The organism is Flavobacterium sp. P3_A6, assembly GCF_056403035.1.
This window is the reverse complement of sequence record NZ_JBFUGG010000013.1, coordinates 1-57,671: the sequence shown is the minus strand read 5'-3', so window position 1 is coordinate 57,671 and position 57,671 is coordinate 1. Positions and strand designations below refer to the sequence as shown.

Below are 57,671 nucleotides of genomic sequence, written 5' to 3'. Positions count from 1 at the left end.
TTCTTTCAGGAGGGAATATTACACATTTGATAGGAGAACATGCCAGCACTATTCTTGGAAAGCTAATGCGTTTTGCAGTACCTGTGCAGATTATTATTTATTGGATTTTATCATATAGAATATTAAAAAAACACGGCATCAGTATACTTTTATTTTCGTCTCAAAAAAAAGAAAGAGACTTGAATTGGCTGTTAGGTATATTGATAGGAATGTTTTTTTTAATTGCGGTTTGGCTTATAATTAAAATAAAAGAAAATAGCGGTCTTAATTCAGTGAGTGCCTATCTCTACCTGATGCTGATATTATTTATGGTATACAGCCTTTTAAGACAAAAGGAGATTTTTTTCAAAAGTAAAACAGAGAACGAAGCGCTTAAAAATATCATTTATGCTGATTTTTCGATTCACCCAGAGAAATCTGTGTCAAGATTAAGTGATCAGGAATTATCAAAGTATAAGACAGTCCTGGATGGTCTTTTAGAAAAAGAGGAAGTTTTTATTGATCCTGAAATTAACTTGTCTTCGCTGGCTGATAAAGTTGGAATCTCAATGAATGATTTATCTTTTCTGATCAACAACAGTTATAATATGAATTTCTATTCATTAATGAACAACTACAGGATAGAAAAAGTGAAAGAGATGCTGGCACAAAAACAATACAGTCATTTAACAATTCTTGGGATTGCTTATGAAGCAGGATTTACTTCCAAATCAACTTTCAACAATGCGTTCAAAAGAGCAACAGGAATTACCCCAAGCGAATACATGAAAAAAATAGTACAATCCCAAATTCCGCATTAGAAATCTATTACATCTGAATTCTTCTTCAAAACTAAGAACTTACTCCTGTTTTTAAAATCAAAATACAAAAGTATTCCTCTTTTAAAAATAGTCCGTGAGCTCTTGTTTTTATTGAACAATTCAGCTTCACTGCGAAGTCTAATGCAGAATCTGGGATGAAAAGAGGTCTGAATGGGTACATTTGGACGACTCAAATTGCTATAAGATGTTTTTTTGCTGTGAATTTAAAACAGTAAATATTATGTATTCAACATCTTTAAAAAACAAAATTTGGCTAGGGTTATGTTTCGGATTGGTAGTAGGCGTAGTTTTCAGAAGGTTATCCTTTAAATATTTTTCTCCATGGATTCCGACTCCGTTTTTACTGGGTATAGGAATTTTGGTATTAATTGCAGGATTAATTCTGCCTTATGTCTGGCATGCCAGGGAAAGGCGAAACGAAATCAATGGCGTTAAACTAAAAACAAACCTTGAGCATTGGACTCTTTATGCACTTTGCCTTGACTCGATTATGTTTGGTGTTCAAAAAATCCAGGGACTCCAAATGATAGTTCTGTTAGGAAAATTAGAACTGCCTTTAAGCAGTTTACCCGGAGAAACTCTAATGTGGGCATTCTTCAAGTATTCCTATCCTTTTATCGTACTAATAGCCTTATTGCAAATTTTGACTGCGGTTCTTTTGCTTTTCTCAAGAACGAGACTTTTCGGATTGATTTTAGCAATTATCATGTTAACTTTTATAATATGCCTTGATGTCTTTTATCATTTGCCTGTGGGTGTATTGCTTCATGCCATAATATCGTTGTTAGGTGTGTTTTACTTTTTATCGCAGGACAGGAAAAGACTAATGGATTTTATTTTTCAGCCTTTACAAGGAACTAAAAGTTTAAACATTTCTAATCTTTATAAAAATATGTACAGAATTTCTTTATTTGTCTGGCCTTTATTGTTTACTTTCATTTATGATTTTCCAAATAAACACCCAGAGCTGACGGGTAAATATCAGGTTGAAAATTTAAAAATAAATGATGTTTCTTTTAAAGCAAAAAGCCCAAAAGACAGTGTGTTAACAACCGTATACATGGATCTTGAAGATGATTTTGTATTGGACTTTAATGACTATAGATACAGATACATCGGAACCTATTTTCTTAACGAAAAAAACGATTCTATTACCGTTAAATGGAGATACCCTTCGGATAAATTAGATGAGTTTAAAGGCAAATTGATAAGAACAAATGGTAAATTGCTCTTGAATGGAAAAATGAATGGCGAAAAACTTGAAATGAAATTGAATAAGTAATTTTGTAAAATTTACTGATTTTTTTAATTTAGAATTTATTCTACAAAAAAAAGCTTCGGAGAAATCTGAAGCTTTTCTAGTAGTGGGAAGCATTCAAATATCTAACCAGTTTTTTGAGGATTTTTGTAATGTTTTGGCATGTGCATCCTAAGTTACTGGTATTTTTCCAACTCTCTTTTAAGTTTTTTGTAAGATATAATACTTTAGATTTCTGTTAATTATGTAGTTATAAAGTTATGTTTCTAAATAATTCGTTTAATTTTTTAGTTATACAAACTGCTATTCAATTTGAAGAAAGTGATGCTATTTGTAATTGTGCCCGCCAAACAGTTATTGGAGATATCGTTCCTAAAGCTGTCATATGCTGAGAAAGAATCAAATGGTTAGACAAGGATAATTATGTTTAAATCATTTTGTAAAGTAGCAGTTTAACTTTTGGATTCCTTAAATATTCGTATTTGATTCTGACAGATGCGACAGAACCTTGATCCAGCTATTTGCTATTCGTAAAACCAAACCTCTAATGTTACCATCGTCATCAAGAAAATAAACTTGAACCTTATTTTTTTCCAGAGTAGGGAAGACTCTCCAATCAGACTCTCTTTTCCGAAAAGGCTACCCATCATTGTACAGAGATATTTTCTGTTTTCTTTAGGGTTTTTCTTGGATTGTGAGTTACAGAAATTAATAAATATGCAAATTATTCCAACAGTTAAAAGTTTAAAAATAGATAACAAGTATTCGGAAGCAAACTCATTTGCTTTATCTTCTTGTATTAAAACAAATCAGGTTCGCCTGATAAATGATAATTCGTTTTTTCAGCTGTTTCCAAGTCAAACAAAATGTGGTGAGAGCATTATCTAAAAAAAACTTTTAAATCAAATTATTATTTTAAAAAAAGGTCAAAAAAAAATAAATAACACAATCGGTTGTTTTTGAATGTTTTATTATTAAATTAGCAGTAAAAAACCTACTCAGGTTGAGGGGTATATTTATTAATTAAACCATTTAAGTTATGAAAAAAGTTCAAAAATTACTTATTCTATTTTTAGTGTTTATTCCCTTAATACAATTATTTGCATGGCCAGGAATGCCGCTGCCTCCTCTGCATATTGAAGGCAAAAATTTAAAGGATCCTTGCGGAAAAAACGTTTTACTACATGGTGTTGCCATAACTCCTAGTCCTTGGTTTAATGGTTGCTCTTATAACCAATGTCGTTGGGATAACTATAATGTTCAAGGTTGTCTAAATTATAATAATGCAGTTATGGATGCGCTCACAGACACGAATAACGGATGGAAATTAAATTATATAAGACTTCATATTGACCCTTACTGGACCAATAAACCTGGTTGTTCAGCAGGAGAAAATGATATCTCATGTTTTGATTACAATAGATTAGTAACTTATGTAGATCAAGTTATAATCCCTTTAATTAATCATGCCAGAAGCAGAGGACTCTATGTTGTCCTTCGTCCTCCTGGCGTATGTCCTCAGCGAATTGCTTATGGAGACAATTACCATAATTATTTAAGAAAGGTATGGCAATATCTATCGAACCATCCAAATTTAAAGAACGTAGATAATGTTATGTTTGAAATAGCCAATGAGCCTGTAGAAATACTTGGGACGAATGGAAATTGGGGTGCAACGGGTGATGAGCATTTTGCAGCTTTACATAATTACTTTCAAGATTTAGTAAATATAATTAAGGCTAATGGTGCAAATAATGTTTGCTGGATACCAGGAACGGGATATCAATCTCATTACCAAGGATATCCAAACCATTTGATAACAGGAGGCAATATAGGTTATGCTGTTCATGTTTATCCAGGATATTGGGGAGCTAATGCAGAAAATACCGCTAGTTTTAATAATGCTTGGAATGCTAACGTGCAACCGATTGCTAACGTAGCACCTATTATGATAACAGAAACGGATTGGTCCCCTACTGGTGCCGGAACATGGGGTACTGGTACAACAAGTGGTTTTGGTCTTAATCTGAAAGGCAGAATTGATGCTGCTGGAAATTGTAGTTGGAATTTACTTCAGCCAGAAGAGTTGATAACTAACGCAGATCCATATAATGTTACAACTGCTTTCAATAACAATTGGGAGGCTTGTGCTGCGCCAATTAAGCAGTGGTTCGCTGCATATGCAAATAATAATATGCCATCGCAAAACTGTAGTAGTACTTCACTAGTAAACAATGGTGTTTACGAAATTGAATTTAAAACAAATTCAAATAAAGTATTAGATCTTAAGTATGGAGCTAATGCAAATGGTACTGTAATCCGCCCTTGGGATAGATTAGGAGGAACACCACAACAATGGATTGCTATTGATGCTGGAAACGGCTATTGGCGTTTTAAATCAAATGCAAGTTCTACAGGACGTGTAATAGATCTTGAGAGCGCAGATCCAACAAATGGAAAATCGATAAGACTTTGGGATGATTATAATAATGATGCTCAAAAATGGTTAGTAACCGATGCTGGTAATGGTTATTATAGCATAAAATCAGCCGTAAATACATCAAAAAGCTGGGACATTTCTAATTGTAATATGGATGGTACAGCAAACCTTCAACTTTGGGAATATTACGGGACTTCATGTCAATTATTTAAGTTCAATAAAATAGGAAATACTTCAAAAAGAGCAGATGAGAAAAATATTTTAAAAAATAATTTTGAAATAGATACTGATGTCCAAGTATATCCTAATCCATCAAAGGGTGGAGAGTTTAATATTTATTTCGCTTCACAATCAGACGAAAATTATTCTCTAACCATATACTCAACAGGCGGCGAGCTATTATACGAAACAAAAAATCTAAAATCTAATACTAATCAAGTTATTAGAACTAAACTTGCTAGAGGTTTATATTTGGGGGTGATTTCTCAAAATTCAACTACAACAACCAAAAAGATATCAATTGAATAGCCTATTCTAAAATAATACATATAGATTTTGAGATTAACTTTATAATTTTATTCATCATTATTTATTGATTGCAAAACCACTATTTTAAATTGAGTTTAAAGTAGTGGTTTTATTTTTTACCCCCTGCTGGCGCGAGCGTCCCGCTCGTGAACGCAACGAGACGTTGACAAAGTGGGTGGTTTTATAAACATGGTTAAAACAAAAAAAAGCTCCAGATTTCTCTGAAGCTTTGTCTTAGTAGCGGGAACAGGACTCGAACCTGTGACCTTCGGGTTATGAGCCCGACGAGCTGCCTACTGCTCTATCCCGCGATGTACGTTTTGTAATCTCAATAAGGCTACCTTAGTAGCGGGAACAGGACTCGAACCTGTGACCTTCGGGTTATGAGCCCGACGAGCTGCCTACTGCTCTATCCCGCGATGTTTCGGGTGCAAAGATACGCCGAATTTTGATAAATCCAATGAAAACTTAAAAAAATGTTTTATTTTATCTATTGACTTGATATGACTACCTTTGCACCATAAATTTAAGTAGAAATGTCACATAAAGCAGGTTTTGTAAACATCATAGGGAATCCAAACGTTGGGAAATCAACGCTAATGAACGCCTTTGTTGGTGAAAGATTATCAATTATTACGTCTAAAGCGCAAACAACTCGTCATAGGATTCTTGGAATTGTTAATGGAGAAGATTTTCAAATGATCTTGTCGGATACGCCTGGAATCATCAAACCGGCTTACGAAATGCAGGAATCGATGATGAATTTTGTGAAGTCCGCTTTTGAAGATGCTGATGTTTTAATCTATATGGTAGAAATTGGTGAGCAGGAATTGAAAGACGAAGCTTTTTTTAATAAAATTATCCATTCGAAAATTCCGGTTTTATTGCTGTTGAATAAAATTGACAACTCGAATCAAGCTCAGTTGGAAGAGCAAGTGGCTTTTTGGACTGCCAAAGTTCCTAATGCAGAAATCTATCCAATATCGGCTTTACAGAATTTTAATGTTCCTGAAGTTTTTCAAAGGATTATTTCGTTGTTGCCGGAATCACCGGCTTATTATCCAAAAGACCAATTGACGGACAAGCCGGAACGTTTCTTTGTAAACGAAACAATCCGTGAAAAAATATTATTGAATTATAGTAAAGAGATTCCATACGCAGTAGAAATTGTTACGGAAGAATTTTTGGAAGATGAGAATATCATCCGCATCCGTTCTTTGATTATGGTAGAACGAGATACGCAAAAAGGAATTATAATTGGCCATAAAGGTGCTGCTTTGAAAAAAGTGGGAATGGACGCCCGTGTAGATTTAGAGAAATTCTTTGGAAAACAAATCCATATTGAATTGTACGTGAAAGTGAATAAAAACTGGAGAAGCAACGCGAATCAGTTGAAGCGTTTTGGTTATAATCAATAGGGACAGGCCGCGCTTGTCCGTACTTGTAAAATAGAATGATTTGAATCAGCATTGGATTTTTCTGATGCTGATTTTTTTTAACCGCAAAGCTTTGTGTTCTTTGCATAATCCTTAGCGAACCTTGCGGTTAATTTTTTATAAAGGAGATTCTAAGATTTCTAAAAATACCTTTTCGATATCATTCATTTGTTTTTCGCCGTTGCTTCGGATTTGCTTAGCGATGACGTAGAGCAGAAACCATGCAAAAATCATGAGGGACATTACGGCGAAATCGCCTGTTGTGGATTTTTTTAAAATATAGTCAGAGTAGGCGATACCGCAAAAAATGATAAACGTTCCCGCTATCATGAAGTGCAGGAACATGAAAAATGTCCATAAATTGGGATCAGGGCCAAATAAACCGCGGATGTGGGTTTGGTTTTCGCCTTTGGACTCCATTTCGAGATGTAAATGTGGTGACCAATAGGCTTTTTTTGAACCTTTGATGTTAATCCAAATGTGGTATTCTTTTATTTTTAAAATGTAATCTGGGGATTTGGTGGTAGTAAAATGGATGAATTTTTGACGCAAAGAATCAATGCTAAGATCGACTTCTTTGTAGAAGCGTAAGCGCAAACGAATCTCATTATTGGCATCCATAATTTTCGAAATGAATTGGTTAAGTGAACAAGCTCTGGCGAATATACCAAAAAAATTGATATTCATGGTTTTAAACACTACCTTTGCGACCCGAAACTGGAAAGCAGTATTCGGAAGAAGTAAATATTTGAATTTATATTATGAACAATATTGTTGCGATAGTAGGAAGACCTAATGTAGGGAAATCAACCCTTTTTAATAGGCTGATACAAAGAAGAGAAGCTATTGTGGATTCGGTTTCTGGAGTTACCAGAGATAGAAACTATGGTAAAAGCGAGTGGAACGGAAAAGAGTTTTCTGTGATTGATACGGGAGGATATGTTCGCGGATCTGATGATGTTTTTGAAGGTGAAATCCGTAAACAAGTAGAATTGGCTATCGATGAAGCCGATGTTATTATATTTGTGGTAGATGTTGAAGAGGGAATTACCCCAATGGATGATGTTGTTGCCCGTTTGCTGCGTAAAGTGACCAAGCCTGTTTTATTGGCTGTGAACAAGGTAGATAATGCTATGCGTGAGAAAGACGCTCTTGAGTTTTATAACCTTGGATTAGGTGATTATTTTACTTTTGCCAGTATTTCCGGAAGCGGAACAGGAGATTTATTGGATGCTTTGATTGATGCTTTTCCAGAGAAACCATTACCAGTTCAAGAAGAAGTAGTATTGCCTCGTTTTGCAGTTGTAGGTCGTCCTAATGCAGGAAAATCTAGTTTTATCAATGCATTAATTGGTAAAGAACGTTTTATGGTAACTGATATTGCGGGAACTACTCGTGATGCGATTGATACAAAATTTGACCGTTTTGGTTTTGAATTTAACTTGGTGGATACGGCAGGTATTCGCCGTAAAGCCAAAGTGAAAGAAGATTTGGAGTTTTACTCCGTAATGCGTTCGGTTCGTGCGATTGAGCATGCCGATATTTGTATCTTGGTAATTGATGCAACCCGTGGATTTGAAGGACAGGATCAAAGTATTTTTTGGTTAGCCGAAAAGAATCGTAAAGGTGTTGTAATCCTTGTGAATAAATGGGATTTGGTTGAAAAAGATACGATGTCAACTCGTGATTATGAAGAGAAAATCAAGAAAGAACTAATGCCGTTTACGGATGTGCCTATTCTTTTTGTTTCGGCTTTGACCAAACAGCGTTTATTGAAAGCATTGGAAGCGACTGTTCAGGTTTATGAAAACAGACAGCAGCGTATTGCTACTTCAAAATTCAACGAATTTATGTTGAAAGTGATAGAAGCGTATCCGCCGCCAGCAACCAAAGGAAAGTATGTAAAAATTAAATATTGCATGCAGTTGCCAACTCAAACACCACAGTTTGTGTTTTTTGCCAATATGCCACAATATGTTAAGGAACCTTACAAACGTTACCTTGAAAATAAAATTAGAGAAAACTGGGACTTTTCAGGAGTGCCAATCGATATTTATATTAGAGAGAAATAAAATTAAAATCCCGAGCAATCGGGATTTTTTTTTTGCTTTGTTTAGGTGTATCTACGCCTTGTTTCTTGATGTTTATATGTTAAATAGAAAATTTGTTAAATAAATGTTTAATGTATAGTTAAACCTTTTGTAAAGTTTAATGTCTTAATCATATTGTTTAATAAAATATTGTATGTCTAAAATTTACTATTCTTTACTGTTTGTACTCTTCTTTTTTGCTGCTCATGCTCAAAATAACATTATTATCAAAGGAACTGTCTATGATATTAATACTCAGAAGCCACTAGAATCGGCTATGGTTTATTTTTCGAATGTAAAAGATTCTACAGTTGTTGAATATACAACTACTGATAAAAATGGGGATTTTAAAATTAACACTAAAAAATATGAGAAGCCGGTTTTCTTGAAGATAAATTTTATGGGCTATCAGACATATACTGAGGAGCAGAATAAACTTTTGGAAAATAAGGATTTTGGGAAATTATACTTATCGCAAAACGAAACGACATTAAAGGAGGTCGTTATAAAAAGTGATGCTCCGCCTATTCGTATAAAAAAAGACACTTTAGAGTTTAACGCAGCTTCTTATAAAGTGCGTCCTGATGCTACTGTAGAAGTTTTATTGAAACAATTGCCAGGAGTTGAGGTGGATACAGATGGAAAGGTTACCGCAAATGGGAAAGAAGTAACACAGTTTTTGGTTAATGGAAAATCTTTCTTTGGGAAAGATGGCGCTATATTGCTAAAAAACATGCCAGCTGATATGATTAATAAAGTTCAGGTTTCTGATTTTAAAACTAAAAAAGAAGAGCTTTCAAAACAAGAAGCCAGTTCAGATGATGCCAGTATTAATTTTACTATCGATGAAAAGAAAAATAAGGGTCTTTTTGGGAAAGTAATGGGCGGTTATGGATCAGATGATCGTTATGAGAATAGTTTTATATTGAACTATTTTAATAATAAACGAAAAATAAGTGTATTGGGTTCTGCCAATAATATCAATTCGACTGGTTTTGCCATGGATGAAGTATTTGATAATATGGGTGGTGGCAGAAATAGCAAACAAGCAACTAGATCTACAGCATCGGGAAAAGGGATTACAACAACTAATATGTTTAGTTTTAATTATTCTGATGAGTGGGCGAAAGTTTTGAACACAACGGCAGGTTATGATTTTAAGAATACAATTAATGAAAATCAATCTAAATCCAGGCAAGCCGAATTTTTATCTTCTACAAGTACTAATTTTACCGATTCGAATTCAAAAACGAGAAATGAAGGAACTGAAAATAAAGCCAATTTTGAGTTTGAATATAAAATAGATCCAACAACGAGACTTGTTGTTACGCCAAACATCAGTAAATCACGTACTAATAGTAACTCAGAATCTTCTAGTGCTGCTACAGATCAAGATGGAGTATCTTTAAATGAAAGTAACGCGACTTCATATAAAGAAAATTCATCTACTAATTTTGGGAATACGATAAACTTCAATAAAGCTTTTGAAAGAAAAGCCCGTAACCTGAGTTTTGTTTTCAGTAATAATAATTCCAATAGCGATTCGGATGCCCTCAATCAGTCTAAAACTATTTTTCATCAAGGCAACAGACCTGATGATGTACGTAATCAAAATGGGAAAAGTAATAATTCTGCAGACTCATATTCAACCGAAATTGAATTTACTGAACCAATAACTGACTCGCTGCGAATTCGTTTTGGTACAGAATTGGGATGGGATAGTGAGGTAAATAATTCTAAGACATATGATTATGATGATGCTGCTCAATCCTATTCTATTTTAAATAATTTACAAACAAATTACATCACCTCAAGACAAAATTCGATTACGCCAAAAGCGGGTCTTACTTTCGAAAAAAACAATTTTACTTTTACTTTGAGTTCCAAAACCTCTATTGTTGATTATGACAATTATTCATTATATCTGAATAAAGATACCTATTTGAATCAGCAATATATTCTGCCTTATGGCAATGCACAAATTAGGTATAAGTTTGAAAAATCAAAATTCATTACTTTTAGATATAATTATTCAAGCACCCTTCCTTCTGCAACTCAATTAATGCCGGTAGCGAATTTGGCAAATCCTTTGAATACTGTAGTGGGAAATCCAGAATTGAATTTAAACAAAGTAAATAGTGTAAATATTAATTTTAGAAATTTTGATGTGCGTACCCGTTCTGGGTATAACTTGTTTGCAACTGCGAATTTTTTTGACAGTGCAGTGGTTGCTTCTTCTATTTATGACGCAACTTCAGGAAAAAGAACGACTACCTATAAAAACGTCACAGGGACTTATAATACTAGTGTTGGAGGAAACTGGGGGCAAAGTATAAAAAGAGATGCTCATGTTATTCGATATGGTTTGCGCTTTAATGGCAGTTATTCTTTGGACAAAAAATTCACCAATGATATTTTATACAGTGCAAAATCATTAGGGATTTCACCAAGCGTTTTTCTTTCCTATGATTATGGCGAGCTGCTTACTGTGGCACCTTCTTATGGTCTGTCTTATAGTGAATCAACATATAGTAATTCGTCAATAAAAGCCAGCTCAAATGTGGTGCACAGAATAAACATTCAAACTACTAATTATTGGCCTAAAAACTGGATTTTCGGAAATGATTTCGGATATAATTACAATTCGAATATTTCAGGTGATTTCAAAAAAGATTTTTATTTATGGAATACCAGTTTGTCTTATGGTTTTTTTCAAAAGAAAATGACTTTAAAAGTAAAAGTCTATGATGTTTTAAATCAAAATCAAAGTGCTGCCAGAACAATATCTGCAACAACAATTCGTGATGAAGAAAATACGGTTCTAAAAAGATATGCAATGTTTTCTTTAACGTATAAAATTGGTAGTTTCGGCGGACCGAGAGAAAGACGTCCTCCAGGAGGTAATAACGGTGGTTTTAGAAGAGATAGAGATAATATGAATATGGATTAATTTTATGATATCGCTGATTGTATATAAAACAGTTTTTTGATAAAAATTTAAGGAATTATTGGTTAAACCTTTTGAAAATAAAATAGTCTTATAGTTTTAATCTTAAAAATAAATAAATATGAAATCACTGATTCACGAATGCTCAAAAAGCAATTTTAAAATTGTGAGTAAAAAATTAATCTTAGCAGTATTATTTGCTATTAGCGCTTCTTCTTTTGCCCAAGAGCAAACTAAACCAGAGGAAAAATCTGGCAAGCCCAAAAGAGAAAAGCAAACTCCAGAACAAAGGAGCCAAGCTCAGTTGGATAAACTGACTAAGGAATTAAGCTTGATTCCTCAACAGCAAGAGCAAATAAAGCCGATTCTTGCAGAACAAAATGCTAAACTGGAAGCCTTAAGAGCAGAACGAACGGGAAATAATCCGAGAGAGATGTCTGCCGAAGAAAGAGATGCTTTTAGAGCCAAAAGACAAGAAGATAAAAAAACAACTGATGCTAAGTTACAAGCAATTTTGACTCCCGAGCAGTTTAAAAAAATGAAAGACATCGAGAAAGCTAACATGGACAGAATGAGAGAGTCTAGAGGAAATTGGGGGAACAGAGATAATGGTGATAACGGCGGTAATATGGGAAATAGAGAGGAAAACTAATTCTAATCAATAAAAAAAGTCCCAAGCATAACTTTATGTTTGGGACTTTTCTTTGTCTAATGTATTTTGAAATGTGTTTGGTTGTTTCGAAAAACATTTTTTAGAATGATTTTCATATTAACGCTTAATTTTTTTTTGAGGTTTTGTGTTCCTCTTCATAAAAAGCGATGAAAACCATAAAGAGAGCTGCACCCAAACCCAAAAGATACATTGACATTATGACTGGAAGAAACAGAAATAGATTTGCTTGATATATCGCTGTAAAAACCATGACATAAATTGTGGAAAACCACACCAATTTGACGGGGAAATTTTTCATAACTTTCTATTTACTATAAAGTTACATGTTGTTTGTGTAAAATTTAGTTAATTCATAATTAATCAATTCTTAAAATTTAAATAATTTAATAAAACTAATTTAGTATTACTTTTTTTATAAAAATGGGATGCTTTGTAGAGAGTTCTGCTATTTGCAAGAAATAGTTTGTTTAATTTTTTTAAGATGAAAATATTTCATGAATAGACAAGCTTTGTTGTTTTTCATCCCTCTCTTTTTATAATTACTTTGATGTTTTTTAATAGTTCGAATACAATTATATATAAGTCTGCCAAAAGCCCAATTCCAAAAAGGCAAAAAGTATGTAAATACTCCGCCCAAAGGCAATATGGAAATAGAAATAACTCAGAAATTCCAGGTATTCCCTACCTTCAAAATTCTTAGATAAATAAGAGAAAGCAATTCCTATTAATATAAAATGCAAAAAAGGGTCTATGATAAGTTTTTGATTCCCTTTTTTGATATAATAGTAAATCCCCGAGGCCATAAAACTGATGGCATGAATTGCAATTGTTTTTTAGCCATATATTTTCACCTTTGATTCCTTTTTGGGATAAATGGACTTTTCCATAATTGGACTTTGAAGAGTATATTGTAAAGTTATAATAGGAAAAGGCAATAATTAAAATTGCCAGCATGAAAAGTGTTTTTTGTATGATGCATAATACAAAAAGTATTAGTTTTTTAATGGATTTAAATTTTGAAAAGAGGCGTAACTCAAAGTTGCACCCTATGTCCTTCATTTATCCAATATTCTAAAACTCTTTGATATTTTAAGTTTTGCTTTTATGTGAATTATAACAGTTTGAGTAAAACTCCTGAAATCGCAGCTATAACAATAATATGAGGTTCCTGCAGTTTTTTCGAATAAATTAATACTAAAGCAGTACCTATGGCAATCAATGCTGTGGGAATGTCAATAATAGTCCGCAAGGCAATTACGATCACTGCTCCCACCAAAGCTCCAATTACGCCTGCAGTTATTCCATCCACAAATGCTTTGATACTTTTGTTTTGCGAAATCTTTTTGAAATAAGGAGCAGGAATAACGGTAAATAAATAGCAGGGAAGAAAAACTCCCAAAGCAGCAATGCTGGCTCCCGTAAAACCCGAAACTAAATAACCAATAAAACCCACTGTTATGACCACGGGCCCTGGAGTAATCATAGCAACAGCCACGGCATCGACAAATTGATTTTCGGTTAGCCAATGGTGTTCAATGACAACTCCCGAGTGCAAAAAGGGAACAATGGCCAGTCCGCTGCCAAAAACAAAAGCTCCTGCTTTGATAAAAAACCAGGCGAGTTCTCCTAATTTTCCAAGGTCAATAGTAGTGAAACCAACCGTAGTAAGTAAAAAGAAGGAAGCGGTTTTAGGACGTTTAATCCATTCTGGTGGTGCTTTTACAATCATATAAATGAAGCCTAAAGCAATAAACAGTAACAATTCTTCTTGTTGTGTTACAGCAGTAAGTATGGTAGCTGAGATGTAAAATAACCACAGCAGCCAATTGCTTTTTATGGCGGAAATCTCAAATTTACTGATAGATTTGACCGTTAGCTTGTATGAACTCAAAACAATAATTCCAATTACAGACGCACTTATGCCGTAAAAAATAGCCTGCATCCAAGGTAAACCTCCATAAGCCTGATAGGCGATACCCAATAGAACGACCATTATAAAAGAGGGAATGACAAAGGCTAATCCGGATAGGGTAGCACCCAAAACACCAAAATGAACAAATCCAATGTAAATTCCCAATTGTGCGGCCAACGGACCGGGAGCCAATTGCGAAAGCGCTAATCCTTCCTTGAAATCAGAGTCATTAATCCATTTCTTATTCTCAACCAAGTCGCGGTGCATATAACCAACTAATGCCACAGGACCGCCAAAGCCTATTGTGCCAAGTTTGAGGAAATATTTTATTAAATCAAGTAAAGTATAACTGGGCTGATTTTTTATAATTTCAGACATAGGTTTAGTGTTAAATAATATTAAAATGAAATTCCAAATTGAAAACCTAGGGTTACTGTTGCAGGTTTATCATTTCCAAACCTTACAGGAACAGGTAATGAGACATAATAATTGTAGTCTTTATGGATGCCGATAGCTTTGCTCAAGACAGGCGTAAAACCATATCGGCCTGAAGTTTCAAAAGCCGCCCTGCCTGCAAAAGTGAATTCGTGTTTTAATCGGACAAGTATTCCAGGATGAATTAATACATTACTGACTTTGCTGATTCCTTCATCGCTTTTTATCGTTGGAACTATTTCAAATGAAAAACCAATGCTTTTATTTTTCCATATATTTATGGCAATTGGCATCCCGACAATATAATAATCTTTAAAATTGGTTGTCGTCTCTTCTGATGAAAAGGTGACTATTGGATGAACAATACCTACAGCACCTTTTATTTTTGGAAAAACTTTGGTTTCGCTTTGGGCGTATAAAGCAGAAGAGAAATGTGTAAAAATCACGAAGAACATAATGGTAATTATGCTCAAGTCTGTTTTTTTATTTATGGAGTAATTTTTTTTCATGCTATTAAAAGTTAAATTTAATTTCTTTAGAAAAGAGTTTACCGTTTTTCATAAAACACAAATGAAAAACAGATTAAATCAACTTTGTTTTGGAATGAAAACTCCTTAATAAGTTTAATTGCTCTGTGGCTTCTGCTTTTCTTTCAGTCTTATTTTATGAAAAAAGGTAAACCTTATAATATCTCTGTCAAAATAATCAATACCGTTCGCACGCTGCTGGAAACTGTTTAAGTAACCCAATTCTAATGCAATATTTTTATTGATGCCGTATTGCAAAGCGGCGTAAATTCTGTTTTGGTCAAAAGTGTTATAAATAATTTTTTCACCTGCGTTAATCATCAATTCATCATAAACAATAGCTTTCAGGTATTGTTTATCCTTTTTCCAACAGGAATATTCCCCTTGTAGACGGTATCTGAATCTCCAATAGAAAGTTGTTCCCGGAAGCAACTCCTCTTTATTAGCGTTATGTATAAATCGTTCCTCTGCTTGAAACCGCTGATTTAGGGTGAAACTTCCAAATTCCTGTTTCCAAGAGATGTCCTGTTGTATCCTGTATTCAGGTGTCTTAAAATCATTAGTGTTTTCAGGAACTTGGGTGGCTACAGAGAAATAGGAAACTCCGACACCCAAGTCAATTTTTTCATTGATTTTATACCGTCCGTGCATTCGTATCAGAAATAAATTCTCCTCGAATGGACTTATAAAAACCCGATTGTCAAATTCAGTATGTATCGACCATTTGCTGTTTATGGTCAATTGGTTGTAATAGCGTGTCCAAAGTAAACTTTGATGATCTATATTTTTTTCTGTTTGAGCTTTGGAAATAAAGCATACTAGCAAAAGACCTAAAATTCTGATGATTTTCATAAAGCAATTTCAATTTTCGGCAAATGTACATAAACTCTATAACTCATATAGAATTTATTTTTACCGCTAAACCAAAAAGCCTTTTACATAATCTTGTGTCAGTTTTTCTTTTGGGTTCAAAAGCACTTCTTCGGTAGGGCCAAATTCTATAATTTCTCCCATATATACAAAGCCAATATAATCTGAGACTCTTCTGGCTTGACGCAAAATGTGCGTTACCAAAACAATTGTGTATTTATCTTTTAATTCAATAAATAATTCCTCAATTGCTTGGGTTGAGATTGGATCTAATGCAGATGTTGGTTCGTCTCCCAAGATAATTTCGGGTTCAATTGCCAGTCCTCTCGCTAAGCACAATCTTTGCTGCTGCCCAATCGACAGTCGGGTAGCGGGCGATTTTAATCGGTCTTTTACTTCATCCCAAAGATTAACGCCACGAAGGTATTTTTCGACTATTTCATCTAATTCGGCTTTTTTGTGATTTCCATGAATGCGTTGTCCATAAGCAATATTGTCATAGATATTCATCGGCAGAGGAAAAGGCCTTTGCGAAAGCAAACCCATTTTTTTTCGAATGTGGGTGACTTCCACTTTTGGGTCGTAAATGTTTTCGCCGTCCACCAAAACTTTACCGTCCACACGAACATCGTTTTGACGGTCGAGCAATCGGTTCATAGTTTTAAGCAGCGTTGTTTTTCCGCAGCCCGACGGACCAATTAATGAGGTCACTTTCTTGTCGGGAATGTCAAGATTGATGTTCTTTAAAATATGGTTTTCACCAATGTGAACATTTAAATTTTGGATACTTATGTGTGGCTGAATGATCATATTTTATTTTTTGAAAGATTTTTGCTGGCTATTTTTGCCACAATGTTGATTACTAAGACGATAATGGTAAGGATAACGGCTGCAGCATAAGCTCTGTTTTGAACCTCATGAATAGGGCTGCTAAGCTGGAAAAATATGGATAGAGGCAAAGTAGCTGCAGGCTGGTCGAACGAAGTCGGGATGCTGTCGGTAAAACCTGCCGTAAAAAGAACACAGGCAGCATCGCCAATAGCCCTTCCGAAAGACAGCAGTATAGCAGTCACAATTCCTGGAATGGATTGTCTCAATATGATTTTTGCAGATTCATATCGGGTGCCTCCCAATGCAAAAACAGCATTAGACATATCTTCGGGAACTACACGAACCACTTCGTCTATGGCTCGAACCAGTATTGGGATTATCATTAAGGTTACTGTAATGATTCCTGCCAGTAACGAAGTTTTTAATCCCATATAAACCATAATGGCAAATCCAAATGCGCCATACACAATGGACGGAATTCCAAACAGAATGTCATAACTTAATCTCGTAATGGTAGCCAATGCTGCATTTCTTTTGGCATACACGTTTATGTAAATCACAATTGGAAGACTGATTAGCAGTCCCAATAATGTAGAACCAATAGTGATGTAAATTGATCCGATTATCGCATTCAAAATACCACCGCCTTTTCCAATGTAGAAACCGCCTTCGGGAATTTTGGAAACCATATCCCAGCTCAAAGAACCAATTCCTTTTGAAAAAAGGGTATACACGATCATAAACAAGGTGCTGCTGATGATAACAGTACTGAGTATCATCAAAACTTTGAATATATTTTCTTCTATTTTTCTCATTTTGATTGTGTTTAAGTGTTTCTTTTTTCGATTCGGTATAAAATAATTCTCGAGAGCGCATTGAATAAAAAGATGATGACAAATAGGAGCAGAGCAGCAAACATCAATGCCGAATCGTACATAGGAATAGACATCATTTCCCCATAATTATTAGCAATAAGTGCAGGCAACGGATAAGCGGAGTCGAATAAGTTCTGAGGGACTTGTGCCAAATTACCGCAAACCATCAATACAGCAATGGTTTCTCCAAAAGCTCTGGAAATAGCAAGCACAACAGCAGCTACAATTCCGTCAAATGATTTTCTTAGAACCACTTTTTTTGTGGTTTGCCATTGCGTAGCTCCAAGCGATAAAGAGGCATTTCGTAAATCCTGCGGTACATTGTCAAAAACTTCAATTACAATGCTGATGATAAGCGGAAAAATCATGATGGCCAAAACGATTCCTCCTGCCAGTACAGAATAACCCGTTGTGAATTCAACGAAATGTGGCGCAATTTGGTCTTGTATCAAAGGAATGATTACCAATACTCCCCAAACTCCATAAAGCACGGGCGGAATTCCCGATAATAGTTCAATTAAAGGCAAAACCAGTTTTCGTACTCGAATATGCGCATATTCTGAAAGATAAATTGCGGTTAGCATAGATAATGGCAATGCAATTATAATGGCAATTGCGGTTACCCAAAGTGTGCCGACAATGAAAGGATAAAATCCGAAGGCTTCTTTGAAAGGTTTCCATTCGGAGGAGAATAATAAATTATAAAGTGAAGTGCTGTTTAAAATGGGTAATGATTTGTAGAACAATCCAAAACCAATCAATATCACTGTCGAAATTGACAGGATGGTCAACACGAGGAATGTTTTACTGATCAGACGGTCTTTGAGTAATCTTATGTTTTTCATAATTGTAATAAACCACCCCAGCAGAACTGTAACTCCTCATAGTTTTCAGTTGTTGTATAGGGTGGATGTTTTATTTGGAAGAATGTTATTTTACTTTCCCTAATTCTTTTGTCAATTTTTCTTTCGAAAGTTTAATATATCCAGCTTCCGTAACAAATTTTTGACCATCTGTAAGAATGTATTTTATGAAAGCTTTTACAGCAGCATTCTTTGGTTTTCCAGAAGTTACAAAATACAGATCACGGGCTGGTGGCGATGGATATTTACCAGATACAATAGCGGCAATCAGCTTATCAATATCACTGTAAAAGTTTTCATCGGCATCTAATTTTCCGTTATTGTTTAAATCAATTGGAACAGGAACTATGCCATTGGTTGGTTTGTTGGATTTTGTGTCGTATACGTAAACGATATTATTAAAACCTAATCCAGAAGGATCTCTTTGTACGGCTTGAGCCAGTCCTGGGTCGCCAAATACAGCAACTCCTTGTAAATCTTCTTGTTTTTTACCAAAATAGCTGGCCCAAGTTTCGGCAGCGCCAGCGGCATCGGATCTTGTGTAAACATGTATTGGAGCTGCGCTTTTGAACCCCAAAGTATTCCAGGTTTTGTATTTTCCGGTAATGAAGATGTTATTGAACGCTTCTTTTTTTACGCCTTTTTTATATAAAACAGATTTATAAGGACTTGTTGCGCTTATGGTTGGAATTACAGCATCTTTAGTAACGGCAATTGCATAAGCACCTTTTTTATTTTCTGCGGCATTCAGCTCTCTGGATACCAATCCAATATCGGTGACTTTGGACAAAACATCCGTAATTCCTTTTCCAGCACCTCCAGCTTGAATGTCTATTTTTACATTTGGATGTGTCTTTTTGAATTCTTCTGCCCATTTTACGGTAATAGGGTATAAGGCAAATGCTCCTGAGATGCTTATATTCCCTGATAAATCTTGAGCCGAAATTTTATTTGGAGCTAAGTTTGCTATGATTATTAGAAGTAAAGCAGCTAATAATCCTTTTTTGTTTTTTTTCATCTTTTCTGTTTTTATGTGAAAAACAAAAAATTAGTAGGATGAAAGATCCTGCTAATTTTTTTATTTTTAAAATTTTTATAGTGAGTAGCGAAATGTAATTCCGTAAGTTCTTTGATCCCCAATTACACCAGCATATTGTCCGGAATTTCCACCAGCAGGCAATAATTGCTCATAATAATCTTTGTTTAAAAGGTTACGTCCCCAGATATGAATTGATAATCCTTCAGCCGCGCGGAAACCTAAACGGCCATTGAAAATTGCATAGCCCGGCACCACTAAATACGTGGAAGCTGATGGGCTTGATGAGAACTCTGAACGGGCATAACCATCTAGAGCTACAAAGAATTTCCCTGCATTGGCAAAGAATTTTGCATCTCTTGTATATTCACCGCTTAAACTTCCTGCCCATTTAGAAACTCCAGGCAAATTAGAACCTGAAACATCTTTAAAAGATACTGCAGATCCAGTTTCTTCCAATGGAAGCGGTGCATTTGTAAATTTAACATACTTACCGTCACTGTAGGTTCCAGCAGCGTTGATGCTAAAATGTTTGTTAAGAATAAAGCTGGCATCCAGTTCCACACCTTGTACACGCACTTCATCAGCATTAGCTAGATAACCTCTGTTCACACCTAATTCTGCTGCTTGAACATTGGTTTGGAAATCTTTAATATCTGTATTAAAATATGTTAAGTTAAATATTGAATTTGCAACTGGTGAGGTTTTAACTCCAACTTCATAATGATTCACATCTTCAGGCTTAATTACTGCTAGTTCCAGAATAGGCTGGCCTGATGAATTAGATGGAAGTCCAGCTACATTTACGCCTACCGGTTTGTAACTTTTTGCATAAGTGGCATAAGCATTGATTTTGTCAGTTGCTTTATAAGCGACTGTTAAATTTCCTGAAAAGTCTGTACCATCCTTTTCTGCATTAAAAGCTTGGTCTGTATACACTTTCTTTTTTAAGGCAATTAATGCAGGGTCAGAAGTTTGAAGACCTCCATAAGTTTTACGGTCGTAATCTGCTTCTTTGTTGTCATAGTTGTATCTTAACCCTGGTAATATGTGTAAACGCTCTGTTACAGCCCAGTCTAACTGACCGAAAACGGCAGCACTAGTGGAGTGTATTTTAGCATTGGTATGTATTCCGTATCCTTCAAAAAGACCTGGTGTTTTCCATAATGAGCTTTGTGAATCTTGAGAAAATCTCCATTGAGCATTTCCCGATTCTTCAGTACCTTTTGTTTTTGATGTTTGGTCGATAAAAAATACACCGGCAACACCGCTTATTTTAGATGTAATCTGACCAGCATAACGAACTTCTTGAGTTATTTGTGTTTGTCTGGAAGGATTTTGCGATTTAGCAAGCACCTGTAATCCTGTAAAATCTCTGTCATTTGACGGATCCCATGTCCAGAATCTCCATGCAGTTGTTGAGGTTAATGTTCCTTTTCCAATTTTTGTGTCAACATTAAGGGATACGCCACCTAAATCTTGTCCTGAACGCCAAGGTGTGTCATGATCGATTTTACGGTCAAAAGCATTTAGGCTAGGAAGCTGATAATTTAAATCGGCAATAATTGCATTAAATTGGCGGTAATCAGCTCTTTTAGTTGGAGCAACACCAGCAACTACTTGAGCATATCCGTCATTATGCTGCGTTGTAATATCTCCTGCTAATGTAATGTTTGTATTTTCTGTTGGAGTAAATAGCAATTGACCTCTAATACCTTGATTATTCAGTGTGTTTGTTGGTTTTCCTGTCGCAACATTGTCAATTATACCATCGCGCTGTGTACCTGAAAAAGATAATCTTCCTGCTAATTTTTTACTCAAACCTCCTGTTATTGAGGCCTTGGCTTGTAGATAAGCATAATTTCCATAGCTTATTTCAAAATCAGCACCAGAAGTGAAGCTTGGTTTGCGTGAAGTTATGTTAAAAGCTCCAGCTGTTGTATTTTTTCCAAATAGTGATCCTTGTGGCCCTCGCAATACTTCAATTCGCTCTACATCAATAAAATCTAGAGTAGTTGCAGCCGGACGCGCATAATACACTCCGTCAACATAGAAACCAACACCTGGATCGATACCGTCATTGGTAAGTCCGAAAGGTGAACCAAGACTGCGGATGTTAATTCCTGTATTTCTTGGGTTTGAAGAATATAACTGAACAGATGGTACAAGTTCTTTGATACGGTTAACGTTAAAAGCTCCTGCTTGTTCGGCTTGTTTACCAGTAACAACAGAAACTGCTATGGGAACATCCTGTACTTTTTCTATACGGCGTCTGGAGGAAACAACTACTTCAACTAAGACGTTTTCATTCTCAGGAGTTAAACTTATTTCTAAGGGAGCATCTGTTAGCTGGTTGATTTTAATTTCAGTTGTAGTATAGCCTACGTATTGTATTAATAGTGTAAAAGGAAGTTTCTCGTGAGTATCAATGCCAAACTTTCCATTAGCATCTGAAATAGTATTGTACTTAGTGCCTTTTATGATGATATTAGTGCCTGGTAATGGATTTTTTTGATTGTCAGTAATGATTCCTGTTATTTGGCTTTGAGCCCATGAAGCTGAAAAAACAAAAAATAGCAGTAAACTTGAAATTGATTTTATAAATATAGTTCTCATTATTATGTATGTTATATGTAATTAATAGAATTTAAATTAAATTTTTTTTATAATCTAGCACATGCACATACAACATATTTTGATACTGTTTTTTTCTAAAGTTTGAAAATTTAGTGTTTTGCCGCTTTTCCTGACAGCTTTGCTTTTGGTTTGATTCGTTCGCATTTTATTAAATTTTGATTTAGTCATATGTTAAACTTGACGCAAAAATATATAAATTCTATCAATTTAGTATAATTTTAAAAATATTTTTTTATTTTTTTACTAATGAAGCTATTGTAATGCCTTGCATAGCTTTCAAAGTTTCGTCTCTAATTGTCATTAATCCGTGTCGCAGGTGGCATTCAGCTTCATCTCCACAATCTGAACAGCGCTCATAAAAATTTAAGGATGCACAAGGTAATAATGCGATTGCACCATCAAAAAGACGGTGAATATCGGCTAAAGTAATTGTTTCTTTATCTTTCAAAAGATAATATCCTCCATATTTACCTTGTTTGCTCCCTACGAAATGGCCTCTTTTTAAATCCAAAAGAATTTGTTCCAAAAACTTTTTAGGAATATTGGCTCCTTCTGCAATTTCAATAGTTCTTGAAATATGGTTCTCATCTTGTTGCGCTAAATATAAAAGCGCTTTAAGGGCATATTTGGTTTTGTGTGAAAGCATTATGGATGGATTAACGGTTAAAATGAATACGAAAATGAGCTGAACTCTTTTCTTGTAAATTTTTTAAGAATCAAATATAACTATTTTTTTAAATTTTAAAAACTTATTCAAAATAGTTAGAGAGCTTAGTATCTGATTTAAGGTTTATATGTTAAAGTTTTTGTAAGTAATTTTATGGTTAATTAATAAATCAAGTAATTAGCGGCCATTATAATACTACTAATTAAAGCCTCTTTATGCTAAAAATTTACTATGTTCTCTTACTGATTTTTATCAGTTCTTATGTATCTGCCCAAAATTTAGTTTCCTTAAAAGGAAAAGTTATTGATGAAACTGCAAAAGCTCCCATCGAATCAGCAACCGTGTATCTTTCCGATGTAAAAGATTCAACCGTTATAGATTATACCATTACTGATAAATTTGGAAAGTTTGATTTTAAAATTAAAAAAATCAATAAACCGGTATTTTTAAAAGTGTCGTTTATTGCTTATCAGGATTATAAAAATGAATTGAAAAATATTGAAACGGGTAAAGATTTTGGAACAATTATTTTAAAAAGAGAAATAAAATCCCTTGATGAAGTGATTGTAAAAAGTCAGGCTCCGCCAATTAGAATTAAAAAAGATACTTTGGAATTCAATGTGTCTTCTTTTAAGGTTCGGCCGGATGCCAATGTTCAGACTTTACTCAAACAACTGCCCGGTGTTGACATCGATTCTGATGGAAAAATTACGGTTAACGGAAAAGAAGTAAATCAGATTCTTGTGAACGGAAAACCTTTTTTTGATAAAGATGGAAAAATTGCTTTGCAAAATCTGCCTTCAGATATCATCAAGAAAGTTCAGGTTACGGATACCAAGACCAAAACGGAAGAAAAAACGGGCGCAGTATCCAGTTCGAATAACGCTAGCATCAATTTGACGATTGATGAGGATAAAAACAAAGGATTGTTTGGTAAATTTATGGGGGGTACTGGCTCAGATTCCCGTTATGAAAGCAGTGCGCTTATTAATTATTTCAAAAATAAAAGGAAGATTAGTGTTCTGGCTTCGTCCAACAATATCAATTCCATAGGATTTTCTATGGATGAAGTTTTTGATAATATGGGAGGAGGTAGGAATAGGAGCATATGGATGAATGACAATGGCACATTTGGTATAAATGGGAGACAGTACGGAAGCGGGAATGGAATTACCCGTTCCGATTTGGTGGGAATAAATTACTCCGATCAGTGGATGAAAAACTTAGATGCTTCTTTAAGTTATTTTTATTCGGGTGCCAATACTAAAAATGATAATACAACAAATCAAATCAATTTTCTGCCATCTGGAAACTTTCTTACACGATCCACTTCAAACTCAGATGAAGACCGCTATACTCACAATATAACATCAGTTTTCGAATTAAAAATCGATTCGACTTCATCTGTTACAATTGAACCAAATTTTACTAAAGCTAATTCTAAAAAGGGAGTCGTTTCAGAACAATTTTCATTTGATGGACAAGATGCCCTGCTGAACTCCAGTACTTCTGATAACTTTTATGAAAATGATTTAAACGGCTTTAATAATACCTTATCGTTCACTAAATCATTTAAAAAGAAAGGGAAATACTTAAGTGCAGTTTTTAAAAATGAAAATACGGTCAATGTGAATGATGATTATATCAAATCTAAAACAGTATTTAATCAAGATATAAAGCCCGATGATATTCGAAATCAATTTAATGAAACAAAAAATATACGTGACAGTTATACCGCAGAAGTTGAGTTCACACAGCCAATCACTGATTCTTTAAAAGTAAAAGTAGGTGTGGATTATAAATTTGATCAAAAGAATGATAATAGAGATTCCTTTAATTATGATGAGAGTAATCAATCGTATTCCATAGTCAATGATGAATTGACAAATGTCTTTAAATCCACAGAAAAAACATTTACGCCAAACACGGGTATTGTTATAAACAAGAAAAAAATAAATTTTAATTTAAACTTAGGTACAACCGTAATTGACTTTGATAATAAAGGCGATTATATGAATACAGTTAGTGTTTTAAATAAAAAGTATGCCCTGCCGTATGCCAGTGCTTATGGTTCTTATGCATTTTCAAAATCCAAAAATTTATGGGTAAATTATAATTATTCATACAGTCTGCCTAGTGCAAGACAAGTTTTGGCAATAGAGGATCTGGCCGATCCGTTAAATACTTATATAGGAAACCCTAATCTTGATCTGAATAAAAATCATGGTCTTTATTTATCGTACAGGGATTTTGACTATGCTACACGCTCAGGCTATGGATTCTATTCCGGAGGGAATTTTTATGATAATCAGGTTGTGGCTTCCGTTAGTTATGACGATAACCGAAAAAGAACCACAACTTATGGTAATGTCACTGGAACTTACAATTCCTGGTTAGGTTTTTATTGGAACAAAACAATAAAAAAAGATACACATACATTTAAATATGAAGTGCGCTTGAACAATAATTACAATTTTTCAAAAGGATTTACAGATAGTGAATTGTATACTGCAAAATCCTATGTGGTGTCACCGAGATTAAATTTTACGTATGATTATGGAGAGATTTTAACAGTAAACCCATCCTATAATTACTCTTATAATAAAACAAGCTACACAAATTATAATGTCGATCAGGCAGATTACTTTACTCATAAACTCAACCTTCAAGTAACAAATTATTGGCCAAAAAACTGGACATTCGGAAATGATTTTGGCTATACTTATAATTCTAATATATCGCCAGGATTCAAAAAAGACTTTTTCTTATGGAATACCAGTTTGTCATATAGTTTTTTCGACAAGAAATTTATGGCTAAAGCAAAAGTATATGACCTTCTGAATCAAAACCTGAGCGCTACAAGAACGATAACTCCAACAATGATAAGAGATGAGGAAAACACGGTGTTAAAACGCTATATCATGTTCTCATTGACTTATAAGATTGAAAAGTTTGCAGGCAAAGAGAAAAAATCAAATGGAATGATGCGGTTCTAAAAAGCAAAAAAGGCTGTCTAATTTTAGACAGCCTTTTTTGCTTTTTAGAAATTTATTCAGTTTTTTTACCAGCTTCCGCTAGAACCTCCGCCGGAGAATCCGCCTCCGCCAAAACCGCCGCCGAAGCCACCGCCTCCGCTTCCAAAGCCACCTCCAGATGAGCCACCGAAACCGCCACCGCCACCGATGCCTCTTCCAAGACTGCTTAGTAGGATAACATCCATTAGACTGGGACCGCCACCGCCACGGTTTCCTGAATTACCGCTTCCGCCACCTTTGTTTTTGGACAGTAATATCAAAACGATGATAACAATAACAATGATCGGGAAAACAGGGAAATCTTTTCCTTTGGTTTGTTTTCGTTCTCCCTTGTATTTGCCTTTAAAAACATCAAAAAGAGCATCAGTACCTTTGTCTAAACCTTGGTAATAACTGCCTGCTTTAAACTCTGGGATAATAATGTTTCTTATTATTTCACCGCCAATTCCAGCGGTTAATCGGTCTTCAAGACCGTAACCAGGATTGATGGCAATTTTTCTTTCGTTTTTGGCTAAAAGGATAATGACGCCATTATCATCTTTTTCAGTCCCGCCAATTCCCCATTTTTGCCCCCAATTAGTTGCTAATTGGTTAATATTTTCATTTTTCAGGCTCTCTATAGTAATAACTACAATTTGAGTGGTGGTAGAATCGGAATATTTGATGAGTTTTTCTTCGAGCTGTGTTTTTTCCTGCGCGCTTAAAACATTCGCATAATCATAAACAGAAGTTTGAAAACTGGGTTTCTCCGGAATCGTGAATTGTGAGAAGATACAATTGCTTGAAAAAAGCACGATTAGTAAGATGGCGAATTGAAAAATTCCTTTGGAATTTGAGTTTCTCTTTGTTGGAATTTCCATTTGTTATCCTTTTGATATTTCGTTTGATAATTCGTTCGTGTCGCCTTCCTGCCAAGGGAAATGCTCTTTGAGTTTTTCTCCAGCTTTCAAAATACCATCGATTAGCCCTTGTTTAAAATTTCCTTGTTTGAAATGAGCAATCATGACATCACGGGTACTGTCCCAAAAAGTATTGGTAACAATATCATTGATGCCTTTGTCTCCGCAAATCACAAAGGTTTTGTCCTCGACAGCCAAATAAATTAAAACACCATTCTGCAATTCGGTTTCATCCATTCTTAATTCGTGAAAAACTTCCATGGCGCGATCATAGGCATCCAGCGAAGTTGTTTTTTCTATATGAACTCTAATTTCGCCTGAGGTGTTTTTTTCGGCTATGCGGATAGCTTCAACAATTTCCTGTTCGTCTTCTTTGCTTAAAAAATCTTCTACTTTTGACATTTGGATTGATGATTTTTGAATGAAGATTAACGATTTCTGATTGCAGAATAAAACATTCTAAAAACAGAAATCGTTAATCAAAAATTTTAAATCTTTATTAGAATTTTACTTCGACAGGTTTTTCTGCACCAGTTACGGCTTGGAAATATGCTTTTTCTTTGAAGCCAAACATTCCTGCAAACAAAGAGTTCGGGAACGTTTTGATATGTGTATTATATGGCATAACAGCTTCGTTAAAACGAGTTCTTGCCGTCAAGATTTGATTTTCAGTACTGGCCAATTCGTCTTGTAATTTCAAGAAATTTTGATTGGCTTTCAAATCAGGGTATTTTTCTACAGAGACCAATAATCTAGACAAAGAACTGCTTACGCCACTTTGAGCCGAATTGAATGCTTCTAATTGTTCCGGTGAAATGTTTTTTGGGTCAATTGTTACAGCAGTGGCTTTGGCACGCGCTTCAATAACAGCTGTTAAAGTGCTTTTTTCGAAATCGGCTGCACCTTTAACGGTGTTTACTAGGTTTCCAATAAGGTCATTTCTTCTTTGATATGCAGTTTGAACATCTCCCCATGATTGCTCAACAGTTTGACTTAAAGTAACTGCGGTGTTGTTAATTCCTTTAACCCAGCTGTAAATCCCAATAATTACTACAGCTACTATAATCCAAGGCAAAAATCTTCTCATGTCTGTTTAATTTAAGTGTTTAATGTTTAAAAGTTTAATTGTTTCTTTTTAATTGATTATTTTAATTGATATTTGAAATTGTCATTGCAATTCATTTTTAATGCTAATTAACTGCATTTTTATTGTTTCTAATTTACTGATAATTTCAAATTTATCCATTGTTTTTTTTTGACCTTCTTTCAAATGAATTTTGGCACCTTCCAATGTGAATCCTCTTTCTTTGACCAAATGATAAATAAGCTGTAAGTTTTTGATGTCTTCGGGAGTGAACATTCGGTTTCCTTTTGCATTTTTCTTTGGTTTCAGAATGTCAAATTCACTGTCCCAAAAACGGATCAGGGAAGCGTTTACGTCAAAAGCTTTGGCAACTTCGCCAATGCTGTAATATCTTTTGTCTTTTGGAAGTTCAATATGCATATTTTTATTTTTTTCTGAACACTGTATTTTAAGTCTTTGTGACTGATCACGATATTTCTGATTACTTTTTTAAATTAATCCAAAGACTGATTCTCTTGGTTAGCTATTTTCGAGATAGCTACATATTCTACCGCCGAAATATTGCCGTAATAAAAATTTAGAGGATTGACCACTCTTCCGTTTTTATGTACTTCGTAATGCAAGTGTGGTGCTTCGGAACGTCCTGTGCTGCCTACATATCCTATAATGTCTCCTCGTTTTACCGATTTCCCAGGACGGCAATTGTATTTGCTTAAATGTCCATAAAGTGTTTCGTAACCGTAACCGTGCCTTATCACGATGTGATTCCCAAAACCGGAAGCAGTATTGTCTGCTCTTGCAACGACTCCATCACCAGTGGCGTAGATTGGTGTTCCCGATTTGGCCGTAAAATCCATTCCTTCGTGCATCTTTCGCGCTTTTGTAAATGGGTCGGTTCGATAGCCAAAACCGGAAGCCATCCGTTTTAAATTTTCATTTTTTACAGGTTGTATCGCTGGAATTGCAGAAAGCAGTTTGCCCTTTGCTTTGGCCAATTTTACAATTTCATCCAATGATTTGGATTGGATTGCGAGTTCTTTACTCAATGCGTCTACTCTTTCGGTAGTGCTGGTTACCAATTTTGAATTGTCATAGCCCTGCAGGGCAGCATAACGGTTTATTTTGGAATACCCAGCTTTTCGTTTTTCTTCCGGAATGGCGGCCGTATTGAAATAAACGCGGTATAAATTGTTGTCTCTATCCTCAAGATCTTCAATTACATCATCAACCTGATCCATTTTTTTGTTTAAAATGGCATAATTCAATTTTAAATTTTCAATTTCCCTTGCCTGCAAGCGGTCTTTTGGCGTGTCAAAATAGGGAGTGTTCAATAATATTATAAAGGTCAGAAATCCAAACAGAGCCGAGGATAATAAAAACAGCATTGCGTAGCCAAATTTTCGCCGCTTTTTGATTTTTATTTTGCGGTAGGCCAGATTTACGGAATCGTAATAATATTTTACTTTCGCCATATTTTAAAATACCCTATTTTTGCAAATTAGTTATAAGGTAAGTCGAACAAATTTAATAAATGTTTCAGATGTTCGGCTCTTTTTTTAATAATAAAAAAAGATTGCCTGTCTTCAAGGATGTTAGCGTTTTTTGAGACACTAAGTTTCTAAGATGCTAAGACACTAAGTTTTTTTTAAAGGCTTGGAATCTTAGAAGTTCAAAATCTTAGCAACTAAATTAATAATCAACGAATTACTGAATATATATAGCAAAAATGAAATCACAAGACGTACGTAAACAATTTTTAGATTTTTTTGAAAGTAAAGGGCATTTAATTGTTCCATCTGCACCGATTGTTCTTAAGGATGATCCAACCTTGATGTTTAACAACTCGGGAATGGCGCAGTTTAAAGAATATTTTTTAGGCCTTGGAACTCCAAAAAACAACAGAATTGCTGATACGCAAAAATGTCTTCGTGTTTCCGGAAAGCATAACGATTTAGAAGAAGTAGGGATTGATACCTACCACCACACGATGTTTGAGATGTTGGGGAACTGGTCTTTTGGCGATTATTTCAAGAAAGAGGCGATTCACTGGGCTTGGGAATTATTGACAGAGGTGTATAAAATTCCCAAAGACATTCTGTATGTTTCGGTTTTTGAAGGAAATCCGGATGAGAATGTTCCTTTCGACCAAGAGGCATGGGATATTTGGAAAACATTGATTGACGAAGACCGAATTATTCTTGGTAACAAAAAAGATAATTTCTGGGAAATGGGTGACCAAGGACCTTGTGGACCTTGTTCTGAAATTCACGTTGATATTCGTTCTGCTGAAGAGAAAGCTTTGGTTTCTGGTAAGGATTTGGTGAATGCAGATCACCCGCATGTGGTAGAGATTTGGAACAACGTATTTATGGAATTCAATCGTAAAGCCGATGGTTCTCTGGAGAAATTACCTGCCCAGCACGTGGATACCGGAATGGGATTTGAGCGTCTTTGTATGGTTTTGCAGGGAGTTCAGTCGAATTATGACACAGATGTTTTTACACCGCTAATCAGAGAAATCGAAACGATTACTGGAACTAAATATACCATTAAGGCTAAAGATGAAGCAGAAGAGAAAATAAATATTGCGATTCGTGTAATTGCGGATCACGTACGTGCGGTTGCTTTTGCCATTGCCGACGGTCAGTTGCCATCGAACACGGGAGCTGGTTATGTAATCCGAAGGATTTTGCGTCGTGCGATTCGTTATGGTTTTACTTTCCTAGATACCAAAGAACCTTTTATTTATAAATTGGTAGAAGTCTTGAGTACGCAAATGAGTGGTTCTTTTCCGGAAATTCGTTCACAAAAAGCGTTGTGCTCGAATGTGATTCGTGAGGAAGAAAGTTCTTTTTTGAGAACATTGGATCAAGGATTGGTATTGCTGGATGCTGTAATCAATACAAATTTAGGAACTGTAATTGATGGTAAAAAAGCATTTGAATTGTATGATACATATGGTTTTCCAATCGATTTAACAGCTTTGATCCTTTCTGAAAAAGGATTGGAATTGGACGAGAAAGGATTTCAGGAACAATTGCAATTGCAAAAGGAACGTTCCCGTGCCGCTTCTAAAGTGACTGCTGGAGACTGGAATGTTTTAGTTGAAGACGATGTTCAGGAATTTGTTGGGTACGATCGATTGAAACACAATGTTAAAATCACGAAATACCGCAGAGTGGACAGTGTGAAGGACGGTGAAATTTATCAGCTGGTTTTTAATTCGACACCTTTTTATGGTGAAAGCGGAGGACAAACAGGTGATAAAGGATATCTGGAAGCTCAAAACGGCGACATTATCTATATTATTGACACCAAAAAAGAAAATAACCAAACGATACACTTGGCTAAATCATTGCCAGATAATTTAACCGATAGTTTTACGGCTGTTGTAGATGGAATTCAAAGAGCAAAAACTTCTTCAAACCATACGGCAACACACTTACTGCACCAAGGTTTGCGAAAAATATTGGGAACTCATATTGAGCAAAAAGGGTCAATGGTACGTTCTGCTTCTTTGCGTTTTGACTTTTCTCATTTTTCTAAAGTAACGGATGATGAACTTAAAGAAGTGGAAGATTTTGTGAATGCTAGAATTCGCGAGAGTTTACCATTGATAGAAAAAAGAGCGATTCCAAAAGATCAAGCATTGCAGGAAGGTGCGATGGCATTGTTTGGCGAAAAATATGGAGATTTGGTTCGAATGATCAAATTTGGTGATTCAGTAGAATTATGCGGAGGGACACACGTTCCTAATACGAGTGATATTTGGCATTTTAAAATAACTTCAGAGGGTGCTGTTGCCGCAGGAATCAGACGTATTGAAGCAATTACCAGTGATGCTGCTAAAGACTTTTTTGAATCACAATTGCTTTCATTTTATGAAATCAAAGAAGTGTTGAAAAATGCTGTTGATCCTGTAAAAGCAATTCAAACGCTTCAGGATGAAAATACGTCTTTGAAAAAACAATTGGAAGTTTTATTGAAAGATAAAGCCAAAAATATGAAAGGAGAACTAGCTCAAGAATTAAAAGATATCAATGGTATTCAGTTCCTTGCCAAACAAGTTGATTTGAGTCTGGAAGGAGCCAAAGATCTGGCTTATGAATTGGGTACATTAGGAACTAATTTATTCTTGGTTTTGGCTACCGCCGATGCAGGAAAACCAATGTTGTCTTGTTATATTTCTAAAGAATTGGTTGCCGATAAAAAACTAAACGCGGGTCAAGTGGTTCGTGAATTAGGGAAATACATCCAAGGCGGAGGAGGAGGACAGCCTTTCTTCGCTACCGCTGGAGGGAAAAATGCAGATGGAATTGCGGAGGCCTTGGCTAAAGCGGTTGAGTTTGTAAAATAGTTTTCTTAAAATTTAAAATGGCATTCAAGTTTTATGATTAATTTTTTCAGTGAATTTTCAAAAATGGAATTAAAAGATATTTTTTATACTTTGGGAATTTTATTTACTTTTTCTATAGGCTTGTTGAATTATATTACAACTTTAAAAAATAGAAGAAATGTATTGAGAGAACATGTGTATAAAGAACAATTTAATGTGTTTAGTAAATTAAACTTCGAGTTTCATAAGTTGAATTGTATTTTGATCAAAGCTTTAAAAGTTAAGGTTAATAATGATGTTATTAAAGAAAATATTGAAAACATCGAAAACATTTTCTACTCCAATATTCACATTTTACCAACAAAATTATCTTTTATTTTTAAAGAATTAATTACTTTAGGAGAGGATTTTGTTGTAAAAAATGATCAGACAAATTCTATTTTGCTGCCTGAATGTTATAATGATTTCAATGAAAAGTATTATGTATTTATAAAGTTAATAGTTAAAGAACTGGGTGTTTCAGAGTTATATGTAGAAAATAAAAAGTTAGTACAAAAATAGTTGTCTTTTTAGATTTTAGTAAATTTAAAAACTAATATATTCTTGGTTTTGGCTACCGCCGAAGGAGGAAAACCAACATTGTCTTGCTACATTTCTAAAGAATTAGTTGCCGACAGAAAACTAAACACAGGCCAAGTGGTTTGTGAATTAGGTAAATACATCCAAGGAGGAGGAGGAGGACGGCCTTTCTTTGCTACCGCTGGAGGAAAAAAGGCAGATGGAATTGACGAGGCTTTGGCAAAAGCGATAGAATTTGTGAAGTAAAAGAATTAATAAATCAATTAAAACCCCAAATACCCATTTTAAAATTGGAGTATTTGGGGTTTCTTATTTAAAGTTTTTTTTATTTCGTATTTTTGAAAGAATAAAAACATAGAATGAACTTCACGACTAAAATCGATATCCCAAAAAATCCCAATCCAATAGACTACAGCTCCAAAATTGTGTCGTTGGGTTCCTGCTTTGCAGAAAATATCGGTGATAAATTTGATTATTTCAAATTCCAAAGTGCAGTCAATCCATTCGGAATTATTTTTAATCCGGTCTCCATTGAGAAAATTATCGATAGGTTGGTTAATGATGCTTTATTTACGGAAGAAGATATTTTTTATCATAATGAGCGTTGGCATTGTTTTGAGATCCATTCAGATTTAAGTCATTCGGATGCATCCGAATTATTGGAGAATCTGAATCAGATTTTGGTGGAAACCAAAAAACAAATACAGGAAGCAACCCATGTCATTATTACCTACGGAACTTCTTGGGTGTATCGGAATATAGAGAAAGATTCTATTGTAGCTAATTGTCATAAAGTACCACAAAAGCAGTTTGACAAAGAATTATTGTCAATTGAAATTGTCGAAAAATCAATTCAAAACACAATTGATTTAATCGAAAAATTAAATCCAAACTGCAGTTTTATTTTCACCATTTCGCCAGTGCGCCATCTCAAAGACGGTTTCGTTGAAAATCAAGTCAGTAAAGCACATTTGATTACTGCGATTCATCAAACAACAAATAATGAACAACAAACAATAAACTATTTTCCCAGTTACGAAATCATGATGGATGAACTTCGGGATTATCGTTTTTATGCTGAGGATATGATACATCCCAATCAAACGGCAATTGATTATATCTGGAAGCGTTTCGGTGAAACTTTCATTACTGAAAATAGTTTCGAGACAATGAAAGAAGTTCAGGAAATTCAAAAAGGTCTAAATCACCGAAGCTTTAATCCTGATTCTGAACAACATCTTAAATTTGTATCAAAACTACATCAGAAGATTAATTTTCTAAAAGAAAAATTCCCCCATATACAGTTTTAAACCTCATTTTCTTCAAAAAATGAAAGAAAAGAAAATTATGTTCAGTGAAATTTTGGAATAAATAAGCATAATTATGTAAATTGTTGAAGTATATTTTTTACAATTTTGTAAGTTGTATTGCAAAGGCAATAATTATTTGCAGTACAGTTTTAATCTTAACGTGTTTTATCGACCTATGAATGCGAAACAAATTCATTTTCTAAAGAAAACACTACGTGTATTGCCTTGGTGTGTCGCTTCAACAGTTGCTATTTTGCTTCTCCTTATAATTTTAATTCAAGTTCCATTCATCCAAAATCTTGCTAAAGATGAAGCAGTTGATTATCTGCATGGGAAGCTTAAAACCAAAGTTTCTCTGGACCGAATTTCAATTGAATTTCCTAAAGATGTAGTGCTGGAAGGTTTTTATTTTGAAGATCAAAAAAAAGATATTTTACTGGCTGGAAAGCGTTTAGAAGCTGATATAGATTTATTCAGCTTAATGTTTAGCAAACTTGAAATCAATTCAGTTTCTCTCGAAAATACAAACGCCAATATTTCAAGAAATAAAGAGGGAGTTTTCAATTTCGATTATATTATCAAAGCCTTCGAATCGAAAGAGCCGAAAGATCCCAATAGCAAACCTTTTAAAATATCAGTTGTAAAGGTTAATCTGGATAATGTAAAATTCAATTATAAAGATGATTTTTCTAAAAATGATATTCGGGTAAAACTCACGCATTTTGATACTAAATTCAAGAAATTCGATTTGGATAAAATGGATTTCAATATTCCGAATATTAATTTAAACGGATTAAAATTAGTTTTGAATCAGGATGCTGTCGAAAAAATTGCGGAGGTTTCGGTAAAAACAGTTGATACCATTTCGAAACGAAAAGATTTCAAATTAAAATTAGGGAAAATCAGTTTATCAAAGATTGATGTTTCATATGATAATAAAGATTCAAAACTGGATTCGGGAATACGTTTGGGTAATCTGGAATTAGCCGTCAACGAGATTGACTTGAATAAACAGCTTTTGGATTTTGATTCTTTTGAGTTGAAAAATCTAAGAGGAAATTTAAGATTGGGTATAAAAGACACAAAAATTAAAACCCCAGATTTAGACTCAATTTCAATCAAACAATCAGGTTGGAAAGTAAAACTTAATGATGTCAATATTCAGAATATCGTTTTCCGATTTGATGACATGAAATCAAAACCGAACGCAAAAGGAATTGATTACAGTCATCTGGATTTGGACAAATTCAATTTAAAAGCGGAAAAATTATACTACGGAAATGATACTATTTCGGGAAATATAAAAGCATTGGTCGCAAATGAAAAAAGTGGTTTACAGATTCAGGCTTTAAAAACAGATTTCTTTTATGGCCAGAAAAATGCGTTTTTGAATAATTTGTATTTGAGAACACCGCAGACACTTTTGCAGAATAAAATTAGAATTGGATATCCATCGTTAGCTTCTTTAAAAAAGAATTCCGAAAACCTTACGATTGATGCCAATTTAAATCAGTCTAAAATTGGTTTTAAAGACATTCTATTATTTGCTCCAGATTTACAAAAGTTCAATCCGTTTAAAAGAAATCCGAATGCAATTGTGTATCTGAATACTCGCTTAAATGGAAAAATTAAAAATCTGAATATTCCGTTATTTGAAATGAGCGGAATCGGAAATACAAGAGTTTCTCTTTCTGGAAAAATTACTGGTTTGCCTGATGGTCAGAAAGCATATTATGATTTGAACATTAAAAAACTGTCGAGTACTGCAAAAGATGTCTATTCTTTTGTGCCTCCAGGAACGATTCCGAAAAACATTCAATTGCCTTCTCAGTTTAATCTGCAGGGAAAATTTAAAGGTTCAGTTCAAAATTTTAAAACCAATTTGGCTTTAAACAGCAGTTTTGGAAATGCAAAAATCGATGCCTTGTTCGATCAGCGCATTAAGAGAAAAGAGAAATACGATGCAATGGTTTATTTGCAGGATTTTGACTTAGGCCAATTAATTAAAAATGATTCCATTGGAAAAATTACGCTTAAAGCGAAAGTAAAAGGGAAAGGCCTAGATCCAAAAACAGCACAGGCAAATTTGGATGGAATTGTCCAAAAAGCAGTATTTAATAGATATGCATACCGAGATTTAACTGTAAAAGGAAATATAGAAAACGGATCTTTTGCTGTAAAATCAGGAATGAAAGACCCAAACCTGAACTTTGATTTGACAGCCAATGGTAATACTAAAAGCAAATACCCAGAAGTTCAATTAAAATTAAACCTTGATATTGCCGATCTCGAAAAACTGAATCTTCACGCTGGTCCAATGAAATTGCGCGGAAATGTTGATGCCGATATTGTCAACAGCAATCCGGACTTCTTGAACGGAAAAGTGTTTCTTTCAAACATTCAGATTTTGCAGGATGAACTGATTGTGCTGGATTCTGTCAAAATTTCGGCTTTTGCAGATAACGAAAAAAATAACATCAAAATAAGTTCACAATTCCTGAAAGCTGAGGTTGACGGAAAATACAAATTGACAACATTAGCATCAGCAGTAAAAAAATCATTATCGAAATATATTGATTTAAAAATGCCAAAAGTAAATGTCGAATCAGATGAGCAGCGATTGACTTTTACATTGTCAGTAGATAATGATCCGATACTTTTTAAAATCCTGCCTAAATTAACTGGTTTAGAGCCTATCAATATTTCTGGAAAATACAATAATCGAACAGATTCTCTGGAAATAAAAGGAACAATTCCGAGAATTGTTTATGCTAATAATACAATCGCTGACGGAAAAATAAATATCGAAGCCAAAGGAAATGCTTTAGAATATCAGATTTCGGTAGCAACGATTGAAAGAGGCGAGATAAAAGTTCCATTTACCAGTTTGTCCGGTAAAGCCGAAAATAATATTCTTTCATATGCATTGCAGGTAAAAGATTCAAAAAACAAAGAGCAATATGTTATTGCCGGTGAGTTCCTTCGTCAGGATGCCAAAAATATCCTGAAAATTAACTCTGAAAATTTCGTCCTTAATTATGACAAATGGAATATTAATCCCGAAAATGCAGTTGAGTTTGGAGATAAAAGACTGTACGTAAATAAGTTTTTTATAGATAATTCAGGTAACGAACTTAAAATACAATCATTAGGTAATCAGAATAATGCACCGATTCAGGCTGATTTTGTGAATTTCAAAATCGAAACCATTCTGAATATGGTTAAAAAAGACAAACTGCTTATGCAGGGTTTAATCAATGGAAATGCTGTTATAGAAAACGTGATGACATCGCCTATTTTTACTTCGGATATAAAAATAGATGATTTTGGTTTTAGGGGAGAAGCTGTTGGAGATATTGCTATAAAAGTCGATAATAAAACGGCAGATACACTTGTGGCAAATGTGGTTTTAAGCGGCGAAGGCAATGATATAAAAGTAGATGGAAATTATAGAATCAGTGATGGAGGTTTGGATTTTAATACCGCTGTCAATAAATTAAATATTAAAAGCATTCAAGGCTTTTCGATGGGAAATATTACTGACGGAAAAGGTTTTTTATCAGGAAATTTTAAAATTACAGGAAATGCGGAAACACCAAAAGTTAATGGTGAATTAAACTTTAATGACAGCGGTTTTAGGATTACAAAACTCAATTCCTATTTTAAGGCAGATAATGAAAAAGTTACTTTCAGTAATGAAATAATAGCGTTTGACAACTTTACGCTTTATGATGAAAATGGTAATGAATTAGTTCTAAACGGCACAATGCAGTCTCCAGATTTTAGAACTTATAATTTTGACTTAACAGTAGCTGCAGATGATTTCAGGGCAATACATTCCAAAGCTTCTGATAATGATTTGTTCTATGGAGATTTATTTTTAGATACAAAACTAAAGATAAAAGGAACACTCGAAAATCCTATTGTAGATGGAGTTGTTAAAATAAATAAAGAGACCAAATTCACAGTTGTTTTGCCTCAGTCTGATCCTTCAATTGCCGATAGAGAAGGAATTGTAGAGTTTGTAAATGAAGATAACTTATATCTGAAACAAGCCGTTCAATTGGAGAAAAAACTCAATCAGTCAGAGCTAATAGGCATGAATGTAAGCGTTGATATTTCGCTAGTTAAAGAAGCGGAACTTACATTGATTATCGACAAAGGAAATGGTGATTATCTTAATCTGAAAGGCGAAGCTGAACTTACGGGAGGAATTGATCCTTCGGGAAAAACAACTCTTACGGGCAAATATGAAGTTTCAGACGGAGCTTATGAGATGAATTTTAATGCAATCCGAAGAAAATTTAATATTCAAAAAGGAAGTTATATTGTATGGAACGGAGAACCAACAATGGCAACTTTGAATATTACGGCAATTTATAAAGTCAATGCTGCTCCAATCGATTTGCTTGGAAACCAGTTGGGGGCAGTAAGTTCAACCGTTAAAAACACTTACAAGCAAAAAATTCCATTTCAGACTTTATTGAAAATGAATGGCGAATTGCTGAAACCCGAAATCACATTTGATATAAAACTTCCTGATGGAAATTATGGAGTTTCATCAGATATTGTATCTGCTTCTCAGGCAAAATTGGAACAGCTGCGACAAGAACCGGCTGAATTAAATAAACAGGTTTTTGCTCTTTTGCTTTTAAATCGTTTTGTTGGCGAAAATCCATTTGCCAGTGAAAGTGGTGGTACAAGTGCTGAATCATTAGCGAGACAAAGTGTTAGCAAGATTTTATCACAGCAGTTAAATGATCTTGCGGGAGAATTGATAAGTGGTTTTCAGTTGGATTTCGATTTAGAATCGAGGGAAGACTACACTAGAGGAACCATGGAAAACAGAACCGATTTGAATGTCGCTGTTTCTAAAAAATTACTTGATGATCGATTAAAAGTTACTGTAGGAAGCAGTTTTGGTGTCGAAGGAAAGGAACGTGCCAATGAGGAAACTACAAATATTGCAGGTGATGTTTCTCTGGATTATCAGCTTACAAAAGATGGCAGATATATGGTTCGCGCCTATCGCAAAAATGAATATCAGGTTGCGGTTGAAGGTCAGGTTATAGAAACTGGAGTGGCATTTGTCATCACAATGAACTACAATAAATTCAGAGAACTTTTTCACCGCAGTGAAGCCGAAAAACAGCTGATTAAAGAAGAAAAAATTCGCAAAGAGAAGAGAAAACAGAAAGAAAAAGAAGAAAATAAAGAGAAAGATCTAATAGAAGGAAATSAGCAAAAAACATAGTGATTTGAAAATCAGATATATAAAATATTTTATAGTGCTGTCCTTGTTTTTTTCTTTTGGGTGCAGCAATACTAAATATTTGCCCGAAGGCGAGTTGCTTTACACAGGAGCTTCTGTAATGGTGAAGGATTCTATCATGAAAAAGAAAGACAGAAAAGCACTGGAGAAAGAAATGGAAGGCTTGTTGCGTCCTAAACCGAATAAAGCAATATTAGGTCTGCGTCCCAAATTATGGTTTTACAATTTAGCAGGAAAACCAACAAAAGATAAAGGAATCAGGTATTGGTTACGAAATAAAGTAGGTGAAGAACCCGTGCTTTTCAGTAAAGTCGATTTGGATTATAACGCAGCCGTTTTAAGAAATTTTGCAGAAAATCGCGGTTATTTTAAAAACAGAGTCAGCGCTGATTCTACTGTAAATAATAAAAGAGCAACAACAGAATATATCGTTCAGATGAGAAAGCAATATAAAATAAAAGAGGTGAGATTTCCAGAAGATTCTTCCGCTTTAGGAAAAGCAATTGCCAGAACGAGCCGCAGATCATTATTAAAAGAAGGAAAACCATACGATCTGGATATTATAAAAGCTGAACGGGAACGCATTGATGCCAGATTAAAAGAAAAAGGATTTTACTATTTTAACCCAGATTACATTTTGGCGCAGGTAGATAGTACAAAAGGCGATTATGAGGTCCGTATTAAATTAAAAATAAAAGACGAAACACCCGAGAAAGCCAAAATTGCCTATAAAATTGATAAAATTATAGTCTATCCAAATTTTGCAGTTTCAAAAGACAGTCTCAAATATAAAAAAGAAGACATTGTCCAGTACAATGATTTTACAATTATTGATACAGCAGATACTTTTAAACCCAGAGTTTTTGACAGAGCCATACTTTTTAAAAAAGGAGATTTTTATAATCGAAAAGATCATAATCTTACTTTGAATCGTTTTGTAAATCTTGGGACATTTAGTTTTGTAAAGAATGAATTCAAAAATTCAGACAGTTTAAAAAACACTTTAGATTCCTATTATTATCTGACGCTTTTACCTAAAAAATTTATTCGTTTTGAGGTTGTGGGCAAAACGAATTCGGCGAGTTATACCGGTACAGAAGTCAATGTAAACTGGAATAACCGAAATACATTCAGAGGAGCCGAACTGCTTACCGTTTCTGTATTTAGCGGTGCCGATTTTCAGCTTGCAGGCGAAAATAATGGCAAAAACATCTTTAAATTAGGAACCGAAACCAGCCTGACTTGGCCTAGATTTATTACGCCGTTTCATATTCAGGGCAATAGTGAATTTGTTCCCAGAACCAAAGCCATGCTTCGGTATGAATATCAAAACAGAACACAGCTGTACGCTTTGAATTCTTTTAATACTTCTTTCGGTTATTTATGGAGAGAAAGTGTCCGAAAAGAACATCAGTTAAATGTTATGGATATTACTTATGTAAGCCCAAATAATGTAACGGCAGAATATCAGGAAGATATTGATCAAGATCCGGCTTTAGGAAAAGTAATCGAAAAACAATTGATTTTTGGACCAACCTATTCGTATACATATACGAACACTATGCAGAAGCGAAAAAAACATACCTTTTATTTTAGCGGAGAATTAGATTTGGCTGGAAACATCACGGGTTTATTAACCGGAGCCAATATCAAGAAAAAGGATACCATAAAAATATTTGATGTGCCGCTTAGCCAGTTTGCAAAAATAAAAACTGATTTCCGCCATTATATAAAACTTGGAAAAGATGCAGAATTAGCAAGCAGGATCATTGTAGGCATTGGACTGCCTTATGGAAATTCAAGCGTGATGCCTACATCAAAACAGTTTGTGTCAGGAGGAACCAATAGTATTCGTGCTTTTAGAGCCAGAACACTCGGCCCCGGAAGTTATTTTAATACCCCAACAACAAATTCATCTTACCTTCCTGATCAGTCCGGTGACCTAAAATTAGAATTTAGTTCAGAGTACAGGGCAAAACTTTTTAGCATTGTTAAAGGAGCTTTGTTTGTAGATGCTGGAAATATTTGGCTCTTAAATGCCGATCCTAATAAACCGGGAGGTGAAATTTCTAAAAATTTCATGAAAGATATTGCCGTGGGAACTGGAGCTGGTTTGCGTTTTGATTTGTCGTTTCTTGTTTTAAGAACAGATTTAGCATTTCCGTTAAGGAAACCCTGGCTGCCTGAAAATAACAGGTGGGTAATTGACAATATTGATTTTGGAAACAGTACTTGGAGAAAAGAAAATCTTATTCTTAATATTGCGATTGGATACCCATTTTAAAAGGAATTAATTTACCTTAACATGAGTCCGATTATTAATTTTTTTGGAGCAGAAAGATTTGGCTTTTTTGTGAATATCGTCCCGCTCCGTTACAATCTTTTTGTTTTTAAAGAAAAAACAAAAAGGATTTTCACTTTAATCGGGGCTAAGAATTAACATTTAGCTTTTTTGTTTACATTTTAAAAAAAAGAATTAATTTGGCTAAAATAAAACAATAAAATGCAAAATATGCTCAAAAGAATAATAGCCGTAGCTGTAATCATAGTCATAATAATTTTGGCTTTCAAATTCTGCGAATTCAAAAAAGATGACGACACATCATTGGATTATAATACAAATTTGATTCAGCAGCAAATTGTTAATGTTGGTAAACTAGTTGTTACCGAAGGGCATTTCTCCGAAGTGGTAACCTATAAAAACCAGCAGAAATACATGATGGACATACTTTCGTTTGAGAAAAAAGCCATCGTGATTGTCAATGCTGATGTTACGGTTTCGTATGATCTGCATCAAATGAAGTATGATGTTGACGAAGCCAATAAAACCATTACGATTCTTAGTATTCCGAAAGAAGAAATAAAGATAAGCCCAGATATCAAATATTATGATGTGCAGCAAAGTCAGATGAATCCGTTTACGGGCGATGATTACAATAAAATCAACAAATCGGTAAAAGTCAATTTAGCCAAGAAAATCGAAAAATCATCCTTGAAATCCAACGCTCAAAACCGCTTGATAAGCGAACTTTCCAAGATTTTGATTCTGACTAATACCATGGGCTGGAAACTGCAATATAACGGTAAAGAAATCTCAAACGAAAAAGAACTGCAGCAGGATTTGAAGTTGTAAAAGGCGGTAACACAGATTACACAGATTTTCGCAGATCCATTGATTGTGTAAATTTTATAGTTGACAGTAATAATCAGAAGAATCGAATGAGGACAACATTTATAATATCAATAGTATTTAGTTTCTTCTCGCTTTCCGTGATTAGTATGAATAAATTGAAATCAAAAGAAGATACAATCCAAAACAAAAGAAAATGTTCTGCCCAAAACGTAATATTAAAAACCGAAAGAATTGAGAGTAACCGAAAATTTATTTTTTGGAAATTGCCTCACAAAAAGATAATTACTGTTGATCGAATAATTGATGTTAATGGTAAAGTAATTTTAAAGAATTCTTCAATTCAAATTTGTTCAAATGATGCTTGTGACGATAGAAAATTTCGTAGAATAAAAATTACAGATAACGAAATATGGATTTTTAAATATGGCAGAAACCCCGAAAAAGCAATAATAAAACGTTATGATTTTTGTATAAAATATCTTGGAGAAAAGATTTGGAACGAAAAATCTTTCGAGGAATATTAACATACTGAAGAAATTACTATTGCTAAACATAGAATACAAATATTCCACAAATTTTCACTCAAAACAATCTGTGAAAATTTGTGGAATCTGTGTTTATAATATTCTGTTTTTTTAATGCGTCGTTTCTTCATTCTCAAAAATCAACTCCAATCCATTCGAAATTAATTTCTTGATTTCTGGACGCTGTTTTTTTAGGTTTTCCAAATGCAAAAGAATCTGCTGCATTAAATCCGTTTCATTTCTAGTATTCAAAAGCTCAATTAATTCTACAGAAAGCAACCAGTCGTTTGGATGATTATTTTGAAGTTTTTCAAAAATAGTTTCCAATGAAATAGTTGTGTCATTTGATTCGCGAATGTTTCTTACGGTTTGGTACAGTACTTCCAGATCGTCTCTTTCGGCAGTATGTTTGGCTTTAATGGTTTTGCTTGAAGGAACGTGCAAAATCAAATCAAAACTGCTCACATCGGCTGGACCCGAAAAAGCTGAAACCAGTTTTTTGCCCACAGCCATGTCATAATTTCCCCATTCCGGCTGGAATAAAACAGTCTCTCCGTGTGTAACCGTGCAGTTTTTAAAACAAATTAAAATGATTTCTCCGTGCAGATTCCTCTTTCCGGTAACGATTTCTCCAACCACTTTTATATCGCCTTCAAATTCCAAAGTAGCGGTTTGTCCTTCATAAACGCCATAAGCTTTTAAGTCTCGAGGACTCATATCTTCAATGGCCAGATTAATTCCCTTTAATTTTCCTATTGGACTGCCGAAACCTTCTGGATGTGTATTTGTGCCGTGTCCCACCAATTCTTTTTCACGATACGATAAAGCAGTTTTGCCCGTGGTTTGAAAGTAAATTGGTTTTCCATGTTCTTCAATCACTTTCGTAAATATCCCCGAAATCTGTAATCCGGTACTCAATTCAACAGTTCCCAACGCTTTGGAATGAATTAGTTTCTCAATACCCGACAGTCCTCCCGTGCGCAAAGCCATAGTATTGGCAAACTCTTCCAGAATCAGGCTTAAGTAAGCAAAATCTGGAGTGACATACAGCTGTGGCTGTAATTTGGTAATGTCAAAACTTTGGTTAACTGCCGAGAAATCATAAGGGATTTTCTTTACGTTATCGGTCATGCACCAAGCGCTTTCGCCAATGGACGACAATAAGCCAGCACCATATATTTTTGGGTTTTCCAATGTTCCTATCAAGCCATATTCCACTGTCCACCAATGCAGGTTTCTAATTTGTGCCATTTCAGATAATTCGCCCATATTGTTTTGCAGGTCTTCTACTGCTTTTTCGGCAGCTTCAATTTTCGCTTGTGGAGTATCTTCTGCTTCTTTCAAAATAGAAAGTAATCGAATTGCCTCGTACATTTCATAATCTTTATGTGATGAAATGGCTTTACAGCCTATTTCGCCAAAACGGCGCAGGTATTCTGCATATTCAGGATTCGCAATAATCGGGGCGTGGCCGGCACCTTCGTGAATAATATCGGGAGCAGGAGTGTATTCTATATGTTCGAGCTGACGAATGTCTGATGCAATGACCAGAACATTATACGCCTGAAATTCCATAAAAGCATTCGGCGGAATAAATCCATCTACCGCAACCGCAGCCCAGCCAATTTCGCTGAGTATGCGGTTCATACCATACATACTCGGAATGCTGTCCACCTCAATTCCCGTTTTTTTTAAACCTTCCAAATACGAACTATGCGCCACTTTTGATAAGTAGTTTACATTTTTACGCATAACATACCGCCAAACCGCTTGATTTATAGGAGTATAATCACTATAATCCTGAGGCTTAATAAACTGTTTTAAGTGCTTCGGCAAACGGTCTAATAACGGATTGCTTTTTATTTTTGTATTCATAACGAAAACGATATAGTTTATAGCAAATTTACAATTTTTAGGAGCTATTTCCAGCTATTCGTTTCAATCTTTTTGTGAAAAATCTATTTTTTTGTAAGCCATTGTAGGAGCTCCCTTTGGTCGCTCTGCACCGGCAACAAAAAAATAGATTTTTCACAAAAAGGATTTTTACTATACACGAGCGAAGCAATCTGGACTAGGGCTGTTGGGGTTAAAATATAGCCCAATTTATTAGTAAAGATAATTTACTTAAGATTATTCGCGATTGATTCTAAAATTACCTTGTATTTATAGTAACAGTTTCTAGACATTCAGTTTTTAACGAAGAAGCAACTAATAGAATAAATAAGAAATACGTTTTTGCAGCATTAGTTTGCCATCAATTTAGTTCAAAGTAATAAAATGTTGCTATTAATGTTAAAATGATTTTTTGTTTCAATAAAAGTTCTATTTTTGGTTTATTGTAATCGATTACATAAAATAATAATTGATTAAAAATACATATAAATTGCTCCAGATTATGAATAAAAAAATGCTAAATGCAATCCTTTCTATGGTCTTGTTGTTTTCCGTAATGGTATGTTCTTATTCGCAAACACCAGATTTTTCCCTAATAGGTTACGCAACCGAAAATGGCGGAACTACTGGCGGAGCTGGTGGTGTCGAAGTAACGGTAACTACTTTTGCAGGCCTTAAAAAGTATGCTGAAATTAAGGATGTCAAATATGTGGTTAAATTTACCGGAACCATAGCGGGAATGGGGAGCATTGCGAACAAAGATTATGCTGGATCTATTAAAGTGGCTTCCAATAAAAGCATTATTGGCATTGGTGATAATGCTTTCTTGGATGGTGTAGGTTTTACGATTAAGGATGCTAAAAATATAATTGTTCAAAACATTAAGTTTTCTTTGGTTTCTGTTGCAAAAGCAATACCGGCTAATTCAGAGAATATTGCTAATATATACAGTAAATTAGGAGACGAGGGGAGACCTCAGATATTAGTTAATGGAGGTGATTTAATTTCGGTTTATGGCGTTAGCACTAATATTTGGATTGACCATTGTGAGTTTTTTGAAGAAGATCCACGCGCACAAACTAATCAGGACTTATACGATGGATTGGTTGATGTAAAAGATAACAGCGGTTATATTACTATTTCCTGGTGTTATTTTCATGATCATCATAAATGCAGTCTAATCGGCAGTTCTGATACAAATTTATATGCTGATAGAAAAATAACTTTCCACCACAATTACTACAAAACCATTCAGGAACGTGTGCCTTTGTACAGAGGAGGTACGGCGCATTTCTTTAATAACTATTGTGAAGATATTTATGGAGGCATCGTCAATTCACGTGTAAACGCTTGTGTACGTGTTGAGAAAAATTATTTTGAAAACAGTAAAAATACAGTGTATTCTAAAAACAGCAAGATTTCTGGAAGTGCAGAACGTATTGATAATAAAGAAGTGGACTGTACTAATCGTGAAGCGTATCCTGCTGCTTGTACAGTAGCTATTCCATACGATTATTCCAAATCTCTGGACAATAAAACGGATGATGTGAAAAGTATCGTTACAACTTATGCTGGCGTTGGAAAACTAAAAGGTAATTAATCAGCAGAGATGTTGATTAATCTTAAAATATTTTTTCAAAATAAAACCGCATCAATTTTTATCAGTTAATAGGTGAAAAATTGGTGCGGCTTATTTTTTTTACAAAAGCGGATGTTTTCCTTCATGCCTGAAATACTCAATTTTATAGTTGAACATTTCGGCCATATTTTTAGCTCTTAATTTGGCTTCTTCGGCAAGCGGTCCTGCAAAAAGAGAATCGACTGTTTCGCTAAAAATTTCCATCCAGCGGGTAAAGTGTTTTTTCTCTACTGGAAGCTGTCTGTGAGGCGGAAAAGGACTTCCAGAATAAGTATGTTCTTCCAGTAAAATAGTTTGCCAAAAGCGGTACATTTTCTCTAAATGTTCCGGCCAGCGGTTGCCAATTTTTTCGTTGAAGATTGCACCAATTAATTCGTCTTGCTGTACTTTGGAATAAAAAGTATTGACCATTAATTGAATATCTTCTATGTTGCTAATGTCTTTGGGTATCATAATTTCTAAGTATAAAAAAACCTACTCAAAGGTAGGCTTTTTAAAATAAATTATTTTTTCTTTTCAGCAGTTGCCGGCGGGAATTGTGCCAAAATTTGCGTAACGATATTATTTACTATTGCGTCTTTTTCGTTCATATCTTTAGAAAGGGTTCCGATGCCTTCTCCCTGCCAAATCAGTTCTTTCTTTTTGGCGTCGATAAGGTCAATGTACAAAGTCCCCTCTGTAGATGAACTCACCATAGTCTGTCCTCCATACATATAAGGATTCCATCCATAACCCCATCCATAACCCCATCCAGCATTGAATTGGTTTACGCTGATTTCTTCGCGGGATTTAGTGAAAATGTTTACCAATAAATCAGGGTTTTCACTTTTGGTCATTCCTTTGGACTGAAGTTGCTGGTCGATAGCGTTCAGGATTCTTTTTTTGTCCAAATCAGAAATCTCCACTTTATCGATCCCCGATTTCATAAATGCAAAAGTTTTGTATTGCTTGAAATCAACTGATCTGTCGTAATCAGAATATACTCTTACAGTGTCACAAGAGGTAACTATGAAAAGTAATAATAAGGGCAGGAATTTTATAGTTTTCATATTTATATGATTAATGTTGAATTAAAATTAGTGCAAAAATCGTACCAATTAAGCCAAATAAGTGTTAATTTTAAAACTGAGTTCCTCAGTTTTTCAGCGAATGATTAAACAGATTTTAAAAATAGTAAAGAAAGAATCTGTGTAAATCAGTGTCAAATTGGTTAATTGAACATAATTAATTCAATAATTCATCATCCACTAAATTGGGAAGCGTGACTTTCAACAACGGTTCTGCTTCCATTGCTCTTTTTATCGCAAAAACAGCTCCTTCGTTACGCGCCCAACTGCGTCTTGAGATTCCGTTATTAACATCCCAAAAAAGCATCGAAGCCAAACGTCGTGAAGCTTCCTTGCTACCGTCCAGTACCATTCCGAAACCGCCATTGATCACTTCGCCCCAGCCTACGCCCCCGCCATTATGGATGGAAACCCAAGTGGCACCGCGGAAACTGTCGCCAATAACATTTTGTATGGCCATATCGGCGGTGAAGCGGGAACCGTCATAAATATTGGAAGTTTCTCTGTAAGGTGAATCGGTTCCCGAAACATCGTGATGATCGCGGCCTAATACAACCGCTCCAATCTCTCCTTTGGCAATAGCCTGATTAAAAGCTTCGGCAATTTTTACGCGGCCTTCGGCATCAGCATATAAGATTCGGGCTTGAGAACCTACTACCAATTTGTTTTCCTGCGCGCCTTTTATCCACTGAATGTTATCCTGCATTTGTTGCTGAATTTCTGCGGGAGCAGTTTTGGCCATTTCTTCCAAAACTTGACAGGCAATAGCATCCGTTTTGGCTAAGTCTTCAGGCTTTCCAGAGGTACAAACCCAACGGAAAGGCCCAAAACCATAATCAAAACACATAGGCCCCATAATGTCCTGCACATAACTCGGGTATCTGAAATCAATATTGTTTTCGGCCATAATATCGGCACCAGCACGCGAAGCTTCCAGTAAAAAGGCATTTCCATAATCAAAGAAATAGGTTCCTTTGGCTGTATGTTTGTTGATAGCCACTGTGTGACGACGCAAGGTTTCCTGTACTTTTTCCTTAAATAAATCGGGATTATTGGCCATCATGTCATTCGCTTCTTCAAATGAAATTCCAACCGGATAATACCCGCCAGCCCACGGATTGTGAAGCGAAGTTTGGTCAGAACCCAAATCGATATAAAGGTTTTCCTCATCAAATCGTTCCCAAACATCCACTACGTTCCCGAGGTATGCGATAGAAACGGTTTCGTTATTGGCTTTCGCCAAAGCCACTCTTTTGACCAATTCGTCAATGTTTTCAACCACTTCATTAATCCAGCCTTGACTGTGGCGAATGTGAGTGATTTTAGCATTCACCTCGGCACAAACCGTGATACAGCCCGCAATATTTCCCGCTTTAGGTTGCGCGCCACTCATTCCGCCTAGTCCCGAAGTCACAAACAATCCGCCTTTTGGACTGCGTTTTATTTTTCGGAAACCGTTCAAAACGGTGATGGTCGTTCCGTGCACAATTCCCTGTGGGCCTATGTACATATAACTTCCTGCGGTCATTTGTCCGTATTGGGAAACGCCCAAAGCATTCATCCTTTCCCAGTCGTCGGGTTGGGAGTAGTTTGGAATCACCATTCCGTTGGTTACCACTACTCTCGGTGCTTCTTTGTGGGAAGGAAACAACCCCATAGGATGCCCGGAATACATCGTCAACGTTTGCTCATCTGTCATTTCCGATAAGTATTTCATCGTCAATAAATATTGCGCCCAGTTCGAGAAAACCGCACCGTTCCCGCCATACGTAATCAATTMGTGCGGATGCTGTGCCACCGCATAATCCAGATTGTTCTGAATCATCAGCATAATCGCTTTGGCCTGCTCGCATTTTCCGGGATATTCAGAGATTGGACGGGCGTACATTCTATAATCAGGACGTAAACGGTACATATAAATACGGCCGTATGTTTCGAGTTCGTTGCGGAATTCAGGAATCAATTCAGCATGATGCTTCGGCTCAAAATAGCGTAAGGCATTTCGAAGCGCCAGTTTTTTCTCATCGTCAGACAAGATTTCTTTCCGTTTCGGCGCGTGGTTAATGTTGGCTTCATACGGTTTTGGCTGTGGTAATATAGATGGAATTCCTTGTTGTATTTGTTCTTGAAAAGTCATTTTTTTGTTTTTAAAATCTAAAATAAATTCGTTCTAATGAGTATCAGTTGGGCGAGACCGCATTAAGGAAAGTGGCCTACTTATCTTTGCGGTTATTCGGTCTCTTTCCTTAATGCGGTCGGGCTATCCACGCTACTTCGGTAGCTAGTTTCTATCCCTCTCGCATCCGGTAAATCAAGATGTTTTTCTTAATTTAAAGAAATTGCCAACTAGGGATACCGTATATCCGACCTGTGGTAGGATTTATGAATTTTAATTTTATATTTTAAAGAAAGAATGTCCATTTCTAAGATTGTATAATTTTTAAGTTTTAAAAGGATGCTGTTTTTTGAAATCTAAATTCTGCCTTCTGCAATCTAAATTCTATTTTCTAATCTCACCAGTTTTCTTATTAAATCCATAAGGACAATGACGACAGCCACTTTTACAGCAATACCCTCTTTTCAAATGGTATTTTTCAGTAAAGCATTTATATCCTTCGGGCGTGTAATAAAAATCTTCCCCTTCAATTAATTTATTTTCATTACTTTGTTCTGCCATTCTGTTTTTATGCTTGAAAATCGCCACGATGCGATTGTGTTTTTCTTTAATTTGGACTAAATTGCCTCTACAAATCTATAAATTTTATAATCAATGTTTGTTATTGTTGCCAAATATTTAATTCCGAAAGGATATCGCGGATTGACCGTCTTTCCTTTCGTGTTTATAAAATACGCTTTTGATTCCGAAAATAAAACATTGGTAAATCACGAAAAAATACATATTCGGCAACAGTTGGAATTGCTTGTTTTGCCTTTTTTTCTTTGGTATTTTGTCGAATATGCGGTACGTTTGCTACAGTACAAAAATGCCAGTTTGGCTTACAGAAACATCAGTTTTGAAAGGGAGGCTTATGACAATGAACTCCGTTTGGATTACATTGAAACGAGAAGAATTTTTACTTTTTTAAAGTATTTGTGAAAAACAGGAAATAAAAGGTTTCACCGCAAGGTCGCTAAGTTTATTTTTCTTTGCGTCTTAGCGCCTTAATGGTAATAAAATAATAAATCCTAAACTTTGAATCAGAAAATAACATACGAACTACCCAATACAATTACTCTTGAAATAAAGCGGGAAGATCTGCTTCATCCCTTTATTTCAGGAAATAAATTCAGGAAAATGAAGTACAATCTGATTCAGGCAAAAATAGAAAACCAAGAAACTCTTCTCACCTTTGGCGGAGCCTATTCCAACCATATTTCGGCGGTGGCCTATGCGGGTAAAGAACAGGGATTCAAAACCATTGGAGTGATTCGCGGAGATGAATTGGGTGATAAAATTGAAGAAAATCCAACTTTGCGGTTTGCGCAAGAATGCGGGATGCAATTCGAGTTTGTGACTCGAGAAGATTATCGACATAAAACGGAACCGAATTTTATAGCCAATCTAAAACAAAAATTCGGCTCGTTTTATCTTGTTCCCGAAGGTGGTACCAACGAGTATGCCATAAAGGGATGTGAAGAAATACTGACTAAGGAAGATGCCAAGTTTGATTTTGTATGTTGTGCAGTTGGAACGGGAGGCACCATTTCGGGGATTATTAACAGCGCGTTGCCACACCAAAAAGTTTTGGGATTTCCAGCATTAAAAGGAGACTTTTTAAAAGATGAAATTCGTAAATTTGCCAACAACAAAAATTGGGACTTAGTAACCGATTATCATTTTGGCGGTTACGGAAAGGTAAATGAGGATCTGATTCAGTTTATAAATCAGTTTTACGAAAAATCTCAAGTTCCACTGGATCCAGTTTATACGGGAAAGATGTTTTTTGGCGTTATAGATTTAATTCAGAAAAACTATTTTCCCAATAATGCCAAAATTTTATTGATTCATACGGGAGGATTGCAGGGAATCCAAGGAATGAATGCGCTTTTGAAAAGCAAAAACAAAACATTGATTAAGGTGCAATAGCAATATCAAATATCAAAATATGGTCAAGAAAATATTTTTATTTCTCTTAATTGTAACTTTAATGAGTTGCGGTTCTTCAAAATCGACTATTGTCACTACAAAAAAACCAGTGGGATGGAAGTATTCCAAACCAATCCAAAATGGAGGTGGCAGTCCAACCTCCAAAACAATGTCGACCGGTGAAATAGTTAATGGATATGTAGCCCAATACAATAGTGTTGCGATGAGCAATATGAAAACGTATGGAATTCCCGCCAGTATTATTTTGGCACAAGGAATTTTGGAATCGGGGGCTGGGCAAAGTGATTTGGCAATGAATGCCAATAATCATTTCGGGATAAAATGCCATAACGATTGGACAGGAGATAAAGTCTATAAAGATGATGATGCTGCAAATGAATGTTTTAGAAAATACAATCAGGCCTCGGAGTCATATAAAGACCACGCAATGGTTTTGACGGGTAAAAAAAGATATTCCAATTTGTTTACATTGCCCAAAGGGGATTACAAAGCTTGGGCAAGAGGACTGAAAGATGCTGGATATGCTACCGACCCGAGATATCCAGAAAAATTAATAAGCTATATTGAGACCTATAATTTAAGTCAATATGACACAAAAGTATTAGGAAAAGAGGCAAAAAAAGAAGAAACAAAAGTATTGATTCAAGATGATTTTGGTTCTGATAAAGCAGGTTTGTACGAAATTCAAAAAGGAGATACATTTTATTCCGTTTCCAAAAAATTCAATTTAACGGTAGAAGAATTAAAACAAAAAAATAATCTAACAGAGAATACGCTTTCGATAGGACAGAAGCTGATTGTGAAGTAAGTCGATAATTACTCGGTTGTTTTTTGTCATTTCGACCAACGGGAGAAATCACATAACGTGAGTAGCCAGTGTGATTTCTCCTCCGTCAAAATGACAAAAGGAGCATTTTTATTAAATTAATCAGTTCGTTCTCGTAATCTAAAGTCAAGAATCTAAAATCTAAAATCGTAATGATATATCAAAGAAGCAGTCAGCTTTTTGCTGAAGCAGAAAAAGTAATCCCAGGAGGAGTAAATTCACCGGTAAGAGCTTTTAAAGCCGTGGGCGGAACACCAATATTTGTTAAAAGTGCCAAAGGAGCATATTTATATGATGAAGACGGAAACCGATTAATCGATTATATTAATTCTTGGGGACCAATGATTTTGGGACATGCTTATGAGCCTGTCGTGGACGCGGTAATCGAAAAAGCAAAATTGGGGACTTCTTTCGGAATGCCAACCGAATTAGAAACCCAAATTGCAGCTTTAGCAGTATCTATGGTTCCGAATATCGATAAAATCCGTTTTGTGAATTCAGGAACAGAAGCGTGTATGAGTGCGGTGCGTTTGGCTCGCGGTTTTACCAAAAGAGATAAAATTATCAAGTTCGCTGGTTGCTATCATGGTCATTCCGATTCGTTTTTGATTCAGGCGGGAAGCGGGGCAGTTACCTTTGGAACGCCAAACAGTCCTGGTGTGACAGCAGGAACAGCCAAAGATACTTTGCTAGCCAAATACAATGATTTGGAAAACGTGAAGACTTTGATCGGAGCCAACAAAAATGAAATTGCGGCGATAATTGTTGAGCCAGTTGCTGGAAATATGGGATGCATTCCGCCGGTTAAAGGATTTTTGGAAGGTCTTCGCGAGTTGTGTACCGCAAACGGAATTCTGCTGATTTTTGATGAGGTAATGACCGGCTTCAGATTAGCCAGAGGAGGTGTGCAGGAATTGTTCAACATCAATGCGGATATCGTTTGTTTCGGAAAAGTAATCGGTGGCGGATTGCCTGTTGGGGCTTTCGCGGCTCGTGAAGAAATTATGAATTTTCTAGCGCCGTTAGGACCTGTTTATCAAGCGGGAACTTTGTCTGGGAATCCATTGGCTATGGCGGCGGGATTGGCGATGCTGCAGGCATTGGACAGCGACCGCGAGATTTTTAAAAGACTGGAAGTGAAAACAGCTTATTTAGGCGCAGGAATCGAAAGAGTTTTGAAAGCCAATAATGTAGTTTTTACCATCAACAGAATTGGTTCTATGATTTCGGTTCATTTTGATGCCAATCCTGTAACCGATTTTCAATCTGCTGGAGCAGGGGATAATGAAACCTTCAAGAAATTTTTCCACGGACTGGTTGCTGAAGGAGTTTATATTGCGCCATCAGCTTATGAAACTTGGTTTATCACCGATGCATTGACTTATGAAGACTTGGATTTTACAATTCAGGCGATCGATAAAGTTTCTAAAACGTTTTAAAATACATTTATACTAATTAAAAATTCCACTTTTTTAACCTGATTGGCTGAAAAGTGGAATTTGTATTTAGGGTTCAAAGGGTATGTTATAATTGATCTTTTTTTTCTCTTCTTCTGTTTTTAAATTTTTCTTTATTTTCAGCTCTCATAGTTTGCCATTTTTGATATTGATCGGCAGATAAGATTGCTTTCATTTGTTTTTCAGTATCTTTTTTTTCGGCTTTTAATTTGGTTTTAAAAGCTTCTCTTTCTGTTGTGGTCAATTTTTCTCCGCTTTCTTTCCGAGCTTCTTTTTGAGATTTCAGACCTTGTGCTTTATCGCTTTTCTCAGATAAAAGTTTACCAACTGCTTCCTTTTGTTTAGGATCCAAGTTCAATTCTTTTGTTAAGTGAGCCAAATGTTTTTCTTGACGCTGTTCCGGAGTCATTTTTTCCATATTGGGATTGTTCGGTGCTGTAGTGCTTTCTTGTGCAAATCCAGATACACCTATACCAAATGCTAGAGCAATAATTAATGTTTTCATGTTTATTTTTTTTTAAGTTGTACTTGTAAGACAGATTTAATCAACAAAGGTTTAATGATTTAACTTTGATTTAGGATAAATGTTAATTAGCAATAGGATTGATACCTGAAAGGTTTTGTTTCAGGATGCATAAATTTTGTAACAAAAGAAAGTATGAATGTTTGCTAAGTTTTATACAGATGATTACCATATAATCATTTCCGAATCGTATTTTTGGAAATCAATATAATCTACTGCATATGATTTCTGTTCAAGAAGCTTTTTCAATATTACAAGCAAATTTACCAATGCTGCCCGAAACAGAGTATTCTCTTTTTCAAGCGAGAAAACATATTTTAGCGCAATCACTTTTATCGCCAATTAACATGCCTCCTTTTCGACAGTCGGCGATGGATGGTTATGCTTTGTGTCTGCACGATGCTTTGCAGTATGAAATTATCGGCGAAGTGAAAGCGGGAGATTCTCATAGAGTTGAATTGCTTCCAGGCCAAGCCGTAAAAATTTTTACGGGAGCTGCAGTACCGGATTCGGCACAAGCGATGATTCAGATTGAAAAGGTTACGGCTAATGGAACGCAATTGTTAGTAGACGAACTGGTACTTCCCGAAACGAATGTCAGACCAATAGGCGAACAAATTTCGGCTGGAGATTTAGCGCTTGAAAAAGGCAAGGTTTTGAATGCTGCGGCGATAGGTTTTTTGGCTGGGCTTGGTTTTACAAAAGCCAGTGTTTATCAAAAGCCAAAGGTTGGAATTGTGGTTACAGGCAATGAGCTGTCCAAGCCAGGGACACCGCTTGAATATGGAAAAGTGTATGAGAGCAACGGAATTATGCTGCAATCGGCATTGATAGACAGTTATTATGATGCGGTTACTTTGTATGAAGTCAATGATGATTTTGAAAACACCAAAAATAAATTGCAAGAGGCATTAACAAACAATGATGTCGTATTGGTTTCTGGAGGAATATCCGTTGGAGACTATGATTTTGTGGCGCGGGCTTTGAAAGAACTGGAAGTTGAAACCTTATTTTATAAAGTAAATCAAAAACCTGGTAAGCCATTGTTTGCGGGAAAACTAAACAATAAGATCGTTTTTGCATTGCCGGGAAATCCTGCCGCCTGCCTGACTTGTTTTTATGTGTATGTTTTGCCAACATTGGCAATATTATCTGGTGCTGAAGCTAATTATCAGCAAGCTGTTTTAATGCCTATTGCCCATGATTATGAAGTGAGAAATACGCGTTCCCAATTTTTGAAAGCTAATATAGATAACGGGAACGCAGAAATTTTGTCTCACCAAAATTCGTCGATGCTCAATTCTTTTTCTGTAGCAAACGGATTGGTTTATGTTCCCGATGGAAATTATGAATTAAAAAAAGGGGATAAGGTTGAGGTATATTTGCTGTAGGCTTTTTTTAGAATTTTAGTTGTTTTTAGTGAGTATTTTTTCAAATGCTTTCCTTTCACCTCCTCTAAAATATACTTTGCCGCAATACTTATAACCTGATTTTTCAAAGATTTTCAGCATGGCAATATTGTCAAAATTCGTGTCAGCTTTGATGCTGTATATGTTGTTGTGCAGGGCAAATTCTTCTATATGTTCCAGTATTTTTTTTGCTAAACCTTTCCCCAGATAATTTTCTGAAATAGCAACTCGGTGAAATACAACAAAGTCATCATTCGATAGCCATTCGCCTTTTATTCTTGCGTATTCAGGTTCGTCATTTATCAATATTGCGGTATAGCCTATAATGGTTTCTCCTTCGGTTAAAATGAATCCATGATCTGCTTCAATGTCTTTTCGAACCACTTCAGGATTTGGATAACCGTCTTGCCATTGGTCGCTGCCGTCTTTCTTTCTTCGGGCTATTGCCTGTTGTAAAATATCCCATATTGCAGGGATTTCAGAAACTGTGGCTTTTCTAAAGGAATAATTCATTTTGTAAATATATTGTATTTAAAATTTTCAATTTTTAGTTTTCTTATAAAGCATAAACCTAATAAAAATCCCTCTGATTTTTCGGTGAATGTCTTTAAAATTTAATTCAAAACCAGCTCCGAAAACTTTTGGGATTGAGAAGCGTATGGATTGAAAAGACTTTGTTAGGGGAAATTTAAATTATGTTTACGGCTTTGGTTTTCAAAAAAACATAAATGATAGTATCTTGCAATCTTTTAAAACAACAACTAAATATAATGAAGCAGCAATGTGTAATTTTTGATATGGACGGTGTAATTTGTCACACCAATCCAGATCATGGCAAGGCTTTTGAAGCATTTTTTGATAAGTATCAAATTCCTCACTCTCAGCAAGAATTTGAAGAGCATATGTACGGAAAACATAACGGTTATATCATGACGCATTTCTTTAAGCGTCCAATTGCCGGAGATGAACTTAAAAAATTGGAAGATGAAAAAGAATCTATGTTTCGTGAAATTTATAAAGATAAAGTAGAGACAATTCCACATTATCTGCAGTTTTTGGAAGAACTGAAATCCCGTGGCTTTAAAACTGCCGTTGCGACATCAGCTCCGCGGGCTAATCTCGATCTGATTATAAATGCTTTAAAAATTGAAAACAAAATGGACTCGATGATGGCAAGTCAGGACGTTCAGCATCACAAACCTAATCCGGAAGTTTATCTAAAGTCGGCAGAACGAGTTGGTGTTGCTCCGTCTGATTGTGTTGTTTTTGAAGATTCTTTTTCTGGAGTTACGGCAGGTCTTAATGCAGGGATGAAAGTAGTTGGCGTTTTGAGCTCACATACTAAAGAGCAATTGCCTCCGTGTGACTTTTACATTAATGATTACAGCGAAGTAAGTGTGAACAAGATTTTGGAATTATTGGATAGTTAATCGGAAGTTTGATTTTTTTTAGGAGCAGAGGTACTGATCATTTCATCAACATTTGTCCCGCTCCTATGTTTGCATAGTTATAAAATCTCCTATCAAAGATATATATTTGGAATGATAAAGTGAAAGAGGATGAGAGTTGAAATCCCGCTAAATGACTCAAGAAGTACATTGTCGGAAAGATATAACCTCATTCTTTTTATCTTTTAGAGTCTGAACAGAATGTAAGGAACTACGCAAGTCGTAATATCCAGAATATCCAACTAGGAGAAAAGACGAAGGGAGATTCATCACTTTATTATAA

The 57,671-nt window shown here is 35.2% G+C and carries 44 protein-coding genes, 2 tRNA genes and 1 pseudogene (1 of these 47 running past the window's edge); 23 read left to right on the top strand and 24 right to left on the bottom strand.

All coding sequences use genetic code 11. The features are described from left to right. From AC1DVP_RS13755 to AC1DVP_RS13745, 3 genes are all read left to right on the top strand, one after another. Positions 1 to 800, top strand: partial view of a helix-turn-helix domain-containing protein gene (locus AC1DVP_RS13755; RefSeq protein ID WP_477184051.1) — the 3' portion only. The gene continues 343 nt to the left of window position 1, outside the view; 800 of the gene's 1,143 nt are visible here — the last part of the coding sequence; the start codon falls outside the window, past its left edge; its stop codon occupies positions 798 to 800. Between the two features lie 241 nt (positions 801 to 1,041). Then, positions 1,042 to 2,103, top strand: a complete 1,062-nt coding sequence (locus AC1DVP_RS13750; protein WP_477184050.1) for a hypothetical protein — start codon at positions 1,042 to 1,044, stop codon at positions 2,101 to 2,103. Positions 2,104 to 3,118: 1,015 nt separating this feature from the next. Then, entirely contained in the window at positions 3,119 to 5,047 is a 1,929-nt protein-coding gene (locus AC1DVP_RS13745) for an RICIN domain-containing protein (RefSeq protein WP_477184049.1), read from the top strand. Between the two features lie 238 nt (positions 5,048 to 5,285). On the opposite strand, the gene AC1DVP_RS13740 is transcribed toward AC1DVP_RS13745, so the two are convergent. Further along, a tRNA-Met gene (locus tag AC1DVP_RS13740) sits at positions 5,286 to 5,358 on the bottom strand. 35 nt (positions 5,359 to 5,393) lie between these two features. Next, a tRNA-Met gene (locus AC1DVP_RS13735) sits at positions 5,394 to 5,466 on the bottom strand. 117 nt (positions 5,467 to 5,583) lie between these two features. Between AC1DVP_RS13735 and era the strand changes: the two genes are divergently transcribed. Further along, positions 5,584 to 6,465: a GTPase Era gene (era, locus tag AC1DVP_RS13730; protein WP_477184048.1), complete on the top strand. Its 882-nt coding sequence runs from the start codon at positions 5,584 to 5,586 to the stop codon at positions 6,463 to 6,465. Between the two features lie 135 nt (positions 6,466 to 6,600). Here era and AC1DVP_RS13725 read toward each other — a convergent pair whose 3' ends face one another. Beyond that, positions 6,601 to 7,170, bottom strand: a complete 570-nt coding sequence (locus AC1DVP_RS13725) for a hypothetical protein (RefSeq protein WP_477184047.1) — start codon at positions 7,168 to 7,170, stop codon at positions 6,601 to 6,603. Positions 7,171 to 7,244: 74 nt separating this feature from the next. Here AC1DVP_RS13725 and der point away from each other — a divergent pair, with 74 nt between their 5' ends. The 3 genes from der (at position 7,245) to AC1DVP_RS13710 (ending at position 12,172) form a co-directional block, all read left to right on the top strand. Beyond that, on the top strand, positions 7,245 to 8,555 hold the full coding sequence (gene der, locus AC1DVP_RS13720) for a ribosome biogenesis GTPase Der (RefSeq protein WP_477184046.1): 1,311 nt from the start codon (positions 7,245 to 7,247) through the stop codon (positions 8,553 to 8,555). A 172-nt stretch (positions 8,556 to 8,727) separates the two neighbouring features. After that, positions 8,728 to 11,523: an outer membrane beta-barrel protein gene (locus tag AC1DVP_RS13715; protein WP_477184045.1), complete on the top strand. Its 2,796-nt coding sequence runs from the start codon at positions 8,728 to 8,730 to the stop codon at positions 11,521 to 11,523. A gap of 118 nt (positions 11,524 to 11,641) precedes the next feature. Further along, positions 11,642 to 12,172 carry a hypothetical protein gene (locus AC1DVP_RS13710; RefSeq protein ID WP_477184044.1) on the top strand — a complete coding sequence of 177 codons (531 nt, stop codon included), beginning with the start codon at positions 11,642 to 11,644 and terminating at the stop codon, positions 12,170 to 12,172. A 1,132-nt stretch (positions 12,173 to 13,304) separates the two neighbouring features. Here the strand turns inward: AC1DVP_RS13710 and AC1DVP_RS13705 are convergent. From AC1DVP_RS13705 to AC1DVP_RS13665, 9 genes are all read right to left on the bottom strand, one after another. After that, entirely contained in the window at positions 13,305 to 14,483 is a 1,179-nt protein-coding gene (locus AC1DVP_RS13705; protein WP_477184043.1) for a chromate transporter, read from the bottom strand. A 20-nt stretch (positions 14,484 to 14,503) separates the two neighbouring features. Next, positions 14,504 to 15,049 (bottom strand): hypothetical protein, encoded by a 546-nt coding sequence (locus AC1DVP_RS13700; RefSeq protein ID WP_477184042.1) that lies wholly within the window; start codon positions 15,047 to 15,049, stop codon positions 14,504 to 14,506. Between the two features lie 114 nt (positions 15,050 to 15,163). Next, positions 15,164 to 15,919, bottom strand: a complete 756-nt coding sequence (locus AC1DVP_RS13695) for a DUF2490 domain-containing protein (protein ID WP_477184041.1) — start codon at positions 15,917 to 15,919, stop codon at positions 15,164 to 15,166. Positions 15,920 to 15,985: 66 nt separating this feature from the next. Next, entirely contained in the window at positions 15,986 to 16,747 is a 762-nt protein-coding gene (gene pstB / locus AC1DVP_RS13690) for a phosphate ABC transporter ATP-binding protein PstB (RefSeq protein WP_477184040.1), read from the bottom strand. Next, complete coding sequence (pstA, locus tag AC1DVP_RS13685; RefSeq protein ID WP_477184039.1) at positions 16,744 to 17,583, bottom strand: phosphate ABC transporter permease PstA; 840 nt, start codon at positions 17,581 to 17,583, stop codon at positions 16,744 to 16,746. The genes pstB and pstA overlap by 4 nt, the downstream gene beginning before the upstream one ends. A gap of 11 nt (positions 17,584 to 17,594) precedes the next feature. Then, positions 17,595 to 18,488: a phosphate ABC transporter permease subunit PstC gene (gene pstC / locus AC1DVP_RS13680; protein ID WP_477184038.1), complete on the bottom strand. Its 894-nt coding sequence runs from the start codon at positions 18,486 to 18,488 to the stop codon at positions 17,595 to 17,597. Positions 18,489 to 18,573: 85 nt separating this feature from the next. After that, the gene (locus AC1DVP_RS13675; protein ID WP_477184037.1) at positions 18,574 to 19,524 is read right to left on the bottom strand and encodes a PstS family phosphate ABC transporter substrate-binding protein; all 951 of its coding nucleotides are present in this window, start codon (positions 19,522 to 19,524) and stop codon (positions 18,574 to 18,576) included. A 75-nt stretch (positions 19,525 to 19,599) separates the two neighbouring features. Further along, complete coding sequence (locus AC1DVP_RS13670; RefSeq protein ID WP_477184036.1) at positions 19,600 to 22,158, bottom strand: TonB-dependent receptor; 2,559 nt, start codon at positions 22,156 to 22,158, stop codon at positions 19,600 to 19,602. 253 nt (positions 22,159 to 22,411) lie between these two features. After that, complete coding sequence (locus AC1DVP_RS13665) at positions 22,412 to 22,825, bottom strand: RrF2 family transcriptional regulator (protein ID WP_477184035.1); 414 nt, start codon at positions 22,823 to 22,825, stop codon at positions 22,412 to 22,414. Positions 22,826 to 23,061: 236 nt separating this feature from the next. Here AC1DVP_RS13665 and AC1DVP_RS13660 point away from each other — a divergent pair, with 236 nt between their 5' ends. Then, positions 23,062 to 25,842: an outer membrane beta-barrel protein gene (locus AC1DVP_RS13660; RefSeq protein ID WP_477184034.1), complete on the top strand. Its 2,781-nt coding sequence runs from the start codon at positions 23,062 to 23,064 to the stop codon at positions 25,840 to 25,842. A 65-nt stretch (positions 25,843 to 25,907) separates the two neighbouring features. On the opposite strand, the gene AC1DVP_RS13655 is transcribed toward AC1DVP_RS13660, so the two are convergent. The 5 genes from AC1DVP_RS13655 to AC1DVP_RS13635 all read right to left on the bottom strand — a co-directional run bounded on the left by AC1DVP_RS13655 (position 25,908) and on the right by AC1DVP_RS13635 (position 29,336). Further along, entirely contained in the window at positions 25,908 to 26,741 is an 834-nt protein-coding gene (locus AC1DVP_RS13655; protein ID WP_477184033.1) for a TPM domain-containing protein, read from the bottom strand. A gap of 3 nt (positions 26,742 to 26,744) precedes the next feature. Then, positions 26,745 to 27,182: a TPM domain-containing protein gene (locus AC1DVP_RS13650; protein WP_477184032.1), complete on the bottom strand. Its 438-nt coding sequence runs from the start codon at positions 27,180 to 27,182 to the stop codon at positions 26,745 to 26,747. 97 nt (positions 27,183 to 27,279) lie between these two features. Beyond that, positions 27,280 to 27,867, bottom strand: a complete 588-nt coding sequence (locus tag AC1DVP_RS13645; protein ID WP_477184031.1) for a LemA family protein — start codon at positions 27,865 to 27,867, stop codon at positions 27,280 to 27,282. 81 nt (positions 27,868 to 27,948) lie between these two features. After that, positions 27,949 to 28,284, bottom strand: a complete 336-nt coding sequence (locus AC1DVP_RS13640; protein ID WP_477184030.1) for a MerR family transcriptional regulator — start codon at positions 28,282 to 28,284, stop codon at positions 27,949 to 27,951. A gap of 74 nt (positions 28,285 to 28,358) precedes the next feature. Beyond that, positions 28,359 to 29,336, bottom strand: a complete 978-nt coding sequence (locus AC1DVP_RS13635; RefSeq protein ID WP_477184029.1) for a M23 family metallopeptidase — start codon at positions 29,334 to 29,336, stop codon at positions 28,359 to 28,361. Between the two features lie 254 nt (positions 29,337 to 29,590). On the opposite strand from AC1DVP_RS13635, the gene alaS reads away from it, so the two are divergent. The 8 genes and pseudogenes from alaS (at position 29,591) to AC1DVP_RS13595 (ending at position 43,018) form a co-directional block, all read left to right on the top strand. Further along, positions 29,591 to 32,221, top strand: coding sequence for an alanine--tRNA ligase (gene alaS, locus AC1DVP_RS13630; RefSeq protein WP_477184028.1), 2,631 nt, complete (start codon positions 29,591 to 29,593; stop codon positions 32,219 to 32,221). A gap of 63 nt (positions 32,222 to 32,284) precedes the next feature. After that, a complete protein-coding gene (locus AC1DVP_RS13625; RefSeq protein WP_477184027.1) occupies positions 32,285 to 32,761 on the top strand; it encodes a hypothetical protein in 477 nt (158 codons plus the stop codon). Positions 32,762 to 32,794: 33 nt separating this feature from the next. Continuing rightward, positions 32,795 to 33,025: pseudogene (locus AC1DVP_RS13620) on the top strand (DHHA1 domain-containing protein); the annotation flags it as partial. 113 nt (positions 33,026 to 33,138) lie between these two features. Then, complete coding sequence (locus tag AC1DVP_RS13615; protein ID WP_477184026.1) at positions 33,139 to 34,089, top strand: GSCFA domain-containing protein; 951 nt, start codon at positions 33,139 to 33,141, stop codon at positions 34,087 to 34,089. A 175-nt stretch (positions 34,090 to 34,264) separates the two neighbouring features. Beyond that, the gene (locus AC1DVP_RS13610; protein ID WP_477184025.1) at positions 34,265 to 39,343 is read left to right on the top strand and encodes a translocation/assembly module TamB domain-containing protein; all 5,079 of its coding nucleotides are present in this window, start codon (positions 34,265 to 34,267) and stop codon (positions 39,341 to 39,343) included. Positions 39,344 to 39,347: 4 nt separating this feature from the next. Then, entirely contained in the window at positions 39,348 to 41,645 is a 2,298-nt protein-coding gene (gene tamL, locus AC1DVP_RS13605) for a translocation and assembly module lipoprotein TamL (protein WP_477184024.1), read from the top strand. A 228-nt stretch (positions 41,646 to 41,873) separates the two neighbouring features. Next, complete coding sequence (locus tag AC1DVP_RS13600) at positions 41,874 to 42,494, top strand: DUF4230 domain-containing protein (protein ID WP_477184023.1); 621 nt, start codon at positions 41,874 to 41,876, stop codon at positions 42,492 to 42,494. Between the two features lie 86 nt (positions 42,495 to 42,580). Then, positions 42,581 to 43,018 (top strand): hypothetical protein, encoded by a 438-nt coding sequence (locus AC1DVP_RS13595; protein ID WP_477184022.1) that lies wholly within the window; start codon positions 42,581 to 42,583, stop codon positions 43,016 to 43,018. 111 nt (positions 43,019 to 43,129) lie between these two features. Here the strand turns inward: AC1DVP_RS13595 and AC1DVP_RS13590 are convergent, their stop codons facing one another. Next, positions 43,130 to 44,893 carry an aromatic amino acid hydroxylase gene (locus tag AC1DVP_RS13590; protein ID WP_477184021.1) on the bottom strand — a complete coding sequence of 588 codons (1,764 nt, stop codon included), beginning with the start codon at positions 44,891 to 44,893 and terminating at the stop codon, positions 43,130 to 43,132. A gap of 520 nt (positions 44,894 to 45,413) precedes the next feature. Between AC1DVP_RS13590 and AC1DVP_RS13585 the strand changes: the two genes are divergently transcribed. Continuing rightward, entirely contained in the window at positions 45,414 to 46,511 is a 1,098-nt protein-coding gene (locus tag AC1DVP_RS13585) for a pectate lyase family protein (protein ID WP_477184020.1), read from the top strand. 99 nt (positions 46,512 to 46,610) lie between these two features. On the opposite strand, the gene AC1DVP_RS13580 is transcribed toward AC1DVP_RS13585, so the two are convergent. The 4 genes from AC1DVP_RS13580 to AC1DVP_RS13565 form a co-directional block, all read right to left on the bottom strand. Continuing rightward, positions 46,611 to 47,003 carry a group III truncated hemoglobin gene (locus AC1DVP_RS13580; RefSeq protein ID WP_477184019.1) on the bottom strand — a complete coding sequence of 131 codons (393 nt, stop codon included), beginning with the start codon at positions 47,001 to 47,003 and terminating at the stop codon, positions 46,611 to 46,613. Between the two features lie 50 nt (positions 47,004 to 47,053). Continuing rightward, a complete protein-coding gene (locus AC1DVP_RS13575) occupies positions 47,054 to 47,599 on the bottom strand; it encodes a DUF4136 domain-containing protein (protein WP_477184018.1) in 546 nt (181 codons plus the stop codon). Positions 47,600 to 47,774: 175 nt separating this feature from the next. After that, the gene (locus AC1DVP_RS13570; protein ID WP_477184017.1) at positions 47,775 to 49,754 is read right to left on the bottom strand and encodes a urocanate hydratase; all 1,980 of its coding nucleotides are present in this window, start codon (positions 49,752 to 49,754) and stop codon (positions 47,775 to 47,777) included. Between the two features lie 363 nt (positions 49,755 to 50,117). Next, positions 50,118 to 50,294: a DUF5522 domain-containing protein gene (locus AC1DVP_RS13565; protein ID WP_477184016.1), complete on the bottom strand. Its 177-nt coding sequence runs from the start codon at positions 50,292 to 50,294 to the stop codon at positions 50,118 to 50,120. Positions 50,295 to 50,387: 93 nt separating this feature from the next. Here AC1DVP_RS13565 and AC1DVP_RS13560 point away from each other — a divergent pair, with 93 nt between their 5' ends. The 4 genes from AC1DVP_RS13560 (at position 50,388) to hemL (ending at position 53,990) form a co-directional block, all read left to right on the top strand. Beyond that, the gene (locus tag AC1DVP_RS13560; protein ID WP_477184015.1) at positions 50,388 to 50,714 is read left to right on the top strand and encodes a hypothetical protein; all 327 of its coding nucleotides are present in this window, start codon (positions 50,388 to 50,390) and stop codon (positions 50,712 to 50,714) included. A 96-nt stretch (positions 50,715 to 50,810) separates the two neighbouring features. Then, positions 50,811 to 51,704 (top strand): 1-aminocyclopropane-1-carboxylate deaminase/D-cysteine desulfhydrase, encoded by an 894-nt coding sequence (locus tag AC1DVP_RS13555; protein ID WP_477184014.1) that lies wholly within the window; start codon positions 50,811 to 50,813, stop codon positions 51,702 to 51,704. Positions 51,705 to 51,723: 19 nt separating this feature from the next. Next, complete coding sequence (locus tag AC1DVP_RS13550) at positions 51,724 to 52,533, top strand: glucosaminidase domain-containing protein (RefSeq protein ID WP_477184013.1); 810 nt, start codon at positions 51,724 to 51,726, stop codon at positions 52,531 to 52,533. Between the two features lie 170 nt (positions 52,534 to 52,703). After that, positions 52,704 to 53,990 (top strand): glutamate-1-semialdehyde 2,1-aminomutase, encoded by a 1,287-nt coding sequence (hemL, locus tag AC1DVP_RS13545; protein WP_477184012.1) that lies wholly within the window; start codon positions 52,704 to 52,706, stop codon positions 53,988 to 53,990. Positions 53,991 to 54,075: 85 nt separating this feature from the next. Here the strand turns inward: hemL and AC1DVP_RS13540 are convergent, their stop codons facing one another. After that, positions 54,076 to 54,513 (bottom strand): hypothetical protein, encoded by a 438-nt coding sequence (locus AC1DVP_RS13540; RefSeq protein ID WP_477184011.1) that lies wholly within the window; start codon positions 54,511 to 54,513, stop codon positions 54,076 to 54,078. 239 nt (positions 54,514 to 54,752) lie between these two features. On the opposite strand from AC1DVP_RS13540, the gene AC1DVP_RS13535 reads away from it, so the two are divergent. Next, positions 54,753 to 55,922 (top strand): molybdopterin molybdotransferase MoeA, encoded by a 1,170-nt coding sequence (locus AC1DVP_RS13535; protein ID WP_477184010.1) that lies wholly within the window; start codon positions 54,753 to 54,755, stop codon positions 55,920 to 55,922. A gap of 15 nt (positions 55,923 to 55,937) precedes the next feature. On the opposite strand, the gene AC1DVP_RS13530 is transcribed toward AC1DVP_RS13535, so the two are convergent. Continuing rightward, on the bottom strand, positions 55,938 to 56,453 hold the full coding sequence (locus AC1DVP_RS13530; RefSeq protein WP_477184009.1) for an N-acetyltransferase family protein: 516 nt from the start codon (positions 56,451 to 56,453) through the stop codon (positions 55,938 to 55,940). Between the two features lie 257 nt (positions 56,454 to 56,710). Between AC1DVP_RS13530 and AC1DVP_RS13525 the strand changes: the two genes are divergently transcribed. Next, positions 56,711 to 57,370 carry an HAD family hydrolase gene (locus AC1DVP_RS13525; RefSeq protein WP_477184008.1) on the top strand — a complete coding sequence of 220 codons (660 nt, stop codon included), beginning with the start codon at positions 56,711 to 56,713 and terminating at the stop codon, positions 57,368 to 57,370. Positions 57,371 to 57,671: the final 301 nt, after the last annotated feature.

Excerpts from the sequence above, each read along its gene's own strand:
- AC1DVP_RS13750 (WP_477184050.1), top strand. The coding sequence starts at position 1,042 with ATGTATTCAACATCTTTAAAAAACAAAATTTGGCTAGGGTTATGTTTC.
- AC1DVP_RS13590 (WP_477184021.1), bottom strand. The coding sequence starts at position 44,893 with ATGAATACAAAAATAAAAAGCAATCCGTTATTAGACCGTTTGCCGAAG.
- AC1DVP_RS13725 (WP_477184047.1), bottom strand. The coding sequence starts at position 7,170 with ATGAATATCAATTTTTTTGGTATATTCGCCAGAGCTTGTTCACTTAAC.
- AC1DVP_RS13665 (WP_477184035.1), bottom strand. The coding sequence starts at position 22,825 with ATGCTTTCACACAAAACCAAATATGCCCTTAAAGCGCTTTTATATTTA.
- AC1DVP_RS13710 (WP_477184044.1), top strand. The coding sequence starts at position 11,642 with ATGAAATCACTGATTCACGAATGCTCAAAAAGCAATTTTAAAATTGTG.
- AC1DVP_RS13645 (WP_477184031.1), bottom strand. The coding sequence starts at position 27,867 with ATGAGAAGATTTTTGCCTTGGATTATAGTAGCTGTAGTAATTATTGGG.
- pstB (WP_477184040.1), bottom strand. The coding sequence starts at position 16,747 with ATGATCATTCAGCCACACATAAGTATCCAAAATTTAAATGTTCACATT.
- AC1DVP_RS13670 (WP_477184036.1), bottom strand. The coding sequence starts at position 22,158 with ATGAGAACTATATTTATAAAATCAATTTCAAGTTTACTGCTATTTTTT.
- AC1DVP_RS13650 (WP_477184032.1), bottom strand. The coding sequence starts at position 27,182 with ATGTCAAAAGTAGAAGATTTTTTAAGCAAAGAAGACGAACAGGAAATT.
- AC1DVP_RS13565 (WP_477184016.1), bottom strand. The coding sequence starts at position 50,294 with ATGGCAGAACAAAGTAATGAAAATAAATTAATTGAAGGGGAAGATTTT.
- AC1DVP_RS13540 (WP_477184011.1), bottom strand. The coding sequence starts at position 54,513 with ATGAAAACATTAATTATTGCTCTAGCATTTGGTATAGGTGTATCTGGA.
- AC1DVP_RS13580 (WP_477184019.1), bottom strand. The coding sequence starts at position 47,003 with ATGATACCCAAAGACATTAGCAACATAGAAGATATTCAATTAATGGTC.
- AC1DVP_RS13535 (WP_477184010.1), top strand. The coding sequence starts at position 54,753 with ATGATTTCTGTTCAAGAAGCTTTTTCAATATTACAAGCAAATTTACCA.
- AC1DVP_RS13615 (WP_477184026.1), top strand. The coding sequence starts at position 33,139 with ATGAACTTCACGACTAAAATCGATATCCCAAAAAATCCCAATCCAATA.
- AC1DVP_RS13660 (WP_477184034.1), top strand. The coding sequence starts at position 23,062 with ATGCTAAAAATTTACTATGTTCTCTTACTGATTTTTATCAGTTCTTAT.
- der (WP_477184046.1), top strand. The coding sequence starts at position 7,245 with ATGAACAATATTGTTGCGATAGTAGGAAGACCTAATGTAGGGAAATCA.
- AC1DVP_RS13530 (WP_477184009.1), bottom strand. The coding sequence starts at position 56,453 with ATGAATTATTCCTTTAGAAAAGCCACAGTTTCTGAAATCCCTGCAATA.
- AC1DVP_RS13695 (WP_477184041.1), bottom strand. The coding sequence starts at position 15,919 with ATGAAAATCATCAGAATTTTAGGTCTTTTGCTAGTATGCTTTATTTCC.
- era (WP_477184048.1), top strand. The coding sequence starts at position 5,584 with ATGTCACATAAAGCAGGTTTTGTAAACATCATAGGGAATCCAAACGTT.
- AC1DVP_RS13640 (WP_477184030.1), bottom strand. The coding sequence starts at position 28,284 with ATGCATATTGAACTTCCAAAAGACAAAAGATATTACAGCATTGGCGAA.
- pstC (WP_477184038.1), bottom strand. The coding sequence starts at position 18,488 with ATGAAAAACATAAGATTACTCAAAGACCGTCTGATCAGTAAAACATTC.
- AC1DVP_RS13585 (WP_477184020.1), top strand. The coding sequence starts at position 45,414 with ATGAATAAAAAAATGCTAAATGCAATCCTTTCTATGGTCTTGTTGTTT.
- AC1DVP_RS13700 (WP_477184042.1), bottom strand. The coding sequence starts at position 15,049 with ATGAAAAAAAATTACTCCATAAATAAAAAAACAGACTTGAGCATAATT.
- AC1DVP_RS13625 (WP_477184027.1), top strand. The coding sequence starts at position 32,285 with ATGGAATTAAAAGATATTTTTTATACTTTGGGAATTTTATTTACTTTT.
- AC1DVP_RS13595 (WP_477184022.1), top strand. The coding sequence starts at position 42,581 with ATGAGGACAACATTTATAATATCAATAGTATTTAGTTTCTTCTCGCTT.
- alaS (WP_477184028.1), top strand. The coding sequence starts at position 29,591 with ATGAAATCACAAGACGTACGTAAACAATTTTTAGATTTTTTTGAAAGT.
- AC1DVP_RS13575 (WP_477184018.1), bottom strand. The coding sequence starts at position 47,599 with ATGAAAACTATAAAATTCCTGCCCTTATTATTACTTTTCATAGTTACC.
- AC1DVP_RS13600 (WP_477184023.1), top strand. The coding sequence starts at position 41,874 with ATGCTCAAAAGAATAATAGCCGTAGCTGTAATCATAGTCATAATAATT.
- AC1DVP_RS13560 (WP_477184015.1), top strand. The coding sequence starts at position 50,388 with ATGTTTGTTATTGTTGCCAAATATTTAATTCCGAAAGGATATCGCGGA.
- hemL (WP_477184012.1), top strand. The coding sequence starts at position 52,704 with ATGATATATCAAAGAAGCAGTCAGCTTTTTGCTGAAGCAGAAAAAGTA.
- AC1DVP_RS13655 (WP_477184033.1), bottom strand. The coding sequence starts at position 26,741 with ATGGAAATTCCAACAAAGAGAAACTCAAATTCCAAAGGAATTTTTCAA.
- AC1DVP_RS13715 (WP_477184045.1), top strand. The coding sequence starts at position 8,728 with ATGTCTAAAATTTACTATTCTTTACTGTTTGTACTCTTCTTTTTTGCT.
- pstA (WP_477184039.1), bottom strand. The coding sequence starts at position 17,583 with ATGAGAAAAATAGAAGAAAATATATTCAAAGTTTTGATGATACTCAGT.
- AC1DVP_RS13525 (WP_477184008.1), top strand. The coding sequence starts at position 56,711 with ATGAAGCAGCAATGTGTAATTTTTGATATGGACGGTGTAATTTGTCAC.
- AC1DVP_RS13675 (WP_477184037.1), bottom strand. The coding sequence starts at position 19,524 with ATGAAAAAAAACAAAAAAGGATTATTAGCTGCTTTACTTCTAATAATC.
- AC1DVP_RS13705 (WP_477184043.1), bottom strand. The coding sequence starts at position 14,483 with ATGTCTGAAATTATAAAAAATCAGCCCAGTTATACTTTACTTGATTTA.
- AC1DVP_RS13550 (WP_477184013.1), top strand. The coding sequence starts at position 51,724 with ATGGTCAAGAAAATATTTTTATTTCTCTTAATTGTAACTTTAATGAGT.
- AC1DVP_RS13635 (WP_477184029.1), bottom strand. The coding sequence starts at position 29,336 with ATGGCGAAAGTAAAATATTATTACGATTCCGTAAATCTGGCCTACCGC.
- AC1DVP_RS13745 (WP_477184049.1), top strand. The coding sequence starts at position 3,119 with ATGAAAAAAGTTCAAAAATTACTTATTCTATTTTTAGTGTTTATTCCC.